This is a genomic window from Terribacillus sp. 7520-G, from assembly GCF_002271665.1.
Lineage (GTDB): Bacteria > Bacillota > Bacilli > Bacillales > Amphibacillaceae > Terribacillus.
Map to the genome: position 1 here is coordinate 1 of NZ_NQFP01000027.1, position 53,165 is coordinate 53,165.

Below are 53,165 nucleotides of genomic sequence, written 5' to 3' on the forward strand. Positions count from 1 at the left end.
TGCCAAAGCTGAAGAAGAGAAGAATAAACAGAACAAAATTAAAAATGCAACTTTGCAGAATGCTACTACTAGCGAAGAATTTACTGCTGCTGCAAAGAAGCAAGATGAGAACGTTAAAAATGTAGACATAGAAGATGGATATGCTTTTGTATTATTCAAAGACTATACTACTTGGTCAGAAACGACAATGTTTAAAGATTTTGCAATTAATTCATCAGCTATTTTAGAACCTTTATCCCAAAATGATAACTTAAAAGGTATAGGTTTTATAAGGCTTGCAAGTATGCAAGATACAAAAGGAAATGAGACTACGGAGCCAGTCATAATGACTTTTTACACAAAAGAAAATACGTCAGACATCAATTTTAAAAACTTTAGATCTCATCTGTATATTGATGAAAGCAATTTTTATAAAGTAGCTGATGATTATTGGATACATCCAGGAGTATACACAAAGATAAAAACTGATGCCGTCGGCACATTGGCATTTGCTTCATATGGAGACAGCGAAGGTTTTGAGAAAATGTCTACAATATATAAATAAAAGCCACTCGTGGTTTTTATTTTTAATCAATAGGCGAACATACATTCTTATTTGTTTAATGTTTTTAGGGGGCAATTATGGTTTATTATTTTTCACATCTTGAAGAAGAAGTTCAGAAGATTTACGAATCGCTAGGTTTCCAAGAGCCTGCAGATATAAATATGATCGAGATTGCTCGATATTTTGATATTTGGATAGACTACTGGCCGGAAGAAAGCAGAAATATAAATATTAGGGGTTTGCGCACTATCTTATTACAAGAAGGCCTATGCTATGAAGAAGCTTGGACTTCATTTGCTCATGAGCTACGGCATGCACTGAAACATGTTGGAGACCAGAATAGAATGCACTACTTATTCCGTGAATATCAAGAATTCGATGCTAACCGGTTCATGTACCACTTTTGCATGCCCAGTTTCATGCTATTGCAGATTGATCCTTTCCCTACATTTAAAGAAACCGTTTTTTATTTAGCTAATCTCTTTAAAGTTGATTATAAATTTGCAGAAAAAAGATACATAGATTTCTTAAATAAAAAGAAGGCACAATTATTCGCCTATTGCTAGAAAGGACACATTCATATGAGAGGACATATCAGAAAACGTGGAAATAAATATAGCATTGTAATAGACATTGGTCGTGATCATTTGGGAAAACGTAAACAAAAGTGGTTTTCTGGTTTTGATAAAAAGAAAGAGGCAGAGAAGGAACTGCCCAAGCTAATTCAACAGCTAGAATTAGGAGAAATTGTAGCTAGTGAAAATATAACCTTTGCGGATTATATGGAAAAGTGGCTAGAAAGGAAAAAGAAAAACGTTACATATGGCACCTATCGTCACTACGAAGCATATTCAAGAAATCATATAATTCCATCTTTAGGGAAATGGCAAACTAACAAGGTCAAGGATTATCACATTGCTTCTTTCATGGATTCTCTTGAAGATAAAGGTTTAAGCAAAAGAACACAGAGACACATCTATAGAATTTTAAGCAGTGCCATTGCAGCTGGAGCTCAATACGGACTTAACAAGAACCTGTTTAGTAAGACTGATGCTCCTAAAGTTCCAAAAAAGAAAATTGAGTTTTGGAATGAAGAAGAAGTTCAAAAGTTCCTGGAGTCTTTATTCGAAGAAAAACACTATATGCCGATATATCTGGCATTAATCACAGGCATGCGCCAAGGAGAAGTATTGGGTTTGCGATGGGATTCAATTGATTTGGAACAGCGTATTCTTTCGGTACAGCAACAGCTGAAAATAAAAGAGCAATTAGACGGTCGTGGACGGTACGAACTTACAAACGTTCTTAAAACTCCTACCAGCTATCGAACTATTACTTTGGATGAGGAAACAGTTTCACTTCTAAAAAGACATAAATCGGAGCAAGAGAAAAGGCAGAATAGGATCCTTTCTAAATATGCTGATTATAACCTAGTAAATGCAACCGACACTGGAAACTACATCACTCCACCGAATATTAATAAGGTGTTTTGGCGCACAATAAAAAATTCAGGTGTAAAAAGGATATCATTTCACTCGTTGCGGCATACTCATGCAACTCTTTTATTGAAGATGGGTATTCACCCGAAGGTTGTGCAGGAACGATTAGGGCATGCCAGCATACAAATAACATTAGATACCTACTCTCATTTAATTCCAGGTATGCAATCAGCAGCTGCTGAAATGTTGGGACAGCTTTTCAATAAAAAGAGGGATTAAATTTATTTCGGAACTCGAAGGTTTGCAAAATGTTTGCAAACTGCATTTGAACAAAAAAATAGCAAGGGCGGCAACTGCCAGAACCCTTGCTATCTCTGTATCTATTAGCGCGCTCGGAGGGATTCGAACCCCCGGCAGACGTGGTACCGGAAACCACCGCTCTATCCAACTGAGCTACGAGCGCATATATAATTAATAATGTGACAACGATTATTATACGGGAGTTTACTCTTTTATGCAAGTACTTTATTGATAGACCTTCATACCAGCAAAAAAGGAACTGCCGCGTGGCCGTTCCTTTTACTTGTTTACTATGGGATTGCTTATTTCGGATACATATAGTCCGGTGCCGGCTGCAGCTCTTGTTTCTCGCCGTGAGCTGTCGGTGTCTGTTCATAGTTGAACTGACCGCCGTCCGGAGCTGTCCCGTTTGCCCAGCTGCCTTCTTTGGAGTCTTCTCCTTCAGAGAAGTTGAACAGGCTATGGGAGAATCCATCTGCTTCAAGCTCTTTTGGGAATGATCCTGGTACGATGACACCGTTTTTCTCTTCCAATTCACGGGCAGCGGCGATCCATTGATTTTGATGCATGGAATCACGTGCCAAGAGGAAGGACAGCATATCGCGTACACCTCGGTCTTCCGTCATTTCATATAACCGGGCGACCTGCAGCCGGCCCTGGGACTCGGCATTGATGTTGGCACGGATGTCTGCCAGGAGGTTACCGCTTGCGATGATATAGCCAGCGTTCCAAGGGACGCCGTTGCTGTCTGTCGGGCGAGGCCCCAGACCGGAAACGATCGCGTGCTGCGGGTTCATGCCGCCCAGAATGGCCCCGATGACAGGATCCTTCGCTGCCTCTTCCTGCTCTTTGACAGGTGCACCATCAAGCAGGCGGGCAATCATCGTTGCGATCATTTCGACATGACCGATCTCTTCGGTAGCTGTATCCATGATCAAATCCTTGTATTTTTCTTCTCCGCGGGCACTCCATCCTTGGAATAAGTATTGGAGGGCTACCGTGATCTCACCGAACTGTCCACCCAGGATTTCCTGCATTTTCTTCGCAAACAATGCGTCTGGCTTATCCGGTTTTGCGGGATATTGTAGTACTTTCGAATGGTTGAACATGTTGTTGCCTCCTTCGGTTTATTTGCTTTCCGCTGATAACGTTCCACCATGGCAAATGATTTAAACCATCTGCTGGAGCTGTAATTAAATTGAAAAGTAAACTTATTTGCAGGAGAATATCGATTGAAAGTCAAAGTTAACGGGATACTGTATTTCTGGCGTTTATTTGCATTCCAACTAGGGAAGCATGGAATAGGCGATAGAAAGTAAGTATTTTGTTTGACCTTTATTGACCTTTTAGGTAAGATAAGGTTAGTCATTACTTAGCATAATGAGCTCATATCCAAAGGAGGATCTATCATGAATCTAATTCCTACAGTTATCGAACAGACAAACAGAGGAGAACGTGCTTACGATATCTACTCCCGTCTGCTGAAAGACCGGATCATCATGCTTGGCAGCGCAATCGATGATAATGTTGCCAACAGCATCGTTTCCCAGCTATTATTCTTGGCTGCGGAAGATCCAGAAAAAGATATTTCCCTATACATCAACTCACCAGGAGGATCCATCACCGCAGGTATGGCTATCTATGATACAATGCAGTTCATTCAGCCGAAAGTATCGACTATCTGCATCGGTATGGCGGCTTCCATGGGTGCATTCCTATTGACTGCCGGTGAAAAAGGCATGCGCTATGCACTTCCGAACAGTGAAGTGATGATTCACCAGCCTCTAGGCGGTACACAAGGTCAGGCAAGCGATATCGAAATCCACGCTCGCCGCATCATCGAAATGCGCAAAAAATTGAATGAAATCATGGCGGAGCGCAGCGGTCAGCCGCTTGAAGTAATCGAGCGCGATACAGACCGTGATAACTTCCTTACAGCAGAACAAGCGGTTAACTATGGCTTGATCGATAAAGTAATGGAGAAACGCCCTTCATAAGACATAGGAAAAGCCATCCAGCATGCATTGCTGGATGGCTTTTTTCATTCATGGATGACAAGTGTATCTGCAAAGAAATCATGCACGCCTTGTTTCCTTGGTGTAAATGCCACGACCACATAAAGGATGGTCAAAAACAACAAGCGGTGGATGAAACGGCCTACCACTTCCCGAATCAGCGTATCCGACCAGGACAGGCCTCCTCCGTCCTTCCGGATGACGCGTAAGCCGAAGATCATCTTTCCTAAAGTCTGACCGCGCCATTTGGTCATGAACAGGAAATAAGCAAAGAAAATCACTCCGCCAAGCAAAGCGCTGACACTCCATATCCAAAGCGTCGCTTCATAAAAAGCGTCTATCATCGTAAAAGGCTGGACGAGCAAACCCGTCAGGCTGAAAACAACGATGAGATCGACAAGATATGCCCAGAAACGCATCCAAAATCCAGCATAGCGTTTATCAGCCACAGCCGCCGGAGATGCCGCCCCAGGCTGCTCCATCGCTTCCTCATCAAGTTTTTCCTTCCCTTGATACATATCGGATAGGGCATCTGACTCTGTCTGTCTGTCAGATTCCGCAGCTTCCGGTATCCCTGTACTGGAGATATCCTGATCGGGTGACGTCAGTTCTTCTGGATGCTCACGTTTTTCTTTATCCATGCTAACGCCTCCTATTCCGTATAGAGATACATAGCTTCCGGTGAATTCGTTTTGCCCATCAATTCCTTGATGCCAAGCAGATCGGAATCAGATACAAACAAATCCTTCGCAGCTGTGGCCCAGAAGGAGCCCATACCGAAGCCGCTTCCCGTATATTCAAACACTTCCGCATCCTCGAGTCCTTGGTCTTTCTTCATCATGGCAATCGTATCTTCCAGATCCCCCAAGTCATCGACCAAACCATTTTCCAAGGCCTGTTTACCGGAATATACGCGTCCATCACCCAATTCACGTACTTTTTCTTCCGGCATGCCCCGTCCATCGACGATGACCTGTACGAAGTCCGCATACATATCATCGATGATGGACTGCAGGATATCCCTTTCTTCATCGGTCATTTCCCTTGCACCGGACATGATATCCTTGTGCTCGGCACTCTTGATGACTTCTTCTTTGATGCCGATTTTATCGGCAAGCTCAGAATAATTGAGTGTGGACATGATGACACCGATCGAACCAGTCAGTGTCGCTGGATGCGCCACGATTTTGTTGGCACTGGCTGACAGATAATAGCCGCCGGAAGCAGCCGTGTTACCCATCGACACATAAACAGGCTTTCCGTATTCCTCCTGGACCTCCACGACTTTATCGTGAATTTCCGCACTCTCGACAACCCCTCCTCCGGGGCTATTCACTTCTATGATGACACCGCCGACTGTATCGTCCTGGCCAGCCTGCTCCAATTGCTCCAGAAAGGCTGCATGATTGTATGTACCGCTTCCCAATAATGATGCTTCTTCTCCTGTATCCTGAATCGTGCCTTCCACTTTCAGCACTGCTATCCGATTCATCGCATCTCCATCCTCGATGATTTCCTCACTGAGGAAAGAGCTCCCCGTTGCCGAATCAATCGCTTCTGTAAAGTGACTATTGATGACTGAAATCAAGGTCTGGAAACCGACAGACACGAACAGCAGGAAAGCAGCGATCCCGATCGCGATCCAACGTTTTGCGTTCAAAATATGATCTCCTTTCTCTCTCCATAAAAATCTTACAATACATAGCCTACACTAGGTAAGCTTCCCTTACCACAATTTAGCAGAAAAAAAGTCCTGAATAATTTCAGGACTTTTCAGGTGGATCAGCTGGCTTGTGACGGGGCGGTAATGAAGGCAGCGAGCTCCTCCATGGCTTCCTCCTCATCTGGACCATCAATTTTCAAAGTGATCAATTCTTCCTGGGCAATGGCCAGACTCATCACCCCCATGATGCTTTTTGCATTGACCGATTTGTTCCCTTTTTCCACATAGACAGAGGCACTATAACGATTGGCTTGCTGGACAAAGCTTGCCGCTGGTCTGGCTTGCAAACCAGTATCCAGGGTGACACGCAACGTTTTTTGGATCACATGTGATTCCTCCCATTTTCCAAGTAAGCGCTATCAAATTCATGAAAAAGAAAACACCCATATGAGTGTCTTCTTAGTATACCACATGCTATATATGCTTCATACCTGCTTATGCCTTTTTAATGGATGTCCCATTTCGAAGTCTGTCAGCGAATTCATCTATTTTGCGGAGGCGGTGATTGATTCCCGATTTACTGATCTTCCCCGTGGAAACCAATTCCCCAAGCTCCTTCAAAGATACATCCTGATGCTGGACCCTAAGTTCAGCGATTTCCTGGAGTTTCTCAGGCAGCGCTTCGATTCCGACCGTGTTTTTGATGAAGTTGATATTCTCCACTTGACGGAAGGCTGCACCGATTGTCTTATTGAGGTTGGCTGTTTCACAATTGACTAGGCGGTTGACCGAATTGCGCATATCACGGACAATCCGGACATCCTCGAATTTCAGCAATGCACTGTGGGCGCCTGCGATATTAAGGAACTCGGTGATCTTCTCCGCTTCTTTTAAGTAGGTAATGAATCCCTTGCGCCGCTCTGTACTGCGAGCATGCAGGTCGAATGTATTCATCAGCTCACAAAGTGCATCACTATGTTCTTTATGTGTATTGAATATTTCCAGGTGGTAAGAAGAAGTCTCCGGATTATTTACCGATCCGCCTGCCAGAAAGGCACCGCGCAGGTAAGCTCTGCGCTTTTCGGATGTGTCGGTAAAAGAGTTGCCTATTGTACGGACAAAAGTGAATTGATCCTCGAGTATTTCCAAACGACGCAGCAAGTCATCCACTTGCTTGTTCAATCGTACAATGTAGACATTGTTCTTCTTCAATTTCATCTTCTTCCGGACGAGCAGCTCGATTGGATGATGATAGATAGCCTTCAGCAGCGTATATATACGTCTTGCGATGGCCGCATTCTCCGTCTGGACATCCAGGGTATATTCCTGTCTCGAATAAGAGACGGAGCCATTCATCCTGATCAAGGCCGCAAGCTCGCTTTTCACGTCCGTCATTTCGATTGGAATGGTCGTCAATTCCTTTTTTATTTCTGATGCAAAGCTCACGATGCTCTTCCCCCCTTTTTATCACGCCGCGCGCTTACAGCATCGCGTAAAGCAGCTTGGCGATTTTGTGTGTATCATGACGGAGCTTCCGCTGTTGATGGTCAATGATATCAGCTTCGATCACTTCAAGTCCCAAAGACTTCAGGCGGCTGATATCATACACGACCGGCTCTGCGTTCTCCTCTGCATAATTTTCCCGAATATCCTGCTCGATTGCGCTGTTATTCACGACAATCGCCGAGACAATATCGGCTCCAATGTGATCATGGATGGCTTGGATATGATCACCTGCTGTATAACCTGTCGTTTCCCCGTATTGTGTCATCACATTGCATACATAGACAACTTTGCCTGGCGCTTCCCTTAAAGCATGCTCAATCTCCGGAACGATCAGATTCGGCATGACACTTGTATATAGGCTTCCCGGACTGATAACAATCAAATCAGCCTGCTTGATGGCCTCGATTGCTTCCGGAAGCGGCTTGACGGGCAGCGGACTGACAAATACCCGTTTAATCCGTTTATTCGCCAGCGGGATATTGGATTCCCCGGTCACAATCTCGCCGTCGGTCATTTCCGCATGCAGCACGACGTTCTGATTGGCAATCGGGTATATATTCCCCTTCACTTTCAGGACCCGTGAAATCTCCTTGATACCGTTATAAAAATCCCCGGCGATCGAAGTCATTGCCGCCAGCAGCAGATTCCCCATGGAATGACCGGATAACCCATTGCCATTTTTAAACCGGTGCTGGAACAAATCGATCAGCATCGGTTCAGCATCGGCCAATGCGGCGATGACATTCCGGATATCCCCCGGGGCCGGCATCGCAAGCTCTGTGCGCAATTTCCCCGAACTGCCGCCATCATCAGCTACCGTGACGATTGCCGAAAGATCCACAGGAAGCTGCTTCAGTCCTCGCAGCAAAACAGGCATGCCTGTCCCGCCCCCGATTGCAACTATTTTTTTTCTTTTCATCAGTGGCTTTTCCTTTCTACATCACGGTGCGTCACATGCGTCGCATAGCTGTCGCTGTAACGTTTCGCCAAATGCTCGGCAATGGCCACCGAGCGATGCTGTCCGCCTGTACAGCCAATGGCGATGACGAGCTGGCTTTTTCCTTCTTTCCTGTACTGGGGCAGCATGAAGGTGAGCATATCCTCCAGCTTCTGCAGGAAGGTATGCGTATCGGACCATTTAAACACATAGGAAGACACCGGCTCATCCAATCCTGTCTGCGGTCTGAGGTTCTCCACATAAAACGGGTTCGGGAGAAAGCGAACATCAAAGACAAGGTCTGCATCGATCGGCAGACCATACTTAAAGCCGAAGCTCAGCATCTGGACAGTGAATTCTTCGTAATCGGAATCCTTGAAGCGCTTCATGATCTTCTCACGGAGCTGCTTCGGCTTCAGCGTCGATGTATCCACGATGAACTGGGCTCTTCCCCGCATCTGATCGAGCAATGCCCGCTCCTGCTGTATGCCTTCGAGCGGAAGTCCTTCCGGTGCAAGCGGATGTGTCCTGCGCGTTTCTTTATATCTGGTTACGAGAACTTCATTCTTAGCATCGAGGAAAAGTACTTGCGGCTCCAGCCAATCCTCCATCGTGAGCTTGTCCAGTGCTTCGAACAAGGAGTCAAAGAATTCCCTTCCCCGTAAATCCATGACCAGCGCGACTTTTTTGATATCATTGGCCGCATCGCGCATCAAGTCAAGGAAAGTCGGCAGGAGCGCCGGAGGCAGGTTATCCACGCAATAGTAGCCCAAATCCTCGAAACTTTGGACAGCAACCGTCTTGCCTGCTCCAGACATACCGGTTATGATGACGAGCTTCGTTTCATTCAACTGTTTCTCCATACGTATCCCCCGTTTTATTCTGGTGTCGTCGGATCCAGCTTCGACTGCAGCAGCTGCCGATCCTCCGTGTAAACGAATGTGCCGAACAATGGCTCATCAGTGCTGAACATATGGGCGAATATATCCCGATCTCCCTCTGCCATCGGCAAATCCTTGATATTCTTGATATCTATCCATTCCAGCTTGCCTTCCTGGCTTTCTTCAAGCAATTCACCTGTATATTCTTCGGCGAAAAAGGTGAACATCATCCATTCATGGATGACTTTTTCGTCTTTTTTTATAACAAAAGTAAATGTACCGCGAAGCTCCGGTTCATGTACAGTCAGGCCTGTTTCTTCCCAAAATTCCCGGACCGCGGTTTCCTTGACCGACTCCCCCAGCTCCATTTTACCGCCGGGAGCTGAGTACCAGCCTTTACTCGGTTTTTTCAATAAAAGAACTTTATCATCAACTGCCAAAATGCAGTTTGCAACTCGTTGCATGCTTCCACCTCTTTCTCTGTGTAAGTGGACATGTCGATTCGTTTTACACATCACTCTATATTATACTATTTCTGTTTCGCTTCAAACAGTAATATGTTTCCTTAATCTTTGCCAATAATCGCCGTCATTCCCCAAAAAATAAAAAAAATGCATAGGTGCCGAGGCACCTATGCCAATAACTAATTTATCTATTAAAAGGGGGTCAATTAGTTAAAACCAGTATAGCAAATGATTATGTCGCCCATGTTACAGCAGCATTAAGAATCATTTACAAGGAAGCCTGGCCCGCTTATTTGCCGATTGCGTCCAGCTCTTCTTTCAAGCTTTCCACGTAAGCTTGTGCCGCTTGGGCTGCAATACTGCCATCCCCAGTTGCTGTCACGATTTGTCGAAGCTCTTTGTCCCGAATATCCCCAGCCGCAAAAATACCAGGTACAGCTGTTTCCATACGTTCATTCGTGTGGATATAGCCAAGTTCATTTGTGATGCCGAGGGATTGGAAAGGCTCACTGAGCGGAACCATTCCGATGTAAATGAATACCCCGTCTGCTGATTTTTCGTATTTCTCTCCAGTACGCTGATTCAAAAGCGTGACGCTGGAAACTTTATTGCCTTCGCCATTGATTTCCTCGACAGTTGTGTCCCAGATGAAATCGACTTTTTCATTCGCGATGGCACGCTGCTGCAGGATAGGCTGCGCACGCAATTTATCCCGGCGGTGGACAATCGTCACTTTGTCAGCGAAACGGGTCAGGTAGACACCCTCCTCGACAGCTGAATCCCCGCCGCCGACTACGATCAATTCACGGTTCTTGAAGAAAGCTCCATCACAAACGGCACAATAAGATACACCGCGTCCGCTGAATTCGTCTTCTCCAGGCACACCGAGCTTTTTCCACTTCGCTCCTGTCGTAATGATAAGGGATCGTGTTTTATATTCTTTATTGCCGGCAATGATCGTTTTGTATTCCTTGCCGTCTTTCACTTCTTTGATATCGCCGTAAGCATATTCCGCACCGAATTTTTTCGCATGCTCGAACATTTTATTGGAAAGATCCGGTCCCAGGATGGAATCATAGCCTGGATAGTTCTCCACATCCTCTGTGTTTGCCATCTGACCGCCCGGAATACCTCTTTCTATCATAAGTGTATCTAGATTTGCACGGGAAGCATAAACCGCTGCCGTCATGCCAGCCGGTCCAGCTCCTGCAATGATTACGTCATAAATTCTGTCTTCAGTCATTTATAGGACCCCTTCCGTCTATATATCAGTCGTTCTCTCTACTCGTTAGCATATAAGATTCTTTCTGCAACGTCCATTTTTCTGCCTGCTGCTTCAGGAAAGCCAATGAAAATCCTCTTTGTTCAAATGGCTGAATCTGCGGCTGCCTTCCTGCCACAGCTTTTCGGCATATTCTTCATTACCGGCCTTCTTTGCCGCCAAGCTGAACCACTTATAATAGGAAGCATGTCCTTTCACGCGTCTTTTATCCAAATGGAGAAAGCGGTCAACCGCATCTTCATAATGGCCGGTCATGGAAAAAGCGCATGCGATGCGCAGATGCTGCTCTTCATGAATCGGGAAAATATTACGAAGCAGGCGAAGATGCTCATCCCGTTGGTCGAAGCAACGCATTTCGTGATAAAACACGGCAAGATTGACATGGGTGTAGACAGAGACTTGCTCGCTCTCCAGATGCTCTTCTTCCATCCGCACAGCTTCTTTCTGGTTGCCAGTATAGAAAAGCGCCTTGGCATACTCATGTTTTGCCAGCATATGCTCCGGGAACATGCTCATCATTTCTTCCAAAATAGGTAAAGCGAACTGCCATTCTTCCCGTTCCAAATAATAAAAAGCCGACTCCTGGAACATGATGAGCTCATCCTCTTCCTCTGTCGTCCAAAGCTCATCATCTTCTTCCTCGGCTTCCACATAGGTCAGCAGCTCCTCGGCCTGATGCCGGAAATCCCCTTCCGGATCCATCTCCAGATACAAGTTGGCGAACTTCTCCGCATCATGCATATAACCAAGCTTCGAATAATTATAGGCAAGCATGTAGAAGCATTCGGCATAGCTCTCCCCATGCTCTTTGATGATGTCATCCAGGATATAAATCGCTTTATGGAATGCTCCCATTTCCGTAAAAATAACCGACTTCTGGCAGTGATAGATCACTTCCGTCGGTTCCTTCTCGATCGCTTTTTCAAGCCATTTCATGGCTTTGTCCAGCTTACCGTTCCGATAGGCCTCGATGCCCTTTGTATAATAGAAATCTCCTTCCGGTATGAAGGGGATGATGTTAGTCGGTCGTGCCTGCTGCTCTGCTGGTTCCAGCGTTTGCATGTGTTTCCTCCTACTGCATTAGATATCCCATGAAGTATATCATATTTCCACACCCGGTCCTACACCTTAAGAAAAAAAGACTGTCCCCCCTAAGGGAAACAGTCTCCTGGATGAATGATCAAACAGTTTGCAAGTCGTCTTCTTTAACTGGTACAACTGCTTCTTTTGCCAAGACTTCCAGTTCACGTGTATATTCTGCTTTCTGCTCAGCAGTATAACCCAATGTTTCAGCCATGTAATCAATAACCGCATCTTTGTTAGCATGAACAAAGTCGATGTTGAATAGCAGCGCGCCTGTGCGTCGAACGAAGAAATCGACTGGTTTGTATGCCAGTTCTTCTTCAATCGCATAACGCAGCTGTGCGAATACAAGAGCATCGATATTGGCAGCTTTCGCTTCATCCTTCAATGTTTCGAAGCGGCTGAAGACTTTATCGACATTCGCTCCGTAGCGGCTTACCATTTTCAATGCGTCTTCAGCAGAAAGTCCGATTGCTTTCCCTTCATCCACTTTACGTTCTTTGAAGCGTTCGAATCCTTTGGATCCGCCGACTTCCCCACCAGAGATAGGCAGGTTCTTCGTATCGGATTCGGAATAAAGGATGCCTTCTTCTTCCTTGAACTGTTTAGCCACAAGATTGACTGCTTCGATTGCCATTTTGCGGTAACCAGTCAGCTTACCGCCGGCCATGGAAATCAAGCCGCTGTCGGAAACGAAGATTTCATCTTTACGGGAAATCTCGCCCGGTTTCTTGCCTTCCTCTTGGATAAGCGGACGAAGGCCAGCCCAGCTGGATTCCACATCATCTTTTGTGATTTCCACAGTCGGGAACATGTAGTTGATGGAATCGATGATATAATCACGATCTTCGACAGTCATGACTGGATGCTGGATGTCACCTTTGTATGTTGTATCTGTTGTACCGACATATGTCTTGCCTTCACGCGGAATCGCGAATACCATCCGGCCATCCGGAGTATCGAAGTATACGGCTTGGCGCAACGGGAAGCGCTGTCCGTCGAATACCAAGTGGACACCTTTTGTAAGATGCAGTGTTTTGCCTTTTTTGGATCCATCTTTTTCACGGATCGTATCCACCCAAGGACCGCCGGCATTGACGATTTTCTTAGCGAAGATACGGTGCTTGTCACCAGTTGTTACATCTTCTGCTACGACACCGGTAACTTTACCGCCAGCATCATAGATGAATTCGATTACTTTTGTATAGTTGATTGCGTTAACGCCTTTTTCAACCGCTTTTTTCAGAACTTCCAATGTCAAGCGGGCATCGTCCGTTTTGTATTCCACATAACGGCCGCCGCCAAGCAAGCCTTCAGATTTTACAAGCGGCTCTCTTTCCAATACTTCTTCACGTTTCAGCATTGTGCGGCGTTCCGCTTTTTTCACACCAGCAAGATAGTCATATACACGCAAACCGATGTTGGTAGTGAACGGACCGAATGTACCGCCTTTGTGGAACGGAAGCAGCATCCATTCAGGAGTTGTTACGTGAGGACCATTTTCGTATACGATTTCACGTTCTTTACCAACTTCTGCAACCATTTTGACTTCGAATTGTTTCAAATAGCGCAAACCACCGTGAACCAATTTAGTTGAGCGGGAGGAAGTACCTGCTGCGAAGTCCTGCATTTCTACAAGACCTACATTCATTCCGCGCATTCTTGCATCAAGTGAGATACCGGAACCAGTGATCCCACCACCAATGACAAGAAGATCCAAAGGTTTATCAGTTAAGTTCGCATAAATTTCGTTACGTTTCTTACTAGAGAAAACAGTCATGCTTGAACACTCCTTTTTAGATTCAGCGGCTCTTCTATTTCTATACCCCATTATAGTAGAAGTCATGTATAGAAAGCAGAAAGAGACCACAAATAATCCATACAATGTATAGATATTCGCGGTCTCTCCAATGTCTCGGGCCGAATCATTAACTTGTGACTTCAGTATAACATGCCCAGCCCGATTTGAAAAGGTATATTACTTGAAAGTACGTGTAGCTTCCACAGCTTTTTTCCAGCCTGCGTAGAGCTGATCTTTTTCTTCTTTGGAGCGGTTTGGCTTGAACGTACGGTCGATTTGCCATTTGTTGGCGATCTGTTCGCGGCTTTCCCAATAGCCGACCGCTAAACCAGCCAAGTAGGCAGCACCTAATGCTGTTGTCTCCTGGATGACTGGACGTTCTACGTCTACATCAAGCATATCGCTTTGGAACTGCATAAGGAAATCGTTTTTCACGACGCCGCCATCGACACGAAGCTGTTTCACATCGATACCGGAATCCTCGATCATCGCATCGACGACATCCTTGGATTGGAAGGCAAGTGATTCCAATGTTGCGCGTGTGATATGCGCACTTGTTGTACCACGCGTGATACCGAACATCGCACCGCGTGCATCACTATCCCAGTATGGTGTACCCAGTCCTACGAAGGCAGGGACTACATAAACACCGCCATTGTCTGAAACGCTTGTCGCAAGGCGCTCGCTTTCAGGAGAAGATTCGATGATCTTCAAACCATCACGAAGCCATTGGACAGCGGAACCTGCAACGAAGATGCTTCCCTCGAGTGCGTATTCCACTTTCCCATCAAGGCCCCAAGCGATCGTTGTCAGCAGGCCATGCTCGGATTTAACAGCTTCCTCACCTGTATGCATAAGGACGAAGCAGCCCGTTCCGTAAGTATTTTTCACCATACCCGGCTCAAAGCAGGCTTGACCGAATAGGGCAGCGTGCTGGTCACCAGCGATACCAGCGATCGGCACTTCTTCACCGAAGAAATGATAGTCGATTGTCTGGGCGTATACTTCAGAAGAGGCTTTTACTTCTGGAAGCATGCTCTTCGGCACATCAAGGATCTCAAGCAGTTCATCATCCCATTTAAGCTCATGGATGTTGTACATCAATGTACGGGCTGCGTTGGAATAATCAGTAACATGCGCTTTACCGCCAGATAGCTTATAAACAAGCCAAGTGTCGATTGTACCGAATAGCAAATCACCGTTCTCTGCTTTTTCACGTGCTCCTTCCACGTTATCCAAGATCCATTTGACTTTTGTACCGGAGAAGTAGGCATCCAATAGCAAGCCTGTTTTTTCGCGGAACAGATCATTATGACCTTTTTCGATCAAGTCATTGACGATATCAGCTGTTTGACGGGATTGCCAAACGATCGCTTTATGGATCGGACGGCCAGTGTTTTTATCCCATACGACTGTCGTTTCCCGCTGGTTCGTAATACCGATCGCCGCAACCTGTTTCGCATCGATGTCCGCTTTGCGGAGCACTTCCGCCATACAAGCAGAAATGGACGTCCAGATTTCGTTCGCATCATGCTCTACCCAGCCGGATTGCGGGAAGAACTGTTCGAACTCCATTTGTGCAGTTTCCACGATGTCGCCATTGTGGTTGAAAAGAATCGCGCGTGAACTTGTTGTTCCCTGGTCAAGTGCCATGATAAATTTTTCCATTACTTAATCCCCCTCGTTTTCACACCATTATTCGCAGCTGCCTCTGCGTTAGCTTTTACAAGTTCCCCTCGAACTGCAGCGATAATGATTATTAATAATACAGCAGATAAAATCCAGAAACCTACTTGCAAGTCTTCCATGAAAAATCCGATATAGAAATATGCACCGTATGCTCCCCCAAGCAATGGACCTACAACCGGAACCCACGCATACTTCCAGTTGGAAGAACCTTTACCAGGGATCGGCAGCAATGCATGAGCGATACGCGGACCTAAGTCACGGGCTGGGTTGATCGCATATCCTGTCGGACCGCCAAGCGCCATCCCGATGACTGCAACGAGCAAACCTACCAATAATGGATTGAATCCATCTGCTAAAGAGTTGCCTCCAATGAATAGAATACCAAGCATCAGGATGAAAGTGCCAATGATTTCTGCCAATAAGTTCGAAAATGGACTATCAATCGCCGGATCAGTAGAGAAAACGGATAGTTTTGCCATAGGATCGGATGTTTTTGCCCAGTGCGGCAAATAAACCAAGAACACCAGTACAGCACCCAGGAATGCACCGAGCATTTCACCGGCAAGATATTCCGGCACGACATTCCAGCCGATATCCCCTTTGATTGCCAGCCCTAATGTCACGGCAGGATTCAAATGCGCTCCTGAAAAACTGCCTACTGCATAAGCACCCATCGCCACTGCAAGACCCCATGCAATGGTAATCGTGATCCAGCCTGTGCCTTCCCCTTTGGACTTGCTTAAATTGCTGACTGCTACAACTCCTCCACCGAAGAGTATTAGTACCATTGTGCCGATCGTTTCGGCTGCGAAGATACTCATTGTGATTGTCCCCTTTATTGATAGAATTTTTCGGAGAGCGCTTTCATTCAGCGTCCAAAATAACCGCACTTTGCAGAATCATAAAAAAATAGCTACATTCAACCTAAAAATATTATTAAGGAAGCGCTGTCTTTTGGATTAGAAAAATCCATCACCTAATATAACATAGTAAACACCTGACGTGTACTAAAAAGGTAATGGATTCTCCGTATCTCCGATCATTATTATTAACTTATAGATAGACTTTACACCTAATTGAAAGCGGTGTCAAGGACTTACCATAAACTTTTTTTTGATGTGGAAACGGCTGTTGCCCCCGCTTCCAGAGCGGCATCCACATCTTCCTGGGTGCGTATGAGCCCTCCAGCTATGACCGGCACGCCGATTTTTTCGGATACTTCTTTTATCATATGAGGAATTAACCCCGGCAATACTTCGATGTAATCAGGCTGCGCCTTCTTGACCAGTGAAAGATTATGATCAAGCGCGTGTCCATCAATCAAAAACAAACGCTGCACAGCGGTTATCTTATATTTTTTGGCTGCACTGATAACATTCGTCCTTGTCGATATGACACCATCCGGCTTCAGACGCTGACAGACAAAGTCCATCCCGGCATCATCTGTCTTCAGTCCCTGTATCAAGTCAACATGAAGAAACACTTTCTTCCCTGCTTTTTTGGCATATTTGATCTGGGAAGGAAGCTGGGCTATCCTTGTCTCAAGCAGCACCATCATCTGCATATCTTCCCGCTGGAGCAATTCATCGAAATCCCGCTCATTACGGGCTGCAGGTAATATCCGTTGTCCTAAATCCATTCTTTTCCTCCTTCATGAAACAAGCAGACACTTAGGTTGTCTGCTTGTCCTGTCGTTGTTCTGCTGTATAAATCATTTGCATCGGATTTCCGCCCACCATGGCACCAGGAGGGACATCCCGGTGGACAAGCGTGGCAGCCGAAATGACCGCTCCGTCTCCGATGGTGACGCCGGGCAGGATCGTCGTATTGGCTCCCACCATCACATTATCCCCGATGATGACATCCCCAAGGCGGTATTCATCCGTCAAATATTCATGGGCCAGGATGGTCGTATTATAACCGATGATGCTGTTCTTTCCTATCGTGATCCGCTCCGGATACAGGAAATCCGGCACGACCATAACAGCCAATGCTGTTTCTTCACCGATTTTCATTTTGAGAAAGGATCGGTAAAGCCTGTTCTTCAAACCAAGGAATGGCGTATATCGTCCAATCTGGACCACGGCGAAATTCCTGGCTACTTTCCAAAAAGGGATTGTTTTATATAACTGCCACAGCGAATTCGGTCCTTTAACGGGATAGCTTTCCGTTTTCCGCATGCGCGTCTTCCTTTACGATGTCGAATAAATCACGGATATCCTCCAGCATATAATCCGGCCCATATGTCAGCAAGGTTTCTTTGCCCTTGATCGACCAAGCCACACCGGCAGTTTTTGCACCCGCATTCTTCCCGGACTCAATATCATGATGATTATCACCGATCATGATGGCTTCCCCCGGGACACTGCCAAGCGCCTCCAGCCCTTTCAGCACAGGTTCCGGATGCGGCTTTGCATGTTCGATATCATCATACCCGATCACGACATCGAACAATCCTCCAAGACCGCATACCCGAAGACCGCGCTCTGCAGTTTCCCGGACCTTTGTTGTGACAATCCCCAGTTTAAAACCTGCCTGCTTCAGTTCCTGCAAAGTTTCAGCGACATATGGATAAGCCTCTACATATGCATCATGATGCTCCAGATTATGCTTCCGATATGCTGCGATCATTTCTTCCGCCCTCTCGGCGTCGATGTTCTCGAAAACATCCTTCAGCGGCGGACCGATGAACGGGAGCAATTCCTCGCGCTCATATGTCCGGCCCATATACTGCTCCAATGTTGCCGTGTAGGATGCCAGAATCAGGCTATTCGAATCGATCAGTGTTCCATCCAAATCAAATAACAATGTCGTGATTGCCATAATCGCATTCGCCTCTCTCTATTCCTAGTCTTTATAACGAGGTGTCTTCGCTCCTGGACGGCGCCGGATGATCACGATGACCACCGCAAGGACGATCGCTGCGATGGAAACAACTTGCGCCGCCCGCAGGCCATCGGCAACAAGGCTATCCGTCCGCATACCCTCGATGAAGTAGCGTCCAAGGCTATACCAAGCAAGATAGAACAAGAACATTTCCCCGCGCTTCAAATTCACCCTGCGTAAAACAAGCAAGATGACGAAACCAAGGATATTCCATAGTGATTCATAAAGGAAAGTCGGATGATAGAGAACACCATCGATACACATTTGGTTATTGATGAAATCCGGTAAGTACTGGATGAAGTTCTGATATGCCTCTTCCGAAACTGGACCTCCATGGGCTTCCTGGTTCATGAAATTACCCCAGCGGCCGATAGCCTGCCCAAGAATCAAACTCGGCGCAGTAATATCCGCCAGCTTCCAAAACGGTATCTTTTTCACACGGCAGAAAATGATTGCCGTGATGATGGATCCGATCAATGCTCCATGGATGGCAATGCCGCCTTCCCAAATGGCAAACACCTTCCAAAACGGACCGTCTGCATAGTTTTCCCATTCGAAAACAACGTAATAAATACGGGCACAGATGATAGCTGCCGGAATGGCAAATACCAGAAAGTCCACAAACGTATCTTTATGTAATCCGCGCCTTTTCGATTCGCGGATGGCCAGCCATAGACCGAGGGCTGCACCGACTGCAATGATGACGCCATACCAGTAAATCGTCAGTGAACCGAGCTCCAAAAACACCCGGTTCAATGGTTGTGCTTCACACATTTCCATCCGTCATGTCTCCCCCATTATCTTTTCCTGTTTCTATCATTTTCGTCAGACGCTGCGAGAATTCCTCCGCTGCATTCACACCCATCCGTTTCAGGCGGAAGTTCATCGCAGCCACCTCGATGATGACAGCCAAGTTACGCCCCGGACGTACAGGGACCGTCATCTTCGGTACATTGACATCCATGATTTTCATCGTATCTTCATCCAATCCGACCCGATCATATTGTTTTGATTGATCCCAGGTTTCCAAATTGATGACGATCGATATTTTCTTATGGCTGCGCACTGCCCCTGCGCCAAACAATGTCATGACATTGATGATGCCCAAACCCCTGATCTCCAATAAATGCTCGATCAAGGAAGGCGAATTTCCGATAAGGGTATCGTAATCCTCCTGCCGGATTTCGACGCTGTCGTCAGCAACAAGACGATGCCCGCGCTTGACGAGCTCCAACGCTGTTTCACTTTTTCCGACACCGCTCTGGCCGGTGATCAGGATGCCGATTCCATAGATATCCACCAACACTCCATGGACTGCTGTGAATGGTGCAAACCTGGCCTCCAGGAAATTCGTTATCCGGCTGATGACACGTGTCGTCTTATGCGGCGACCGTAAAATCGGGACACCGGCAGCCTCTGCCGCTTCCATCATCTCCGGCGGCACTTCCTGGCCTCTCGTAATGATCAAACCAGGTGTGATATCAGAGCAAATCTTCTCAAACCGATCCTTCTTCTGTTCGCTTGTCAGCTCCTCCAAAAAGGAAAGCTCCGTCTTACCGAACAATTGCAGCCGATCTTTCGGATAATATTTAAAATAACCTGTCAACTCTATACCAGGACGGGAAATATCACTCATGAAAATTTCACGTTGTACGCCTGTATTCCCAGTCAGCAATTCCAGATTGAAACGATCCAATAAATCCTGAATGACTACTTTTGCCATAAAAACCCTCCATCCTAACAATTCTTGTTTATTCTAGCATACTTCCCGAAAAGATAGATACCTGGGCATAAAAAAGGCCCTGCAGCATGCCGCTGCAAGGCTTGGTTTCAGCTCGTGATCCGATCCCGGATGAGCCAGTTCAGCAAGAGATTCAGCAAGGCAAGTATGATTGCCGCAATGATTGCTGTCCCGAATCCATCGATTATGAAATTATCCCCGATCAAGCCTTGTGTGATCATCAAGGTGATTGCGTTGATCACAAACAAAAACAATCCTAGCGTCAAAGCGGTCAGCGGCAGTGTCAGGACAATCAGCACAGGCCGGACAAGGATATTCAGAATCGACAGGATGAAGCTGGCCAGGATGGCAGTCCCGAAGCCCTCTACATAAAAGGAGTCGAAGATACGGCTCACAATGATCAATGACACGCTATTCAGCAATAGTGTCAAAATCCATCTCAGCATATCATGGAAGGACCCAGACAGAACCCGTTTTCGTGTTCGCTTCCAAATGAAGCTTTTCCTGCGCTGCTGGGTAAGTCTCGAATTTCAGTGCTTTCTTGACGACTTCCTTCGATTCATCTATGACGATATATTCGTCCAAGTCGCAATGCAGAGATCCGATATTCGTCGTAATCCGTCCGTTCAAAGGAATCGCGGCCAGGGACTTCAACCGGATACTGCCATTGGTTGCCTTGAAAAATGCACTGTCCGGATCGGAATTATGCCACTCGCAATGGATACTGCCATTGAACGTTTGGGCATCAAGCTTACGGAAACTTCCCTCCAGCCTAAGTGAGCCATTGACGGATTCACAAAGCAGATCCTTTGCTGTCACCTGCTTCAGCTTGATGCTGCCGTTCGATGTCTCGGCGCTGACTATCGAGCCGCCTCCCCCATGGAGATCGATGCTTCCATTTGTCGTCTTGCAATAGATATTCACACTGCTCACCGAATCGGTCCGGATCGTTCCATTGAAGGTTTTCACGACACATTCATCATATACTGCTTCCGGGACATACAAGGTGATTTCCGGTTTGATCCGTTTATCCTGCAGCGAGAACTGCAATTTTCCATCCGCGACGGCAAAATAGGCTTTATCCGTGAACCGCCTTCTGGCAGCCTGCTCATCCTCTTCCTGATAGACTTTCGCCTTTGTTTCCAGACGGGCAAGAGGTTCGGTCCAGCTTTTGATCGTAACAGAGCCATTATAGATTTTCAGGTCCATTTTCGAGAATGTCTCATCTGCCTGAAATATATGCTCGACTACATGATGATCGCCGAAGTTCAAATCCAGGTCAGCATTCTTGATCTTGGTGAAAGCCTGCTGGACATATTGCAGTACTTTCGGACCGACAGACTTTTTCTTGGCTGCTTTACCGACACGCTGGGATTTTGGCTCTTCGCCTGCCGTGACAAGCTCCTGCACCACCGGCTCCTTCTCTTCATCCGTATGCTGTACAGCACCGAAAGCACGCTCATCAAGAGCCGCAAGCTCCAGCTCTGCTTCTTCGGCAGTGAGCTTTCCTTCCTCGAGCTGTTTCAGGATCCTCTTTCTTTCTGTTCTCATACAAAGCCTCCTTTACACATATACGAATCATATGTTATCGAAGTTCCAAGTATAGAATGTCTCCTCTTTGAAATGTTCCAGCGCTATGGACTCCATGTTCTCTTCCGTAAGCTCCGCTCCAGTGACATTGACAAGTACGCCTTGTGCCTGGGATTTATGGCAAAGGATGGTTTTCACCTTTGTTTTGACGAATGGACGAATATCCTGGACAACGTCAGGCTTGCCTAGAATCTCCTGATATCCGCGCATGAACGCTTGCGCCCAGACCGTCGGACGTGTGCTTTCATCCATCCGCGACACCGCATCGATTGCCGCCGCCCCCAATGCATTGTGGTCCGGATGGACTGCATATTCAGGATAATGGGTGATCACGAGTGTTGGCTTGATCTGTTCCAGCAGTCCCTTCAAGTGATCACTGACTTTGGATAAATCCTCGAATTCCAGGACCTTATCCCGGTAACCAAGCATTTTCAGCTCGACATCCATAACTTCGCAAGCATCCTGCAATTCTTTTTTACGGATTTCCGGTAAGGATTCCCGCGTCGCAAAAGTCGGATTCCCCATATTTCGGCCCATTTCACCTAACGTACCGCATAGATAAGTGACAGGCACTCCTTCTTCCCTGAACTTGGCGATTGTACCAGCTGCTCCGAAAGCCTCGTCGTCCGGATGCGGGAAGATGACTACTACGTGTTTTTCCATGATTATTGCTCCTCCTTAAAACGCTGTCTCGCTTATTTCCAATGAAACCATCAACCGGCCTTCCCGATCATGACCAGCCATGAGCAGGCGATTTTGTCCATCCACTTCCCAGGCATTCAGCCCTTCTGCGTATACCCATCCGTTTTCCGTTTTCAAACCAACTCGATAGGCCGTCCCGGAACCTTTGATCTTTCCATGCTCATAAATAACCTGTGCATTTCGGATAAAGGCACCAACATTATACGCTTTTTCATCTACATGATTAGCATATGCTCCATTTGTCGTTTCAAGATGTATAAACACTTTTTTTCCTGCAAATGCATCTATGTGGTCTTGCACTTCTTTCAAATCAATCGGCTTCACCGTAAGTCGCTCCTTCCAAAGCTATATCTAGACAAACATTTTACTACAAATTCCGCTGTAATGCTCGATTTGATGATTTGCATGCTGATGGACAGCAAAAATACAGCGAGCTTCAGCCCGCTGTATCCCATTCATCGCTCCGCAACATGCGTTGCATATTCCAATTGACTCGCTGTCCGTTCCCGATCGCGCTCAAGGATCGGCTTCAAGTATTTCCCGGTGTACGAACCAGGTACTTCTGCCACTTCCTCCGGTGTACCGGTCGCTACTATCTGTCCGCCTCTATCCCCGCCTTCCGGACCAAGATCGATGAGATAGTCGGCTGTTTTGATGACATCTAGATTATGCTCGATGACAAGGACAGTGTCGCCGTTTTCGACGATACGGTTCAATACTTTCAGCAATCTTGCAATATCATCCACATGCAAACCCGTCGTCGGCTCATCCAGGATATAGAATGTTTTACCGTTGCTGCGTTTATGCAATTCACTCGCCAGTTTCACTCGCTGCGCTTCCCCTCCGGATAGCGTGGTAGCCGGCTGACCCAGCTTCACATAACCTAGCCCTACATCTGAAATCGTCTGCAGCTTTCGCTTGATTTTTGGAATATTGGAGAAGAACTCCAATCCTTCCTCGATTGTCATATCCAATACATCAGCGATGCTTTTTCCTTTATATTTAACCTCAAGTGTTTCCCGATTGTACCGTTTCCCGTGACAAACCTCGCACGGCACATACACATCCGGCAGGAAATGCATCTCGATCTTGATGATGCCATCCCCGCGGCAAGCTTCGCAGCGGCCGCCTTTCACATTAAAGCTGAAGCGGCCTTTCTTATATCCGCGGACCTTTGCAGCATTCGTACTTGCGTATACATCCCGAATGTCATCGAAGGCGCCGGTATACGTAGCAGGGTTGGAACGAGGAGTGCGCCCGATAGGCGATTGGTCAATATCGATGACTTTGTCCAAGTGCTCCAATCCTTTGATCTGCTTATGCTTACCTGGCTTCACTTTGCTCCGGTTCAGTTTCTGCGCCAATGCCTTATGCAGGATCTCATTGACGAATGTACTTTTACCGGAGCCGGACACACCGGTCACCGCAGTGAAAAGACCCAGCGGTATCTCAGCAGAAGCTTTCTTCAGATTATTCTCTTCCGCTCCGATGACTTCGATGGTGCGGTCCTTATCCGGTTTGCGGCGTTCGAATGGCAGCGGAATGAATTTCTTACCGGATAAGTACTGACCCGTAAGTGATTTTTTATCTTTCATCACCTTTTCAGGTGTTCCCTGACTCGTGATCTGCCCGCCATGCTCACCGGCACCGGGGCCGACATCGATGAGCCAGTCCGCTTCCATCATCGTATCTTCATCATGCTCGACCACGATAAGCGTATTGCCAAGATCGCGCATCCGTTTCATCGTTTCGATCAGCCTGTCATTATCCCGCTGATGCAGGCCGATGGATGGTTCATCCAATACATACAAGACACCAGTCAAAGCAGAGCCGATCTGTGTGGCAAGACGGATACGCTGGGCTTCCCCGCCCGACAGCGTACCGGCTGAACGTGAAAGGGTCAGGTAATCCAGACCGACGTTATTCAGGAAGGTTATCCTGTCGATGATCTCCTTGGTGATCATGAACGCAATCTGCCTTTCCTTTTCGTTCAGTTCCAGCTCTTCCATGAAGTGTTTCACTTCCAGGACGGATTTCTCGGTTACATTGCTGATATGATGGCCATTGATCAGGACTGCGAGCGATTCCTCACGAAGACGATGCCCTTTACACTTCGGACATGGCCGGTTATTCATATACTTTTCCATTTGTTCACGGATGAAATCCGATGTCGTTTCCCGATAACGGCGAGCAATATTCGTCACCACGCCTTCGAACTCGATATTGCTTTCACGGACACGGCCGAAGTCATTTTCATAACGAAAATGGATTTTCTCCTTTTTCTTCCCATTCATCAGGATATCCAGCTGTCCCTCCGGCAGTTCGCTGACGGGTACATCCATATCGATGCCAAAATGACTGCAGGCAGCTTCCAGCAGCTTCGGGTAATATTGCGAGCTGGTCGGTTCCCAAGCTGCGATTGCACCATCGCGCAAGGTAAGCTCTTTGTCAGGGATAACCAGGTCGGGATCGACTTCCAGTTTCGTCCCCAGCCCATCACAAGTCGGGCAGGCTCCGAATGGATTATTGAAGGAGAACATGCGCGGTTCCAATTCACCGATCGAGAATCCGCAAATCGGGCAGGCGTGATGCTCACTGAAAAGCAGCTCCTCGACGCCCATCACATCAACGATGACACGGCCGTCTCCAAGCGACAGTGCCGTTTCCAGGGAATCCGTCAATCGTCCAGTGATACCTTCCTTGATGACGATCCGGTCGACTACCACTTCGATTGAATGTTTCTTTGTTTTCTCCAGCTTGATATCATCGGTGATTTCCACCATCTCACCGTCCACACGCAGACGAATATAGCCTTCCGATTTCAGCTTTTCGAGCACTTTGACATGCTCCCCTTTTTTCCCTGAAATGACCGGGGCAAGGACCTGCAGGCGGGAGCGTTCCGGAAATTCCAAGATCCGATCGGCCATTTGTTCCACAGTCTGGGAGCTTATTTCGATTCCATGACGCGGACAAGTCGGTCTGCCCACCCTGGCATATAACAGCCGTAAATAATCGTAGATTTCCGTTACCGTCCCGACTGTGGAACGTGGGTTCTTGCTTGTCGTCTTCTGGTCGATACTGATAGCCGGCGACAAGCCTTCAATCGAATCGACGTCGGGCTTGTCCATCTGGCCGAGGAACTGGCGGGCATAGGCAGATAGGGATTCTACATAGCGCCGCTGTCCTTCTGCATAGATGGTATCAAAAGCGAGTGAGGATTTCCCCGAACCGGATAGGCCGGTCAGCACGACCAGGCTATCCTTCGGAATATCGACATCTATATTTTTTAAGTTATTGGCACGGGCGCCTCTGACTGAAATGCTCTTCTTCGCCACTTTCTTCACCCTTCCACTTTTAGTTCCAAGACAAGATCACGAAGCTCGGCAGCACGTTCGAAATTGAGATCGCGTGCAGCCTGTTTCATTTCTTTCTCCATCTCGGCAATCACTTTTTCTTTTTCCTTCTTCGTCATCTTCGTCAAATCCGGTGTATCTTTCTTATTGGTACCGGATTCTTCAGAACTAATCGTCGCCTTGATGACATCCCGCACTTCCTTCTGGATCGTCCGCGGTGTGATGCCATGCTCTTCATTGTAAGCGATTTGGATTTCACGGCGCCGCAGTGTTTCATCCATCGCTTTTTGCATGCTGTCGGTAATTTTATCTGCATACATGATGACATGCCCGTTTTCGTTACGCGCCGCCCGGCCCATCGTCTGGATCAAGGAACGCTCGGAACGCAAGAACCCTTCCTTGTCCGCATCAAGTATGGCCACGAGGGAAACCTCCGGAATATCCAAGCCTTCCCGAAGCAGGTTGATTCCGACAAGTACATCATATTTGCCGATCCGCAAATCGCGGATGACCTCGATCCGTTCGAGCGTCTTGATTTCCGAATGCAGATAAGCGACCTTGATGCCGATCTCCTTGAGGTAGTCGGTCAAGTCTTCGGACATTTTCTTGGTCAATGTCGTGATCAGGACACGTTCATTCTTCTCTGTCCGTTTGTAAATCTCACTGATCAAGTCATCTATTTGTCCATCTATCGGACGAATATCGATTTCCGGATCAAGCAGCCCTGTCGGCCTGATGATCTGCTCGATCATTTCCGGCGTATGCTCGATTTCATAAGGACCCGGTGTCGCAGAGACATACACGAGCTGGCTGGTCTTCTTCTCGAATTCCTCAAATGTCAGCGGCCTGTTGTCCATCGCGGACGGCAGGCGGAAGCCATGGTCGACCAGCACTTTCTTACGTGCCTGGTCCCCATTGAACATCCCCCTGATCTGAGGCAGCGTAACATGGGACTCATCGACGACGACAACGAAATCGTCCGGGAAGAAGTCCAGTAGCGTATAAGGGGTTGCTCCCCGTTCACGGAAGGTAAGCTGGGCCGAATAGTTTTCGATACCAGAGCAAAAGCCCATTTCCCGCATCATTTCCAAGTCATAATTCGTCCGCTGCTCCAGTCGCTGGGCTTCCAGCAGCTTGCCTTGGTCCCTGAACACTTTGAGCTGTTCCTGGAGCTCTTTTTCAATATTGACGATGGCCTTCTTGAGATTCTCTTCACGCGTAACGAAGTGGGAAGCAGGGAAGATGGCCACGTGCTCGCGATCCCCGATGATCTCGCCTGTCAGTGCGTCCACTTCACGGATTCGATCGATCTCATCACCAAAGAATTCAAAACGGATGCAGTGCTCTTCTTTTGAAGCAGGGATGACTTCGACCGAGTCACCGCGGACACGGAATGTACCGCGCTGGAAGTCGATATCATTCCGTGCGTATTGGATGTCCACCAAGTTGCGGAGCAATTCATCCCTATCCTTCTCCATCCCGACACGGACGGACAGCACCTGGCTCTTATATTCTTCCGGGGAACCCAAACCATAGATACAGGACACACTTGCCACGATCAGTACATCATTGCGCTCGAAAAGGGCGGATGTCGCCGAGTGGCGCAGTTTATCGATCTCATCATTGATGCTTGCATCCTTCTCGATGAATGTATCCGTCTGCGGTACATATGCTTCCGGCTGATAATAATCATAATAGCTGACGAAGTATTCCACTGCATTGTTCGGGAAGAATTCCTTGAACTCGCTGTACAGCTGGCCGGCCAGTGTTTTGTTATGGGCAATGACAAGCGTCGGTTTGTTGATTTCCTTCACCATATTGGAGATGGTGAACGTCTTACCGGTACCTGTCGCTCCGAGCAGTGTCTGATGCCGCTTATTCTGGCGGACGCCATCGACAAGCCGTTCAATCGCTTTCGGCTGATCACCCTGCGGCTTATATTTGGATACTAACTCAAACGTTTCCTTTTCCTTCAACGCCAAATTCCTCCGTTCTGTTTGCTATTTTCATCATAGCATAAAATATATAAAAACACGAACAAACATTCGTCCAAAATTCCATATACATCCTAGTATGGATGATTGCCCAATATATAAAACATAAACTAGCAGATAGCAAAAAGCCGTCAAAAATGACGGCTTTATCTTAGTTGGCTGCTTGGTCGTATTGGTTGACTTCAAATAGGTCGATCAAATCGATTTTCGGATTTTTGTCCGTGAACCAGCGGAGGGCGAAATCATTCTTGAACAATGCCAAGTATTCCCCTTCCCGATCCTGGGCGAGCAGACTGCGCTCATCGAATAGCCGCTCATCCACTTGCTCAGCCTTCAGCCAGCGAGGGATGCGCTCTCCCATCGATTCCAATACCACTTCTACATTATACTCATTTTTCATCCGATATTCGAATACTTCGTACTGGAGCTCCCCGACCGCGCCGAGGATATAGCTGTCATCGCGTTTGCCGCGGAACAGCTGGATCGCTCCTTCCTGGACGAGCTGCTCGATGCCCTTCTTGAACTGCTTCGCTTTCATGACGTTCTTTGCCGTGACCTTCTTGAATACTTCCGGCGGGAACTGCGGCAGCTCATCGAACTCGAAGTTCGCTTTCCCTTCGACCAGTGTATCCCCGATCCGATAAATGTTCGGATCATATATTCCGATGATATCCCCCGCATACGCCTCTTCGACTGTATCACGGGACGATGCCACGAATTGCTGCGATTGGGATAACTTGATCGGCTTCGCCGAGCGGGCCAGCTGCACGCTCATACCACGCTCGAATTTCCCTGAGCAGACACGCAGGAAAGCAATCCGGTCGCGGTGGGCCGGGTTCATATTCGCCTGGATCTTGAAAATGAATCCGGAGAATTCTTCTTTCTCAGGGGATACGACACCTTCCGTCGTACGGCGGCTTCCTGGTGCAGGCGCCATGCTCACGAACGTATCGAAGAATGTTTGGACTCCGAAAGGCGCAAGGGCGCTGCCGAAGAAGACCGGTGTCTGTTTGCCGGCCAGGACACGATCCAGCGAGAATTGATCACCGGCTTCCTCCAATAATTCCAGCTCTCCTTTTGTATCTTCGAAAGTGGAGTCACCAGTCAAGTCGGCATAAGCCGGATCATCGAGCTGGTCATAAGGAATATACGTTTCTTCTTCATTTCCATTGAAACGCACGAACTGCTTGTTATATCTATCGAAAATACCCAGGAAACGCTTGCCCATTCCTGCCGGCCAGTTCATCGGATACGTTTCGATATCCAATACAGTTTCGATTTCCTCCAATAGCTCCAGCGGCTCACGGCCTTCCCGGTCAAGCTTGTTGATGAAGGTGAAAATCGGAATGCCTCTCATACGGCAGACTTTGAATAATTTCAAGGTCTGGGCTTCGATCCCTTTTGTCGCATCGATGATCATGACGACACTATCCACTGCCGTCAGTGTCCGATACGTATCTTCACTGAAGTCTTCGTGACCTGGTGTATCCAGGATATTCACCTGATAATCTTTATAAGGGAAATTCATCACGGATGATGTGACGGAAATCCCGCGCTGCTTCTCGATCTCCATCCAGTCGGAAGTAGCGAATTTACCTGATTTCTTTCCTTTTACCGTACCCGCGGTACGAATCAGATTCCCGAAGACGAGCAGTTTTTCCGTAAGTGTCGTCTTCCCGGCATCCGGGTGGGAGATGATAGCGAAAGTCTTGCGTTTTTGCACTTCTTCTTTTATTTGCATCGGTTCTTTACCTACCGTTCCATTAGCATTCGTATAGCCTGATTGTCATTGTGATCGATTTATTATCTCACACTGCGTCAAACCTCTTTTCCGCTCTAAAATCAGTCTTTCTCTACTATACATAATGTTAGCGCTTTTAGGCAATATCCTTCCGAAGATGGTTTTTCATTGACCCGCACTGAGAAAACGCTTTACTATGATAATAATAAGATTTTCATCAAAATCCGATTCATTCCGAGGAGAGACAAGATATGCTAAAGAAACTATTCGGTAAAAGTATTACAGAAGAGCGTTTTGTAAGCCCTGTCAACGGGAAAGCAGTGCCGCTCGAGGAGGTGCCTGATCCAGTATTTGCAGAAAAAATGATGGGTGAGGGTCTCGCCATCGAACCGTCGGATCAGACCATCGTCAGTCCGATCGATGCCCAGGTCGTCCAGGTGTTCGAAACCAAGCATGCCATCGGCTTAAAAACAGAAATGGGTCTGGAAGTGCTGCTCCATATCGGTCTGGATACCGTGAACCTCAAAGGCGAAGGCTTCGAAACCTTTGTCAAAACCGGAGATAAAGTCTCCGCCGGCGATAAGCTCGTCACCTTCGACAAAGCGTTCATCGAAGCGAATGCAAAAAGCAGTGTCACACCAGTGATCATCACCAACTATGAAGCAAGTGCATATACCTTGGAAACACTATTCCCCGAACAAGCCATTGCAGGGGAAACCCAGATCTTCCAAGTGAAAAAGAAATAATCGAAATGGCAGCTGCACGCTGCCGTTTTTTATTTTGACCTATTTGGGAAGCCTATTGTCATATCTGTTATAATGATAGGATAATGAATTTTTTAGACTGGAGACTGGGCTTTCATGCAATCTTATTTTCTCGATAAACAAGATATCATCAAAGTGACAGGCGATCGATTCTATCGGAGGGGGCTGGACTACGTCAATAAAGGGCGCGTCCAGGGACTGAGCTTCACGCCATCCATCAACCAATGGAAAGCTGTCGTCCGCGGAACCGAAAACTATCCTGTCCGGATTTTTTTCTTTGAGGACGATGATCTGGATGGGGTCTGCAGCTGTCCAGCCTATCACACCCATTATACATGCAAGCACATTGCGGCAGTCTTGATCGCGATCAGCCGGAACCGTTTCGATAGTAACGGATACACCGTCACCGAAGATACAGCCGTCCCGGCTGCTGCCCGTCAGACTGACTTTACCGATCGGCTCGTGCAAGCCTTCGTATCCCCTGCCGAGCGCCTGCCATCGAAGCCCCCGGAAACGTTGAAACTGGAATATAAGGTCGAACAGCGCTTCATGCAGACGAACGGCAATACTGTGTTTGAGGTCGAATTGAAGGCAGGGACCAGCCGCACCTATATCGTGCGGCTTGCCGAGGACTTTCTCAAAAGTGTGCTGCATCAGACCCGCTATCAGCTGACGCCGAGCTTCGCCTTCGACCCGCGTGTACATATTGTCACACCAGAAGACAAAGCTATCCTGGAACGATTGCTGGAAGCCTGTGAGAACAGTATGATCCATGATTTCGCAGCTTCCACCCTCCAATCAGAAAAGCGTGCGATCAAACTGACGCCTGCGATAGCCAAAGTTTTGCTGCCGCAGCTTGCAGAAGCTGGTGCCTCACTCCAATTGCTGCATACGGAACCGCTGGACACATTCCATGTGAGTGACAAGCCTGCACGATTGGACTTTTATCTGTCAACGGATGAAGACGAAATGCTCCAGCTTGGGGTACAGGAAATCGCGGCATATGAATATATCAAAACCTATCATTATTTATTCAAGGATGACACGTTGTATCCAGTTCCTGCCGAACAGCGGGAATTGATCAAGGAGCTGTTCTCCATCCTTCCTTATCGGCATGATGCACCGCAAACCGTTTCGACTAAAAACGTCGACAAATTCGTGTCGCAAGTCGTCGGCAAACTGGAACAAATCGGACACGTGCATATCGCCGAAACAGTCCGCAGCAAAATCGAAATGTCTCCTCTTGCTGCCAAAGTATATCTGGATGAAACGGATGATGTACTGCATGCCAGTGTTTCTTTCCATTATGGGAATCACGTCATCCAGCCAGGTCAGCCGCAGACAGACATGCCGGTGATCAAGCGTCAACCAGCCAAGGAAGATGCTGTCCTTCAGCAACTGCATGCTGCTGGATTCCGCTTTTCGAAAGGCCGGTTCCATTTGCTTAATACAGAGTATATGTATCTCTTCCTCCATGAGCATCTGCCCGCTTTACAGGAAATCGCCGAGGTATATATTTCCGATAGAGTGCAGGCGATGCAGGCGGATGATCAGCATGAAGTTTCTTCCTCGATCCGGCTGCAGCAGGAAAAAGGAATGCTGGAAATCAGCTTCGATGTTTCGGGCTTATCCGAAGCACATATCAATGATGTATTGCAGGCGATGATCGAAAAGAAACGCTATTATCGTATCCCTGACGGCGCATTGCTTGATCTCGGGCAGGAATCCATGGAGAATTTCCAAGACTTCCTGGAACAGCTCCAAATCAAGAAAAGCCAGCTGGAAAATCAGCATATCTTCGTACCGATCGCCCAAAGCATGCAAGTGGAAGAGTCTCTCCGCGGCGCAGAAACGGAAGCTGCTTTCCGCACTTTGATCGAGCGGCTGCGCCACCCGGAACAAATCGAGTTCGCGCTGCCATCCGGACTCCAGGCAGAATTGCGGGATTATCAGCTGACCGGATTCAAATGGATGAAGACACTGGCCCACTATGGTCTCGGCGGCATACTTGCCGATGATATGGGGCTCGGGAAAACATTGCAGACGATTTCCTATCTCACTTCTGAAAGGGAGGCTAATCCATCAGCTAATCCATCGCTGATTGTAGTACCTTCCTCGCTGCTCTATAACTGGCAGAAGGAATTCGAAAAATTTGCACCCGATATGCGGACACTGGTCATTTCCGGCTCGGTGACCGAACGGCAGGAGCAGCTTTCCCGGCTGGAGGAGCATGATATCATCATCACCTCCTACCCGTTATTAAGAATCGATCATCATGTGTATGCAGGACATCTATTCGACAGTCTGATCCTGGATGAAGCACAAGCGATCAAAAACCATACGACCCAGACCGCCAAATCCGTCGGACTGATTCAAGCTGGTAAGCGATTCGCACTCAGCGGCACCCCGATTGAAAACAGGCTGGAGGAACTATGGTCCATCTTCCACACGATATCACCCGGACTGTTCCGGAGCAGGAAATCATTCACCGAAATGGAACCGGAGAAGATTGCCCGGCTGACTCGTCCATTCATCCTGAGACGAGTCAAGACGGATGTGCTGCATGAACTTCCCGAAAAAATCGAGACCACGAACTATTCGGATCTTACCCAAGAACAAAAAGAAGTTTATGTCGGCTATCTGGAGCGGATCCGGAGAAAGATCGACAAAACGATTGCCGAAAAAGGCTTCGATCGCGGAAAGCTCGAGATTCTGGCCGGGCTGACACGACTGCGCCAGATTTGCTGCCATCCTTCTCTATTCATCGAGAATTACACCGGGCAATCCGGTAAATTGGAGCAGCTGCTCGAGGTTGTCCGGGAGCTGAAACAAAATAACAAACGTTTCTTGATTTTCTCCCAGTTTGCCAGCATGCTGGAAATCATCCGGCATGCCTTGGATGATACCGACGTATTCTATCTCGATGGCAGTACGCCTGCCAAGGAAAGAATGCAAATGGCAGAAGCATTCAATGAAGGAGAAAGGGACGGCTTCCTGATCAGCTTGAAAGCAGGGGGTACAGGACTGAATCTTACAGGTGCAGATACCGTCATCCTATTCGACCTATGGTGGAATCCTGCTGTTGAAGAGCAAGCCGCCGGTCGTGCCCACAGAATCGGACAGAAAAATGTCGTCCAAGTGATCCGTCTGCTTACACGCGGGACGATCGAGGAACGAATCTTTGAATTGCAGCAGCGCAAGCGCGCCCTCGTCGATCAGATCATCCAACCCGGGGAAACGATGCTCCATACACTTACCGAAGAAGAAATACGCAGCCTGTTATCGATGCAGGACGACTAGAATGAGCAAGCCGCGAAGGCTTGCTCATTTGCTATATATATGGAATGATTCCTGTCACAGCTGTTCTTTGTATGACGAATGAATTGGATGCTCCTGTCTATTCCTTGTGTAAAAAAACAAAAAGCACCGAATAAAAAGTAAAATATGGTAAAATTTCAAATAAGGAGGAATGAAGATGAAGATAAAAACAACGCTCATCATGACGCTATCTCTCTTAGCTTTATTTACACTGGCTGCTTGTAATGCAGCAAACGAACAAAACGCTTCTGACAATAAGGAGACAGAACCAAACGATATATCTGTAAAAGATAAATCAAGAGAGCAAACAGGAGCAGATGGTGATACATACGAAGAAGACAAGCGCGAAGAAAAAAATCCTGTTACAGGGAACAGCAAGGAGGAGAAGAACACAGGAGCGGCTGCCGAAGAAAAAGATCCTGATACCAATATCAACAATGATGAGAAAAAATCAGAAACACCAGTCCAAGAAAACATAAAAATCTCAAATGGTGAGGAAGCCGTACAATTTCTGAAACAACATCTGGAAGAAGGAAAAAATGAGGACATTTCTTTTGGGACTGATGGAAAGCTATTGACTGATAATACTGGATCTTTTTATATGGTGCAAGTAGTGGATGTTCCTTTGCGCGGATCAGTAAAAACTGGCAACTTAGGCTACTATCAAGTATATCAGAACGGCACTTATGAAGAGTTCCATCCTTCTGTCGATACAAACAATATAAACACTGCGGGAAAAGAAGAATATCTTAAGAGATTGAACGGAATGGAAGAAGCAGATAGAAATGCAGAGGTTAAATCGACCACACAAGATATGATAGATCAAGAAGATGAAAGATATAAAAAATGGGATGCAGTATTAAATGAAATTTATAATGCCCTGCAAGAACAACTTCCTGCTGATGAAATGGACAAATTAAGGGAAGGACAGCGAAATTGGATCAGAAACAGAGATACACAAGCAGAAGAAGCTTCGCTAAAATACGAAGGCGGTACTTTGCAGCCCTTGGAAGCTATAGCTACAAAAGCAACTATTACAAAGGAAAGATGTTATGAGTTAGTAGCGTCCTATATGAAATGACTGGAATCCCCTAAAACAAAAGCCCACACATCTTAGCTTCAGACGAGTGGGCTTATTTCCAATGAGATAACTGCTGCTTTTGATCATTTATATTCAGCTGCTTTCCCGTGAAGCATATCTCCACTGTTCCTGCACAAAGATGATGCCAAGCTCATGCGGTTCCCCTTCATACATCGCACGCTGCTTGATCCGGATTTCCCCTTGGTCATCACGGATTTCCATCTTGCAATACTGGCTGTTCGTCTGGATGGCTTCATAGAATGCCCGTTCCGTTGTCACACGGATACCGTTTACTTTCTCGATCCGCTCACCAGCCAATATTCCCAGTCTGTCAGCCGGGCTTTGGGGAATGACAGCAAGAACGAACAATCCCTTGCTGCTTTCCGTGTAGTACATCTTACGCTTGCGATCTTTACTGCGGAAGTATAGCGTGATCGCCTCCCTGCCGATAAGTGCGATCACAAAAGCCGCAATGGCGAAATAATAGGAGTACATACTTGCCAAGCTCACCGCAAGGGTCAAGAATGCCAAGATCAAGACAGCCTTCCCTTGCTTACGCGCTTCGATGAATGCGGGACGGCCCTTGGCAAAACCATCGATACCAGTAAGCAATGGCACCAGCAGCAGGCCGTAATTCGTTCCATTCAAATGGAAGAATGGCCACCATGGGGCGAAAGGCTCGATGGCACCCGCCGGCACTAACAGGACGAATGGAATGAATAACAGCTTGCGAAACCGATGCTGGCCAATCCAGCGTCCGCGAGGACCCTTTACCAGCTCCGGCAAGGTATCTTCCCTTTTGGTCTTAAGCAGAAGGACAGCTTCTGCAAGCATAAGGATGCTCATGATGAGTGCAAAGCTGATCCAGTTAAGACCTTCCAAATCATCAGCCCAGCCAGCTGGCAGATAGTCAGCAGCATATGGAGCTGCACCTACGGCAAGCAAAAAGCTGAATCCAAAAATATAAGCTGATGACAGCCAAGTGAAACGGAACAAGAGCGTAAGGACAATCGTCACGGCACTTATCAATAAAACGACGACCGGTGCCATGACGATCCCGGCGCCGATGCTTACTGCAGTAAGCAAAAGTGCGAAAATAAGCGATAGCATCCAAGTGCCTGTCCACTCTTTCCCAAAATCGAATACCTTCGTACCGAAGTTATTCCGCTCTTTCCTGATCCTGCGGCTGGAAACGAATAGAGTCAGCAGCAATCCCCAATACAGCAGGGGATTCAAAAAGAAGTTTCCGATCCCATATAGCAGTTCGGTCAACCAATCATTCAGCATTGTGTGTCTCTCCCTATAAACCAACTCTTATGTATACTGTCTATTCTAACATGATAGGCCTCGTTTTCCTATGCCAATAGAAAAAGCCTCCCTTTTTAGGGAGGCTTCGGATCATTGGCGGAAAAGCTGCTGCAGCGCTTTGTCCATTTGATTATCATGCTTGCCATCGCGTACTTGCTCGATGATCTTGGTTTGCAGCAAATCTGCTGTTTCCTGATCCACTTCTCCTGTTGCTTGCAAATCATTATCCAGCTGGAACTGTTTTACTGCTGTTTCAGTCTTTTCATTGAAAAACCCATCTTTACGGCTTGGTTCATATCCCAGGCCTTCCAGCATGATTTGCAGGTTTTTGATTTTGTCATTATTATCGTTAAACTTCAGTGTTTCCTTCTCGTCCAATTGAATCGGAGAACTGTAGAAGTACTCCGGCTGGTCCACTTCGACGGTCGGCTTGATGCCTTTTTCATGGATCCAGTCCCCATTGGGCGTCAGCCACTTGTACAGCGTCAGCTTGAGCATGGAATCATTCTGCAATGGAACGGTTTGCTGTACCGTCCCTTTTCCGAATGTCGTCTTTCCGATCAGTTCATAACCGCCAGCCTGATTCATGGCGCCAGCAAGAATTTCGGATGCAGAAGCACTGCCCTCATCAATCAGGACATTGATCGGGTATTCCTTCTTCTCATCCAGCTCCGTATAAAATTCTTGTTTTTCGCCATTTTTATCTTCGATCTGCAAATACGGTTTATCACTAGGGACAAAATTCTTCAGGATATCCTCCACTGTCGTCAGGATACCGCCTGGATTTCCGCGGACGTCGATGATCAAACCATCGATACCGTCTTTCTCCAGCTTATCCAAAGCTGTTTTGAATTCCTTGGCCGTGCTCTCGGAAAATGATGTGATTTCCAGGACACCAGCTGTCTTTCCATCCACTTCTTTCGTATCGGCATAGACAGTTTCAACAGGAATCTCATCCCGGGTGACGTCTATTTTCAATTCCTCTGACACGCCTGGACGCTTCACTGACAAAGTCACCGTCGTCCCTTTTTCTCCTCGGATCTTATTGACTGCTTGCTGCAGGTCCAAGCCTTGCAAGGAATCGCCATCAACCTCCAGCACTTGATCATTCGGTCGCAAACCTGCTTCCTCAGCCGGGGAATCCTTGATCGGCGCCACAATCGTCACCTGTTTGTCCACCATGCTCACCTCAGCTCCGATACCCTCGAATGAAGATTCCAGCTGCTGATTCAATTGCGAGGAAGACTCCTCGTCCAGAAAGGAACTGTATGGATCATCCAGGGTTTGCAGCATCCCCTGTATTGCACCTTCCTGCAGCTGCTGCGCATCCGGCTTGGCCAATGCATTATCCCTGATGAGCTCATACGCGTCCTCTACCTCAGAGAGATTGCCTGCATCATCTGAAGCAGATCGGAAACCAGATTCATCCTTTCCGGCATATGATGTAAACGCATAGCTGCCGCCAGCCCCGACAACCAATGCCAAAATGATAGCTATCACGAATGTCACTTTTTTGATCTGCACGTCCCACTCTCATCCTTTCTCACTTGTCCGCTCCGTTAATCCTACTATTATGCCAGCCTCCCCCTATCTTATCACTAAAATAGGCAGATGATGTGAAAAAGGCACCTCCATCATCGGAGAATGCCTTTTTCGATTCTGATCTTAGAAATATTTCATTGGGTCGACTGCGTTACTCTTCGCACTATTCCATTTGCCTTCATGAATTTCAAAGTGAAGGTGGGAACCGGTGGATGCACCAGTGTTACCCATTTTCGCAATTTCTTGTCCTCTGGAGACTTTTTCCCCAACGGAAACCCCACGGCTGCTTAGGTGACCATAAAGTGTTTCGTACGTACGTCCATTGATGGAATGCGTAATGATGATAACATTGCCATATCCATTCATCGTGCCACTGTAGGAAACAACACCGCTTGCCGCTGCATGAATCGGCGTTCCAGTAGCATTGGCGATATCCTGTCCATAGTGATTGCTGGACGAGCCGCTTCCGAATGGATCATTCCGGACACCAAATCCAGAGCTCAGGCGACCTTGTGCCGGCCAAGAGAAGATACCAGCTTGTGCCGATTTGACACTGGAGGAGCTGGAGGAACTGCTTGAACTGGACGAATTGCTGGAACTGCTCGAATTGCTGCTCTTGGAAGAGCTGCTTGATTCAGATGCAGAGCTGGAGGAAGAGGACTTGCTTGCTGCTGCTTTCTTCGCCGCCTCTGCTGCTGCCTTCGCTTCTGCTGCCGCTTTTTCCTGTGCTGCTAAATCAGCTTTCTCGGATTCAGCATTTTCCTGTGCCAATCGAAGCGCTTCAGCTTGGTTGGCTGCAAGCTCCTTCTCTTCTTCGGCAGAAAGGATTTTGTTCCCTAGTTTTTCATATTCCTCTTCCAGCTGCTGTTTCAATTCTTCCTGCTCGCTTGCCTGGGACTTCAGGTCTGCTTTGATATCTTCAAGCTTCGCTTTTTGATCTTCCAGGTTTTTCTTTTCATCTTCACGCTGCTGCTTTTGATCCTCAAGCTTCTGCTTCGCTTGGATATAACCGTTCAAAAGCTCCTTATCGGAATCCATGATCGTTGTAACGGCATTCAGGCGGTTCACCATATCGCTGAAGTTTTTGGAGCCCATCAATACTTGCAAGTACTGGACATCCCCGCCGTTTTGCTGAATGCTGACAAGACGGTCGGATAGTTTATCTTCACGTTTTTCGATATCTTTTTCGGTTTCGACGATATCATTGGAAATCTTCTCGATTTTCTTGTTCGTTTCCGAGATTTCATTTTCTTTATCACTTAAAGCATTTTCATTCTTGTCGATCTCGTTGTTCAAATCATCCAGCTTCGCCATCAGATTTTCCTGCTCAGCCAGGTTATCCGACTGCTCAGACTTGGCGTCATTGATTTCACCTTCGAGTTCGCTTTGCTTATTGTTGTTTTCCTGCTGCTTCTTCTGCAGTTCGTCAATTTCGCTCTGAACGTCAGAGGAAGATTTCGCGGATGTTTGAATCGGAGTATGTAGGATTGTTCCTGCAGCTAATGCAGCTACAAGAACGGGCTTGATCATCTTCTTCATTTCTTCTCTCATTCCCTTTCTTCCTTTACAAGCTTATATATTGTTAGGTTAGTTAGACTTTAAGAAATTTACGGACACTCATGACACTGCCCCAGACACCGATGATTGCACCGATTGCAAGTAATATCCCTGCAAGCTGGAATGCGAATGGTGAGTAAGGGAGGATCTCGACGAAACCGATGCTGATATCATCTGTCATGTTCCCTGACAGGTAATAGTATCCGACGAGTACCAGTGCAATTGGGATGATGGCCCCCAATACTCCAAGCAGCAGTCCTTCGATGAAGAACGGCCAGCGGATGAAGGAGTTGGTCGCACCCACCAATTTCATGATGCCGATTTCCCTGCTTCTGGCAATGATCGTTATTTTGATTGTGTTTGAAATCAGGAAGATGGCCGTGAATACCAGCCCAAGGATAAGAACTGCACCGATTATGCGGGCGTACTTACTCACAGTAAAGAGATTCTCTACTGTCGCTTTCCCATAATCCACCTTGTCCACTCCGTCCAGTTTCGCAACTTCGTCAGCCACGCCAGCCGTATCATGCGGATCGGACGTCTTGACGATGTAGGTATCACTCAATGGATTGTCTTGTTCGAATAACTCCCAATCGGTCTGCCCCATATCCTCCATCAGCTGGTTCAACTGCTCGTCCTTCGAGGAATACTTTACGGAACCAACCTTATCAATCGATTCAATCTCACTTTGGATGGACTTCACTTGGTCCTGACCAAGTGTGGGATCGAGATAGACGCTCATTTCGACATCCGACTCGATATTGGTTGCAAACTTGTTCAAGTTGAACACGACAGCCAGGAAGACACCGACTAAGATCAAGGTCACAGTTACCGCCCCGATCGAGGCGATGGTCATCCAGCCGTTACGGAAAATATTCTTGGACCCTTCGCGCAGATGGCGTTTTGCGGTATTAAACTTCATACCCGTAATCACCTCCTGCTTCGTCACGGACAATTCTGCCATTTTCAATGGCGATGACGCGTTTCTTGATTGTATTCACGATTTCTTTGCTGTGCGTTGCCATGATGATCGTCGTACCTTTTTGGTTGATATCCTCCAGCACCTTCATGATGCCCCAGGATGTCTCCGGATCAAGGTTCCCGGTTGGCTCATCGGCGATGACGACCTTCGGATTATTCGCTATTGCCCGGGCAATGGCGACACGCTGCTGTTCCCCTCCTGACAATTCATCAGGTAATGATCTGGCTTTATCCTTTATCCCGACGAGATCCAGCACTTCCATGACACGATCCCGGATGATTTTAGGAGATTCTTCGATTACTTCCAAGGCAAAAGCGACATTTTCATAGACTGTCAGCTTCGGAAGCAATTTGAAATCCTGGTACACAACACCTATTTTCCTTCTGACCCTCGGAATATGGCGTTCCTTATATGTGCTTAAATCTTTGTTATCGACTTTTACGATTCCAGTGCTCGGTTTTTCTCCACGGAAGATCATTTTTACGAATGTGGATTTACCAGCTCCGCTCGGTCCTACCAAATACACGAATTCCCCGCTGTCGATATGCACATTGACGCCATTCAGCGCCGTAACGCCATTGGCATATGTCTTATGCACACCCTTCATTTCTATCATGTTTTAACTCACCTTTGTTTTTATTCTAATCTGCTAATTTACGAACTAAATTATGTCGAACTAATCTGCTAATCTATTAACTAAGTATGTCGAACATTGGCGAAAGCAATCGAAAAAGCTCTCGAACCTGAAATCATTATAACATCTTATTTGTATTTTTTTAGATGAATTAATATTACATTTATATTTCAAAATATGACAAAAGACATGTTTTTTGAAATATTTTATGCTGTATGCTGTCGATTTTTCGTGCTGACAGGGTCCAAAAACACAACAAAATACCCATACAGCTCGTGTATGGGTATTTGTCACAATCACGCTATTCCTGCTGATTCCGAAGCCATTCTGCGATTTTCTCCGCCTCTTCTCCCTCCGCTTGGCCGGCTGGCATACCGCCCTTGCCGTTTTCCATGATTTCCACAAGTTCTTCTTGTGTATACTTGGAGCCCAGGGTATCCAGGGGAGGGCCCCCATTGCCGCCGCTCAAATCCTGTCCGTGACACATGGCACAGTTGTTTTCATAGGCTTCTTGCGGTGTTTCGGCTGTTTCATCCTTGCTGCCGCAAGCTGCCAGGATAAACAGGAATGCAAGAATGGTGCTTGCTATCGCCATTTTTTTCAAGAGAATCGCATCCTTTTCTTGTGAGTGGAATAACGGTTCAGCTTGTTATGTTACAGAAGCTTTACAGAAAGCCCTTATAATGTGGAACGCAAATACGCGTTGATGAACGGATCAAGCTGTCCGTCCATCACAGCCTGTGTATTTCCCGATTCTTCATTCGTCCGATGATCTTTTACCATGGAATATGGATGGAACACATAGGATCGGATTTGGCTTCCCCAGCCGATTTCTTTTTGTTCCCCGCGGATTTCGTTCAGCTCTTGCTGCTGCTTCTCGATTTCAAGCTGATACAGCTTCGCTTTCAGCATCTTCATTGCATGTTCGCGGTTTTTGATCTGCGAACGTTCGGATTGACATGTCACGACCGTATTGGTGGGGATATGCGTGATCCTTACCGCCGAATCGGTCGTATTGACGTGCTGACCGCCGGCACCGCTCGAACGGTACGTATCGATTTTCAGATCCTCTGTCCGTATGTCCACATCGATGTCATCATCGAATTCCGGCATCACATCACAGGATACAAATGATGTATGGCGGCGTCCGGAACTATCGAATGGCGAGATACGCACAAGACGGTGCACGCCTTTTTCTGCTTTCAAATAGCCATACGCATTCAAGCCTTTGATCAAAAGGGTCACACTTTTCACACCAGCTTCCTCTCCAGGAAGATAATCAAGTGTTTCCACTTTGAAGTTATGCTGTTCTGCCCAGCGCGTGTACATACGCAGCAGCATGCTCGCCCAGTCCTGCGATTCCGTCCCGCCGGCACCTGGGTGCAGTTCAAGGATGGCATTGTTCTTATCATACGGTTCACTCAGCAGCATGAGCAGCTCGAATTCATCGAGTGCTTCGCGCATCGATACTATCTCTTCTTCCAGCTCGCTGCGAAGATCCTCGTCTTCTTCTTCCTTCACCAATTCGAAGGAAACCTCCAAATCTTCATGGCGGGAAACCAGTTTTTCATAGCCTTCCACTGATTCCTTCAAGCCATTGGATTCATTGATGACTTTCTGGGCTCCCTGCTGATCATCCCAGAACGTCGGTTCCAGCATCTGATCCTCCAGCTCAGCGATACGGGCTTTCTTTTGATCTAAGTCAAAGAGACCCCCTAAAGTCAGCTAATTGTTTATCCATACGATCCAGTTCATTTCTGATTTCTGCAAATTCCATTTTCTCTCACCTCATATAAGTCTATGACCGGGACTTCCGGCATCATTGTCCGTGGCAGTTCTTGTATTTTTTGCCGCTTCCGCATGGGCATGGGTCATTTCGTCCTACCGTTTCGCCTTTGACGATCGGGGATTTTTTCTTTTTCTTATCTGCTTGGGTATCATCGCCGCTGACAGCTTGGACACCTTTAGCAACCTGTTCGCGCTGCAGGTTATCACGGATTTCCGCTTTCAGTACATAGCGTGTCACTTCTTCCTTGATGGAAGTGATCATCGCTTCAAACATATTGAAGCCTTCCAGCTGATATTCCCGGAGCGGATCGTTTTGTCCATAAGCACGCAAGTGGATACCTTGGCGAAGCTGATCCATCTGATCGATATGATCCATCCATTTCGTATCAACCGTACGAAGCAGGATGACCTTTTCGAATTCGCGCATTTGATCAGGTGTCATTTCTTCTTCCTTCTGTTTCAGATGCCCGCGAATCTTTTCAAGCAGCAATTCTTCGATTTCTTCTTCATCTTTATTCTTCAGCTCATCGACTGTCAGCTTGTCCTGCGGCAGTAAGTTGGCATGAGCGTATTCAACCAATGCATCGAGCTCCCATGCTTCATCTGAATCATTTGCTGTATGTGCTTGAACGACCATATGGACGGTATCCTTTATCATTTCTTCGATGATCGGGTTCAAATCGTCGCTGTCGATTACCTCGAAGCGCTGTTTATAGATGATTTCCCGCTGTTCACGAAGCACATCATCATAGGAAAGCACCGTTTTACGAGAATCGAAGTTGTTGCCTTCCACTCGTTTTTGAGCGGATTCGACAGCACGTGATACCATTTTGCTCTCGATCGGTGTGCTGTCATCCATGCCTAGACGATCCATCATATTGCGCATATTGTCGGAACCGAACCGGCGCATCAATTCATCTTCCATGGACAGATAGAACTGGGTCACACCCGGGTCTCCCTGACGGCCGGCACGACCGCGCAGCTGGTTGTCGATACGACGGGATTCATGACGCTCTGTACCGATGACAGCAAGACCGCCCAGTTCCCGCACACCTTCACCAAGCTTGATATCCGTACCGCGTCCAGCCATATTCGTGGCAATCGTCACAGCGCCTTTTTGACCCGCGTCCTCGATGATCTCTGCTTCACGATGGTGATTCTTCGCATTCAATACATTATGCGGCACACCGGCGCGCTTCAGCATCTTGCTGATCAGTTCGGAAGTCTCGACGGCTACTGTACCGACAAGCACTGGCTGGCCAGTTGCATGGCGGGCCTTGATTTCTTCGACAACAGCACGGAACTTGCCTTCCATGGATTTGAAAATGAAGTCGGATTTATCCTCACGCGTGATTTCCCTGTTGGTAGGGATGACAAGCACATCCATGTTATAGATATTGCGGAACTCTTCTTCCTCTGTCTTCGCTGTACCGGTCATACCGGCAAGCTTTTTGTACATCCGGAAATAGTTCTGGAAAGTGATGCTGGCAAGCGTCATACTTTCATTCTGGATCTGCAGGCCTTCCTTCGCTTCGATAGCCTGGTGAAGACCGTCGCTGTAGCGGCGTCCCTTCATGAGACGTCCGGTGAAGCTGTCGACGATGATGACCTCGCCTTCTTCGACTACATAATCCGTATCGCGCTGCATCGTCACATGTGCTTTCAGCGCTTGATTGATATGATGCGTAATGGACACATTCTTCAAATCGAACAAGTTTTCCAGACCGAAGAACTTCTCTGCCTTGTTGATGCCTTCCTCCGTCAGCAAAACAGATTTCGTCTTGATATCATTTGTATAATCTTCTTCCTTCTTCAGCATACGAACAAACGAGTTGGCCTGCGTATACAGACTTGCCGATTTCGCAGCTGAACCGGAGATGATCAGCGGTGTCCGTGCTTCATCGATCAAGATGGAATCGACCTCATCGATGATGGCAAAATGAAGCGGACGCTGTACCATCTGCTCCTTATACAGCACCATATTATCCCGTAAATAATCGAATCCAAGCTCATTGTTCGTACTGTAAGTGATGTCTGCAGCATATGCTTCCTGCTTCTGCTCCCGTGTCATGCCCACACTATTGAGCCCGACGGTCAAGCCGAGGAATTCGAATAGCGGACGGTTATTTTCCATATCACGGCCGGCGAGATAATCATTGACTGTGACGATATGCACGCCCTTGCCGGCTAAAGCATTCAAGTAAGCAGGCATTGTACTTGCCAGTGTTTTACCTTCCCCTGTTTTCATTTCGGCAATATTGCCGCCATGGATGGCGATACCGCCAAGCAGCTGTACATGGAAAGGTCGCATGCCGAGCACTCGGTCAGCCGCTTCCCGCACGGTTGCAAAGGCTTCCGGCAGCAAATCATCCAAGGACTCGCCATCCTGATAACGTTTTTTAAATTGCGTCGTCTTTTCTTTTAATTGTTCATCTGTATATCCACGATATTCGTCTGCTAAACTTTCTATTTGTTCGGCTGTTTTCTGGGCACGGCTTACTTGCTTCTGCGTACCGTCTCCAAACACCCGTTTTAGTAGTCCACGCATCATAACGCTCCTCTTTTAAATCAAAAAAGTATAGTCCAAAAATAATAATAACACTAGGCTTGACGGTTTACAAGAAAGGGTAATCAGCCCATCCAAAAAAGCAAAAAACAGCGACGCCAACAGACGCCGCTTAACATGGAAGGAGTGTGCCATGTCGGATATTCGCAGTATCGTAATCGCTACTCCAGCCGCTTGAATACCACCGTCAATGGAATGCGCAGCCTCCAGAGGGGAGACTGCGGCATCCTGGTGGGAGTCTTGCGGGGAAAAGGAAGTCTGCCCCTCAGAAGACACGTGATCCGGAGGACAGATCACGCTGCATTTGTTCGATGCACCAGCGCTCGAGCTGCTCCTGCTTCCATTGAAGTTCTGCCAGCCTTCGATTGGTCGCCGCAATGATCTCGAGAAGCTGTGTGATCGTATGCTCATGCTGTGTGAGTTGGGAATGGGAGACTCTTTGGACAGCATTATCTGAATGTCTGATGGTCAGTACCCCCTTTTGTTGTAGCTGACTTATTTATAACACAGGACTTTCGAAAGGGAAAATGACCGTTTTCGTAAAACGGCCAGGGACTTTCCTCATAAAGCACAAGATTTCCTCACCATCCGACAGTTTTCATCTCTTTTTTTAAGTGATTACGAGATAATCTCCCCATCGTTTTTGCAAAACGGCTTAAATTTAAAAAGGCAGACACGAAAGTGCCTGCCTTGTATTTCTTTTATCAGTTAGGCTCAATGAGCCCATATCTTCCATCTTTACGTTTGTAGACTACATTCGTATCTCCTGTAACGGAGTTCGTATAAACGAAGAAGCTATGCCCCAGCATATCCATCTGCAGGATTGCTTCGTCGGAATCCATCGGTTTCAGGTCAAAACGCTTGTTCCGTACAATTTCGAACGAACTAAGGTCTTCTTCATCTTCAGCCGCTGCGACGACTGCTCCGGCTGCACTTTCATTCTCCAGAGCAGCGAATGCATGCTTCGGTGCATCCCCGCTCTGGCGGGAGCGCCGATTCACTTTCGTCTTATGCTTCTTGATCTGCCGTTCCAGTTTCGTTACGACCAGATCGATCGCGGCATATAGATCGGTATGACTTTCCTCTGCCCGCAGCAGCAGGTTCTTCATCGGGATTGTCACTTCGATCTTCGACTCATTGTTATGGACACTCAAGTTTACGTGAACCTCGGAATTCACCGGAGAATCGAAATATCTCTCCAATTTGCCTACCTTCTTCTCAACGTAGTTCTTGATCGCTTCTGTAGCCTCGACATTCTCGCCACGAATATTGTACTTCATAACAAGTGTCCTCCTTTCATCCTTACGAGGATACTTTCTACATTCCCTTTACAAACCCTTTATAAACAAAAAATAAATCAGAAAAATAAAAAAATGGTCGGAACCTGTCACGAAATGGACACGAATAAAATAACAAACGATAAAACGCCCGGACCATTATAGGTTCGGGCGTTCTTCATTTCCGTTTATCCAAAAACCTGCCATCAAACGTATGCATGCTGGCATATGGGTTGATATATTTTTTACCGGACTGCTTTTGCTTATTGATCATCCGTATATCCATTTTCAATTGCTCGAAAATCTGCTGCACATGCTTGCTGATCCGTTCATTCATCGGCAATAGCGCCTTGCCCAGCTGCTTTTCTTCATTTGTGAAAGGAGGCTTCAGCTCGTCCATCTGTTCAGAACGGATACCCAGCAGCTCTGTAAGGGAATGGACGACTTCTTCCCGATTCTCGGCTGTCACAGGCTGACTGACGAGTACATCCAATTCAGAAGTCGTGTCATACAATGCCTGCACCCGATTCATCAGACAGACGCTCCTGTACCGAATTGCTGCTTGCGCGCCTGTTTGACGACTTCCTTCCAAGTGTCACGGAAATCCGTGATCAGTTCCAATGCAGCACTGAGCGCTTGCGGATCATTATGTGTATTTGCCTGAATCAGCTGCTGATTGATAAAGTCATATAAAGGCATGATTTCTTTGGAGATTGGAATGTCAGGATCCAAAGTAATCATTAACTCACGCACGATATTCTGCGCTTTTTGGATATTGGTATTCTTCGCCTCGATATCCTTTGTTTCCAATGCCTGCTGAGCAAATTTGATGAATTTGATACAGCCGTTATACAGCATGAGTGTCAGTTCACCTGGTGAAGCGGTCTGGACGGAATTTTGCTGATACGCCTGGTAATTTTTTACCGACATGATTGTCATACTCCTTTTACGCCGTTCCGAAGTTAGACATCAGATAAGCGGATTGTTGATTCAATTGGCTTATGGCTTGTTCCATGGCTGAGAATTGGCGCCAGTATCGATCTTCTACATCTTTTAGATAATCCTGATAAGACTCGATTCTCTCATTGACTTCATTTAAGCTCTTGCCAATCGTGAATTGATCATTTGTATAAGTCGATTTACCAGCCTTGTTATAGATATTGTCCATTGTCTTTTTAAGGGAATCTTCCAAACGATTGAGCAATCCCCTTGATTCATCTTCTGTATTATTATAAAAGAGCTTGTGGACCGCATCGGGATCCTCCGTCAAGGCTTCCCTTAGTTTTGTTTCATCTATGACCAGTTTCCCATTATCGCGCCACTCTTTGGAAGTTGTGATGCCGATTTGGGTCAAGTGCGTAAATGTCCCGCCGTTCTCTACCGAGCTGTACCAGGTCGAACGAAGTCCCGAAAGACCAGAGGTCAATGTAGAGTCACTTCTCAACAGACCGCTCTTCGCCTTCTCTTCCCACAACTTGATTTCATCCTCGGACATTTCTTCCTTTTGAGCTTCTGTGAGAGGAGGATAATCGCGGTATTTCTGCTCCGTCAGCTTTCCGTTCACTTCTTCGATCAGCTTGTTATATTCATCGACGAATGCCGTGATTTTTTCGACGGCCGCATCCACATCATTGCTGACTGTCACTGTTGCTGCACCATTTGTCGGAGCCGTGAAGTTCAGCGTCATGCCATTTAAATTATAGCTGTTTTCGGTGGTCGTAATCTCCAGCTTGTCGTTATAAACAAGCACCGCATTCTGGCCCTTTGATTCTTCATTCTCATCCAGATTCAAGAAACTCGTGAAGAAGTTATTGGTGCTGGCATCGAAACTGATCTCCGATCCGCCATCTTTATTGAATTGCCCGGTATCTTTCTTCTCGATGACAACTTTTCTTGTCTGTTCGTCGTAGAAAGCGCGGACACCCGCGTCAGAATTTGTAATATCTGAAAGGATATCATTCAAGCTGTCGGTTGTTTCATAAGAAAAATCATGCACCTGTTCGTTGCCATCTTGATCATATGTCGTGATGGAGAAAGATAAATCGGCTTCTGTGACTTTTTTTCCTCCCGCAAACGTTTGCTCTCCTATTGCAGCGTCAGGATCGAAACCAGCTTCTGCAATGCTTGAACCACTTGTATTGATAGAGGCCTTTGCGATTTGCTTCACATTGATTGTAAAGTTGCCATCCGGAGCGGCTGACCCAGCCGTAACTGTCAAGGCACTGCTTGTTGAACTAGTCGACTTTGTATTGAAGTTTGTCGATAATCTCATGTCTTTGACTTTTTCATAAAAACTATTTAATGAAGTATTCACTTCCCGATATGCATCCTGCTGCCAGGTCAGCGTCGTTTGCTGCTGCTGAAGTTTGTATAATTTCTGGCGCTCTGCATTCATCAATTGTTCCACGAGGGAATCCGTATCGATTCCGGAAGCAAGTCCCCCTACACGCATGGAATTGCTGCTGCTGCTGGAAGAAACACTATCTACCATATGATCACCTGCTCCTTATATTTTTTCATCTACGAGCAAACCCATGAATTCCGCCATCTTGGCATAGGCATCCAATAATTTCTTCGGCGGGATTTCCCTGACGACTTGCTTCGTATCGGAATCGACCACAGTCACATAATAACGTTCCAGTTCTTCATGCAACTCGAATTTCAAATTTGTATGGGTCGGTTCCAAAAATTGATTCATTGTTTCAATCACTTGTTCAAAATCTGATTTGTCAAAATCGATATATGGGTTGGAGCCATCCGAAGCGGTCTCCTGTTTACGTATTGTTTCGCTCGCTGCGGGACGACTTTCTCCCGACTGGTGTGTAACATGCTGTGAAGCGGTAGACAATTTATCAATCATCAAAGCCATCTCCTTGCACATGCGTTTCTTTTTATATCGGCAGAATGACAGGGATGTGAAGAAGCAAAACAAAAAAAACGCAGAAAAAAACGGGCACTTCTTTCTGTACCCGCCTGCTTGTCATCAATTATGGACTAACTTGTGATCCGAAGCCTCACTGGCAAGATAGGCTGCTGCAGTTCATGTGCTGCCTTGTCAAGATCGATCAGCTACCTTTCTGCTGATGGAAAAAGGTGAAACACATCATGTAAGCATTTTCAAATCAGTTAATGGAGATACGGCTGCTAGTACGGATTGCCTGTGTCAATGTTGCGGTTGTTTTGACATTGAAGCTGACTCCCAGCTGGACTGCTGTCTGGGCAATTTCAGGGCGCATTCCGGAAATCACCGTTTCCACCCCGACTAATTTCAGCGCGTCGACAAGATAAAAGATTTGCTGGGCAACCATCGTGTCGATGATGATGACGCCGGAGAGATCGATGAACAGCAAATCGACATCCTGTTCGGTACATGCGCGAAGTGTATTCTCCAATATCAGTTTCGCTCTGTTCGTGTCAATGTCACCTACCAATGGCAGCAGGGCTGTCGTATCATTCAACAGGATGACTGGAGAGCTGAGTTCATTGATCATCTCCTGCTGTGCCTGCAGCTTCCGATTCGAATAATGATGCATTTCCTCCGTCACTTTCAGGATCACCTGATCAACGGCTGTGATTATTTCGCGGTTCCAAAGTTCAAGCATTTCCCGTTCGATCGTGTCTTTATGTAAATGATAAAATTCATTGATCAAATCAAGGTACTGCTTCCGAGTGACAACAAATTCACGGATGATTTGATGCGTGGGCGTATTCAGATGTTTTTCATCCCGCGCAATGGAAATAATCCACTCTTCGAAATTTTTGCTGAAAGTTTCTTTGTCTTCAATGAAGATACGAAAGAAGTGAAGATGAAAATCGTAGTTTTGCTTTTTGAGGTTTTCTATCGTTTCTGGATCACGGGTTGCGTAAACGCCAGAGCTGTTATGCTTATCAAGCTGCCGATACCAATCTTCCGTAAGGTCCTTCGCTTTTTGTTCCAAAAACAAATACAAGTCTTTATTCCTATGCATACTCCTGTTCCTCCTGAGGTTCATTTAACTTCTCTGTTTAAATATATGTAATTTTGCCATTCTTGTAAATTCACAAGTAATAATTTGGAAAATATTCATTCCTCCCGAATCAGGAGGATTGTCCTCTTCTATCTACCCATAACCTATTCATTCAAAACCTATTCCGGAAAAAATAATCGAAAGTAATAAAAAACCGCCCTATAAAGGCGGTTCACACGGGCTGGGTGTAAGCAGCGATTTTCTCCTGGATAAAATCCCACACCCTTGCTGATGACTGGTCATCCTGGAAATGATGGACTTGGTCCCGTATTTGTTTGCGTTCAGCACTGAACCAATTAGGATTTTCTATAAAAGTTGCCAAAGCATCCTGCAGTCCCTCCTGGGTCGTCACTTTCGGACCAGGTGTCCAGTTCGTGTACGAATCAAGGATGAACCCACGATTCTGCTGATACGAATGAAGATCGACAGGCGTATAGATGATAGGCTTATCCAGAAGCAAATAATCAAAATATATCGAGGAATAGTCCGTTATGAGCATGTCGGCCAGAGGCATGATTTCATACAGATCCATACCATAGCGTGTCAGCATTTCATCAGTAAGGAGATGGACACGTGTCTGCCTTTCGAAATGATTCAGGAACAGCTTCTCCTCCGCTGGATGCAGCTTCACTATCAGCTCCAGGTTTTCTCTCTCCAGGAAATCATGAAACTGATCATTATCGAAGCTCTCCATGCCAAACAAATTATCCCTATTCAAATTCGTATCCGCACGGTCATTATGTGCTACTTGCCGATACGTCGGCATAAAGAAAATCATCCTGCTTTCACTTGGATCGATATCGAATTCTTCTTTCAGGAAATGTGTATCCGGCCGCTGAAGCAGCAAATCATTCCGCGGTGCTCCCGTCAATTGGATATGTTCGGGGTTCAATTTAAAGCAGCGGATCATCAAATCACTGAAGAAATCCGAATAAGAACATACATAATTGATGCTGCCCCAACGGTCTGCCAGCACATGCTTATTCTGTTCATTCTTATCCGCAAACCCCATCGCTTTCAGCGGAAAGCCATGCCAAGTATCGATGATCAGCTGGTTTGGATTGTACAGCTTTTTGTTGTGCTTGATATTCGCTTCGGTAATGATCAGCACATCGGCTGCTTTTACTTTTTCCTGGAACTCTTGCGTTTCCTGCTGCTGAAGCAGTTCTGCATCGAAGGATTCACGTATGGCTTCTGGTATACTTTTTGCCAATGCATATGTGTTCGAACCGCTGCTATTGCGCGCTACCATGACTAGCTTTTTGCGGCCTGCCGCGGATACGGACTGCTCTTCTGGACGGTAAGGCGCCTCCCGCTGCAGCTGATCGATTTTCCATGTGCCAGCTTTATTGACCAACTCCAGCCGGCAATATACTTTCTCGGATCGATCTTGCTCCTTCCAAGTCTGAATCAACAGCAGACGCACCGATGCCCTTGTATAATGGTAGTCTACCGATTCCACTTTGGGATATGCGGCTTGCCTGGTCACATCAGCCTCCACAGGATGAAATTCTTCATTAATATACCGCTGTGTAAAGAAGCTTGCTAAATAATCGACTTCCTCTTCTGTTTGAGCGATCGATTCAGATCCATCGATGGCGCAAGTCAAAATATCATCCAGCACTTTATAATAAAGATATTGCGGATCATGTATGGCTTGCTGCGGGATTTCGGAATAGCTTTCCTCCAGCAATGCTGTTTCCAAGCGATCAACTACCGATTCCATATGATATGGCTCGGCCAGTTCCTGACATGCCTCTGCTGGAGGGAGTTCATACACGCCTTCCGCAATCCCCCGCAAATCAGCCAATGTCGGCAGCGGCTCGCCGTACCCTTCCTTAACCGGCACGATTCCTCTGGCCAGTGCCTCGATCGTCAAACGATGCGATGCTTCATCGTTTCCTTTGATGATCAATGCTGTCGCTGATTTTACATGCGGCCAAAAGTCCGCCGCCTCATCCTGCCATAGGATCGATTGTCCGATTCCCATGTCTTGCGCCATGGCCTTGATGGCTGCCTTATCAGGTCCATCTCCGATCATCATGAGATCAGCCTTATCCTGGATAGCCTGAAAAGCCGCAAATAATTTCTCATAATGATGATCAAATAAGGATAGCTCCCCGACAGAGACGAAGCGCGCCTTCTTTTCTGGCCGGGGAATGACATCCTGCTTTCCCAGCAAAATCGGTTCCCCGATCATATGGAGCCACTGCTCCTGAAATGCATAACGGCGCACTGCTTCCTCCAACTGTTCGTTCATCACCAAATGACGATCACTGAATTTCAGCGCCTCTTCGTAACCATATTCTTCAGGAGCTTCTTGCAGCCAGGAATAAATCCGGGGCATCGGTCCATGCAGCTGCGCCACCGCCGTACGGCATACATAATTCATCAGCGGCGCCCGGACCGCCACAATCACATCCGGCTTGCCATGGTGCCGCAGGCTATTCGTATAGCCTTCGATCAAGGAATCTGGGTTCTCATACTCCAGTCCGCTCTTCTCTCCGTAATAGTGAACCTCAGGCAAAGCCGTCTCCCACTTTGCATCCTCGGATCTGTATGATTGAAACACCCTTACCTGATGACCCCGATCAACCAGCAGTTCGATAGTCTTTTTCAATCTTGTTTCCAAGGTCCCGTTCCCATCGGCATAGATGAGGGTGAAATCGATGATCATGCGAGCATCCCCTTTTCAGACAAATAAAAAAAGTAAACGTAGAATACGTTTAC

The 53,165-nt window shown here is 47.0% G+C and carries 47 protein-coding genes and 1 tRNA gene; 7 read left to right on the forward strand and 41 right to left on the reverse strand.

Annotated features, from left to right (window positions below):
• The 3 genes from CHH53_RS17360 to CHH53_RS10525 form a co-directional block, all read left to right on the forward strand.
• A partial coding sequence (locus CHH53_RS17360; RefSeq protein WP_158221541.1) for a hypothetical protein occupies positions 1 to 544 on the forward strand: 544 nt, incomplete at its 5' end.
• Positions 545 to 621: 77 nt separating this feature from the next.
• Entirely contained in the window at positions 622 to 1,110 is a 489-nt protein-coding gene (locus CHH53_RS10520; protein ID WP_095216092.1) for an ImmA/IrrE family metallo-endopeptidase, read from the forward strand.
• Between the two features lie 15 nt (positions 1,111 to 1,125).
• The gene (locus CHH53_RS10525) at positions 1,126 to 2,262 is read left to right on the forward strand and encodes a site-specific integrase (protein WP_095216093.1); all 1,137 of its coding nucleotides are present in this window, start codon (positions 1,126 to 1,128) and stop codon (positions 2,260 to 2,262) included.
• A 108-nt stretch (positions 2,263 to 2,370) separates the two neighbouring features.
• Here the strand turns inward: CHH53_RS10525 and CHH53_RS10530 are convergent.
• Together CHH53_RS10530 and CHH53_RS10535 are read right to left on the reverse strand one after the other, a co-directional pair.
• Positions 2,371 to 2,446, reverse strand: a tRNA-Arg gene (locus tag CHH53_RS10530).
• 139 nt (positions 2,447 to 2,585) lie between these two features.
• A complete protein-coding gene (locus CHH53_RS10535) occupies positions 2,586 to 3,392 on the reverse strand; it encodes a manganese catalase (RefSeq protein WP_095216094.1) in 807 nt (268 codons plus the stop codon).
• 300 nt (positions 3,393 to 3,692) lie between these two features.
• Between CHH53_RS10535 and clpP the strand changes: the two genes are divergently transcribed.
• On the forward strand, positions 3,693 to 4,280 hold the full coding sequence (gene clpP, locus CHH53_RS10540; protein ID WP_095216095.1) for an ATP-dependent Clp endopeptidase proteolytic subunit ClpP: 588 nt from the start codon (positions 3,693 to 3,695) through the stop codon (positions 4,278 to 4,280).
• Positions 4,281 to 4,324: 44 nt separating this feature from the next.
• Here the strand turns inward: clpP and CHH53_RS10545 are convergent, their stop codons facing one another.
• The 24 genes from CHH53_RS10545 to CHH53_RS10660 form a co-directional block, all read right to left on the reverse strand.
• The gene (locus CHH53_RS10545) at positions 4,325 to 4,939 is read right to left on the reverse strand and encodes an RDD family protein (RefSeq protein WP_233135036.1); all 615 of its coding nucleotides are present in this window, start codon (positions 4,937 to 4,939) and stop codon (positions 4,325 to 4,327) included.
• 11 nt (positions 4,940 to 4,950) lie between these two features.
• Complete coding sequence (sppA, locus tag CHH53_RS10550) at positions 4,951 to 5,958, reverse strand: signal peptide peptidase SppA (protein ID WP_095216096.1); 1,008 nt, start codon at positions 5,956 to 5,958, stop codon at positions 4,951 to 4,953.
• 122 nt (positions 5,959 to 6,080) lie between these two features.
• Positions 6,081 to 6,347 carry an HPr family phosphocarrier protein gene (locus CHH53_RS10555; protein ID WP_095216097.1) on the reverse strand — a complete coding sequence of 89 codons (267 nt, stop codon included), beginning with the start codon at positions 6,345 to 6,347 and terminating at the stop codon, positions 6,081 to 6,083.
• 109 nt (positions 6,348 to 6,456) lie between these two features.
• Complete coding sequence (gene whiA / locus CHH53_RS10560; protein WP_095216098.1) at positions 6,457 to 7,407, reverse strand: DNA-binding protein WhiA; 951 nt, start codon at positions 7,405 to 7,407, stop codon at positions 6,457 to 6,459.
• A gap of 34 nt (positions 7,408 to 7,441) precedes the next feature.
• Positions 7,442 to 8,386, reverse strand: coding sequence for a gluconeogenesis factor YvcK family protein (locus tag CHH53_RS10565; protein ID WP_095216099.1), 945 nt, complete (start codon positions 8,384 to 8,386; stop codon positions 7,442 to 7,444).
• The gene (gene rapZ / locus CHH53_RS10570) at positions 8,386 to 9,267 is read right to left on the reverse strand and encodes an RNase adapter RapZ (protein ID WP_095216100.1); all 882 of its coding nucleotides are present in this window, start codon (positions 9,265 to 9,267) and stop codon (positions 8,386 to 8,388) included. Before rapZ ends, CHH53_RS10565 begins: the two co-directional genes overlap by 1 nt.
• Positions 9,268 to 9,281: 14 nt before the next feature.
• The gene (locus tag CHH53_RS10575; protein ID WP_095216101.1) at positions 9,282 to 9,749 is read right to left on the reverse strand and encodes an 8-oxo-dGTP diphosphatase; all 468 of its coding nucleotides are present in this window, start codon (positions 9,747 to 9,749) and stop codon (positions 9,282 to 9,284) included.
• Positions 9,750 to 10,038: 289 nt separating this feature from the next.
• The gene (gene trxB / locus CHH53_RS10580; protein WP_095216102.1) at positions 10,039 to 10,992 is read right to left on the reverse strand and encodes a thioredoxin-disulfide reductase; all 954 of its coding nucleotides are present in this window, start codon (positions 10,990 to 10,992) and stop codon (positions 10,039 to 10,041) included.
• A 93-nt stretch (positions 10,993 to 11,085) separates the two neighbouring features.
• The gene (locus CHH53_RS10585; RefSeq protein WP_095216103.1) at positions 11,086 to 12,093 is read right to left on the reverse strand and encodes a tetratricopeptide repeat protein; all 1,008 of its coding nucleotides are present in this window, start codon (positions 12,091 to 12,093) and stop codon (positions 11,086 to 11,088) included.
• Positions 12,094 to 12,211: 118 nt separating this feature from the next.
• Complete coding sequence (locus CHH53_RS10590; RefSeq protein ID WP_095216104.1) at positions 12,212 to 13,894, reverse strand: glycerol-3-phosphate dehydrogenase/oxidase; 1,683 nt, start codon at positions 13,892 to 13,894, stop codon at positions 12,212 to 12,214.
• Positions 13,895 to 14,092: 198 nt separating this feature from the next.
• Positions 14,093 to 15,583, reverse strand: a complete 1,491-nt coding sequence (gene glpK / locus CHH53_RS10595) for a glycerol kinase GlpK (protein WP_095216105.1) — start codon at positions 15,581 to 15,583, stop codon at positions 14,093 to 14,095.
• Positions 15,583 to 16,425: an MIP/aquaporin family protein gene (locus CHH53_RS10600; protein WP_095216106.1), complete on the reverse strand. Its 843-nt coding sequence runs from the start codon at positions 16,423 to 16,425 to the stop codon at positions 15,583 to 15,585. Before CHH53_RS10600 ends, glpK begins: the two co-directional genes overlap by 1 nt.
• A gap of 275 nt (positions 16,426 to 16,700) precedes the next feature.
• Positions 16,701 to 17,243, reverse strand: a complete 543-nt coding sequence (locus CHH53_RS10605) for a glycerol-3-phosphate responsive antiterminator (protein ID WP_095216107.1) — start codon at positions 17,241 to 17,243, stop codon at positions 16,701 to 16,703.
• Positions 17,244 to 17,274: 31 nt separating this feature from the next.
• On the reverse strand, positions 17,275 to 17,784 hold the full coding sequence (locus CHH53_RS10610; RefSeq protein ID WP_095216108.1) for an acyltransferase: 510 nt from the start codon (positions 17,782 to 17,784) through the stop codon (positions 17,275 to 17,277).
• Complete coding sequence (gene ppaX / locus CHH53_RS10615) at positions 17,756 to 18,427, reverse strand: pyrophosphatase PpaX (RefSeq protein WP_095216109.1); 672 nt, start codon at positions 18,425 to 18,427, stop codon at positions 17,756 to 17,758. The genes CHH53_RS10610 and ppaX overlap by 29 nt, the downstream gene beginning before the upstream one ends.
• Positions 18,428 to 18,451: 24 nt before the next feature.
• Entirely contained in the window at positions 18,452 to 19,270 is an 819-nt protein-coding gene (lgt, locus tag CHH53_RS10620; RefSeq protein ID WP_095216110.1) for a prolipoprotein diacylglyceryl transferase, read from the reverse strand.
• Entirely contained in the window at positions 19,257 to 20,213 is a 957-nt protein-coding gene (gene hprK / locus CHH53_RS10625; protein WP_095216111.1) for an HPr(Ser) kinase/phosphatase, read from the reverse strand. The genes lgt and hprK overlap by 14 nt, the downstream gene beginning before the upstream one ends.
• A 107-nt stretch (positions 20,214 to 20,320) precedes the next feature.
• A complete protein-coding gene (locus CHH53_RS10630; protein ID WP_095216112.1) occupies positions 20,321 to 20,677 on the reverse strand; it encodes a phage holin family protein in 357 nt (118 codons plus the stop codon).
• 1 nt (position 20,678) lies between these two features.
• Positions 20,679 to 21,782: a DUF4097 family beta strand repeat-containing protein gene (locus CHH53_RS10635; RefSeq protein ID WP_095216113.1), complete on the reverse strand. Its 1,104-nt coding sequence runs from the start codon at positions 21,780 to 21,782 to the stop codon at positions 20,679 to 20,681.
• Between the two features lie 27 nt (positions 21,783 to 21,809).
• Entirely contained in the window at positions 21,810 to 22,484 is a 675-nt protein-coding gene (gene bshB2 / locus CHH53_RS10640) for a bacillithiol biosynthesis deacetylase BshB2 (protein WP_095216114.1), read from the reverse strand.
• Positions 22,485 to 22,499: 15 nt separating this feature from the next.
• A complete protein-coding gene (locus CHH53_RS10645; protein ID WP_095216115.1) occupies positions 22,500 to 22,847 on the reverse strand; it encodes a YojF family protein in 348 nt (115 codons plus the stop codon).
• 131 nt (positions 22,848 to 22,978) lie between these two features.
• Complete coding sequence (gene uvrA / locus CHH53_RS10650; protein ID WP_095216116.1) at positions 22,979 to 25,858, reverse strand: excinuclease ABC subunit UvrA; 2,880 nt, start codon at positions 25,856 to 25,858, stop codon at positions 22,979 to 22,981.
• Between the two features lie 5 nt (positions 25,859 to 25,863).
• Entirely contained in the window at positions 25,864 to 27,852 is a 1,989-nt protein-coding gene (uvrB, locus tag CHH53_RS10655; RefSeq protein WP_095216117.1) for an excinuclease ABC subunit UvrB, read from the reverse strand.
• Positions 27,853 to 28,021: 169 nt separating this feature from the next.
• Positions 28,022 to 29,611 (reverse strand): peptide chain release factor 3, encoded by a 1,590-nt coding sequence (locus tag CHH53_RS10660; protein ID WP_095216118.1) that lies wholly within the window; start codon positions 29,609 to 29,611, stop codon positions 28,022 to 28,024.
• A gap of 251 nt (positions 29,612 to 29,862) precedes the next feature.
• Between CHH53_RS10660 and CHH53_RS10665 the strand changes: the two genes are divergently transcribed.
• From CHH53_RS10665 to CHH53_RS17685, 3 genes are all read left to right on the forward strand, one after another.
• Positions 29,863 to 30,357 carry a PTS sugar transporter subunit IIA gene (locus tag CHH53_RS10665; protein ID WP_095216119.1) on the forward strand — a complete coding sequence of 165 codons (495 nt, stop codon included), beginning with the start codon at positions 29,863 to 29,865 and terminating at the stop codon, positions 30,355 to 30,357.
• A 114-nt stretch (positions 30,358 to 30,471) separates the two neighbouring features.
• Positions 30,472 to 33,675 carry a DEAD/DEAH box helicase gene (locus CHH53_RS10670; RefSeq protein ID WP_095216120.1) on the forward strand — a complete coding sequence of 1,068 codons (3,204 nt, stop codon included), beginning with the start codon at positions 30,472 to 30,474 and terminating at the stop codon, positions 33,673 to 33,675.
• A 175-nt stretch (positions 33,676 to 33,850) separates the two neighbouring features.
• Positions 33,851 to 34,774 (forward strand): lysozyme inhibitor LprI family protein, encoded by a 924-nt coding sequence (locus CHH53_RS17685; RefSeq protein ID WP_233135038.1) that lies wholly within the window; start codon positions 33,851 to 33,853, stop codon positions 34,772 to 34,774.
• Between the two features lie 93 nt (positions 34,775 to 34,867).
• On the opposite strand, the gene CHH53_RS10680 is transcribed toward CHH53_RS17685, so the two are convergent.
• The 15 genes from CHH53_RS10680 to CHH53_RS10750 form a co-directional block, all read right to left on the reverse strand.
• Entirely contained in the window at positions 34,868 to 36,061 is a 1,194-nt protein-coding gene (locus CHH53_RS10680) for a PDZ domain-containing protein (RefSeq protein WP_095216121.1), read from the reverse strand.
• 111 nt (positions 36,062 to 36,172) lie between these two features.
• A complete protein-coding gene (locus CHH53_RS10685) occupies positions 36,173 to 37,600 on the reverse strand; it encodes a S41 family peptidase (RefSeq protein ID WP_095216135.1) in 1,428 nt (475 codons plus the stop codon).
• A gap of 147 nt (positions 37,601 to 37,747) precedes the next feature.
• Entirely contained in the window at positions 37,748 to 39,175 is a 1,428-nt protein-coding gene (locus CHH53_RS10690; RefSeq protein ID WP_095216122.1) for a murein hydrolase activator EnvC family protein, read from the reverse strand.
• A 40-nt stretch (positions 39,176 to 39,215) separates the two neighbouring features.
• Positions 39,216 to 40,103 (reverse strand): permease-like cell division protein FtsX, encoded by an 888-nt coding sequence (ftsX, locus tag CHH53_RS10695; RefSeq protein WP_095216123.1) that lies wholly within the window; start codon positions 40,101 to 40,103, stop codon positions 39,216 to 39,218.
• Complete coding sequence (ftsE, locus tag CHH53_RS10700; RefSeq protein WP_095216124.1) at positions 40,093 to 40,779, reverse strand: cell division ATP-binding protein FtsE; 687 nt, start codon at positions 40,777 to 40,779, stop codon at positions 40,093 to 40,095. The genes ftsX and ftsE overlap by 11 nt, the downstream gene beginning before the upstream one ends.
• 319 nt (positions 40,780 to 41,098) lie before the next feature.
• Entirely contained in the window at positions 41,099 to 41,392 is a 294-nt protein-coding gene (locus CHH53_RS10705; RefSeq protein ID WP_095216136.1) for a c-type cytochrome, read from the reverse strand.
• Positions 41,393 to 41,475: 83 nt separating this feature from the next.
• Positions 41,476 to 42,574, reverse strand: a protein-coding gene (gene prfB, locus CHH53_RS10710; protein ID WP_369819879.1) for a peptide chain release factor 2 whose coding sequence is annotated in 2 segments (ribosomal slippage) — positions 41,476 to 42,501 and positions 42,503 to 42,574 — 1,098 coding nt in all. Because the reading frame shifts where the segments join, the coding sequence is not laid out codon by codon here.
• 42 nt (positions 42,575 to 42,616) lie between these two features.
• On the reverse strand, positions 42,617 to 45,133 hold the full coding sequence (gene secA / locus CHH53_RS10715; protein WP_095216125.1) for a preprotein translocase subunit SecA: 2,517 nt from the start codon (positions 45,131 to 45,133) through the stop codon (positions 42,617 to 42,619).
• A gap of 722 nt (positions 45,134 to 45,855) precedes the next feature.
• Positions 45,856 to 46,431 carry a ribosome hibernation-promoting factor, HPF/YfiA family gene (hpf, locus tag CHH53_RS10720; RefSeq protein ID WP_095216126.1) on the reverse strand — a complete coding sequence of 192 codons (576 nt, stop codon included), beginning with the start codon at positions 46,429 to 46,431 and terminating at the stop codon, positions 45,856 to 45,858.
• A 175-nt stretch (positions 46,432 to 46,606) separates the two neighbouring features.
• Positions 46,607 to 46,960: a flagellar protein FliT gene (gene fliT, locus CHH53_RS10725; RefSeq protein ID WP_095216127.1), complete on the reverse strand. Its 354-nt coding sequence runs from the start codon at positions 46,958 to 46,960 to the stop codon at positions 46,607 to 46,609.
• The gene (gene fliS, locus CHH53_RS10730; protein WP_095216128.1) at positions 46,960 to 47,358 is read right to left on the reverse strand and encodes a flagellar export chaperone FliS; all 399 of its coding nucleotides are present in this window, start codon (positions 47,356 to 47,358) and stop codon (positions 46,960 to 46,962) included. Before fliS ends, fliT begins: the two co-directional genes overlap by 1 nt.
• Positions 47,359 to 47,374: 16 nt before the next feature.
• A complete protein-coding gene (locus tag CHH53_RS10735) occupies positions 47,375 to 48,919 on the reverse strand; it encodes a flagellar hook-associated protein 2 (RefSeq protein ID WP_095216129.1) in 1,545 nt (514 codons plus the stop codon).
• Between the two features lie 15 nt (positions 48,920 to 48,934).
• Positions 48,935 to 49,288 (reverse strand): flagellar protein FlaG, encoded by a 354-nt coding sequence (gene flaG / locus CHH53_RS10740; RefSeq protein WP_095216130.1) that lies wholly within the window; start codon positions 49,286 to 49,288, stop codon positions 48,935 to 48,937.
• A 262-nt stretch (positions 49,289 to 49,550) separates the two neighbouring features.
• Positions 49,551 to 50,396, reverse strand: a complete 846-nt coding sequence (locus tag CHH53_RS10745) for an STAS domain-containing protein (protein WP_095216131.1) — start codon at positions 50,394 to 50,396, stop codon at positions 49,551 to 49,553.
• A 211-nt stretch (positions 50,397 to 50,607) separates the two neighbouring features.
• Positions 50,608 to 53,112: a CDP-glycerol glycerophosphotransferase family protein gene (locus tag CHH53_RS10750; protein ID WP_095216132.1), complete on the reverse strand. Its 2,505-nt coding sequence runs from the start codon at positions 53,110 to 53,112 to the stop codon at positions 50,608 to 50,610.
• Positions 53,113 to 53,165 lie beyond the last annotated feature (53 nt).

What these genes read in the sequence shown, in the direction of transcription:
- CHH53_RS10520 (WP_095216092.1), top strand. Translation starts at nt 622, where the DNA reads ATGGTTTATTATTTTTCACATCTTGAAGAAGAAGTTCAGAAGATTTAC.
- CHH53_RS10525 (WP_095216093.1), top strand. Translation starts at nt 1,126, where the DNA reads ATGAGAGGACATATCAGAAAACGTGGAAATAAATATAGCATTGTAATA.
- CHH53_RS10535 (WP_095216094.1), bottom strand. Translation starts at nt 3,392, where the DNA reads ATGTTCAACCATTCGAAAGTACTACAATATCCCGCAAAACCGGATAAG.
- clpP (WP_095216095.1), top strand. Translation starts at nt 3,693, where the DNA reads ATGAATCTAATTCCTACAGTTATCGAACAGACAAACAGAGGAGAACGT.
- CHH53_RS10545 (WP_233135036.1), bottom strand. Translation starts at nt 4,939, where the DNA reads ATGGATAAAGAAAAACGTGAGCATCCAGAAGAACTGACGTCACCCGAT.
- CHH53_RS10565 (WP_095216099.1), bottom strand. Translation starts at nt 8,386, where the DNA reads ATGAAAAGAAAAAAAATAGTTGCAATCGGGGGCGGGACAGGCATGCCT.
- rapZ (WP_095216100.1), bottom strand. Translation starts at nt 9,267, where the DNA reads ATGGAGAAACAGTTGAATGAAACGAAGCTCGTCATCATAACCGGTATG.
- CHH53_RS10575 (WP_095216101.1), bottom strand. Translation starts at nt 9,749, where the DNA reads ATGCAACGAGTTGCAAACTGCATTTTGGCAGTTGATGATAAAGTTCTT.
- trxB (WP_095216102.1), bottom strand. Translation starts at nt 10,992, where the DNA reads ATGACTGAAGACAGAATTTATGACGTAATCATTGCAGGAGCTGGACCG.
- CHH53_RS10585 (WP_095216103.1), bottom strand. Translation starts at nt 12,093, where the DNA reads ATGCAAACGCTGGAACCAGCAGAGCAGCAGGCACGACCGACTAACATC.
- CHH53_RS10590 (WP_095216104.1), bottom strand. Translation starts at nt 13,894, where the DNA reads ATGACTGTTTTCTCTAGTAAGAAACGTAACGAAATTTATGCGAACTTA.
- glpK (WP_095216105.1), bottom strand. Translation starts at nt 15,583, where the DNA reads ATGGAAAAATTTATCATGGCACTTGACCAGGGAACAACAAGTTCACGC.
- CHH53_RS10600 (WP_095216106.1), bottom strand. Translation starts at nt 16,425, where the DNA reads ATGAGTATCTTCGCAGCCGAAACGATCGGCACAATGGTACTAATACTC.
- CHH53_RS10605 (WP_095216107.1), bottom strand. Translation starts at nt 17,243, where the DNA reads ATGGATTTAGGACAACGGATATTACCTGCAGCCCGTAATGAGCGGGAT.
- CHH53_RS10610 (WP_095216108.1), bottom strand. Translation starts at nt 17,784, where the DNA reads ATGCGGAAAACGGAAAGCTATCCCGTTAAAGGACCGAATTCGCTGTGG.
- ppaX (WP_095216109.1), bottom strand. Translation starts at nt 18,427, where the DNA reads ATGGCAATCACGACATTGTTATTTGATTTGGATGGAACACTGATCGAT.
- lgt (WP_095216110.1), bottom strand. Translation starts at nt 19,270, where the DNA reads ATGGAAATGTGTGAAGCACAACCATTGAACCGGGTGTTTTTGGAGCTC.
- hprK (WP_095216111.1), bottom strand. Translation starts at nt 20,213, where the DNA reads ATGGCAAAAGTAGTCATTCAGGATTTATTGGATCGTTTCAATCTGGAA.
- CHH53_RS10630 (WP_095216112.1), bottom strand. Translation starts at nt 20,677, where the DNA reads ATGCTGAGATGGATTTTGACACTATTGCTGAATAGCGTGTCATTGATC.
- CHH53_RS10635 (WP_095216113.1), bottom strand. Translation starts at nt 21,782, where the DNA reads ATGAGAACAGAAAGAAAGAGGATCCTGAAACAGCTCGAGGAAGGAAAG.
- bshB2 (WP_095216114.1), bottom strand. Translation starts at nt 22,484, where the DNA reads ATGGAAAAACACGTAGTAGTCATCTTCCCGCATCCGGACGACGAGGCT.
- CHH53_RS10660 (WP_095216118.1), bottom strand. Translation starts at nt 29,611, where the DNA reads ATGCAAATAAAAGAAGAAGTGCAAAAACGCAAGACTTTCGCTATCATC.
- CHH53_RS10665 (WP_095216119.1), top strand. Translation starts at nt 29,863, where the DNA reads ATGCTAAAGAAACTATTCGGTAAAAGTATTACAGAAGAGCGTTTTGTA.
- CHH53_RS10670 (WP_095216120.1), top strand. Translation starts at nt 30,472, where the DNA reads ATGCAATCTTATTTTCTCGATAAACAAGATATCATCAAAGTGACAGGC.
- CHH53_RS17685 (WP_233135038.1), top strand. Translation starts at nt 33,851, where the DNA reads ATGAAGATAAAAACAACGCTCATCATGACGCTATCTCTCTTAGCTTTA.
- CHH53_RS10680 (WP_095216121.1), bottom strand. Translation starts at nt 36,061, where the DNA reads ATGCTGAATGATTGGTTGACCGAACTGCTATATGGGATCGGAAACTTC.
- CHH53_RS10690 (WP_095216122.1), bottom strand. Translation starts at nt 39,175, where the DNA reads ATGAGAGAAGAAATGAAGAAGATGATCAAGCCCGTTCTTGTAGCTGCA.
- ftsX (WP_095216123.1), bottom strand. Translation starts at nt 40,103, where the DNA reads ATGAAGTTTAATACCGCAAAACGCCATCTGCGCGAAGGGTCCAAGAAT.
- ftsE (WP_095216124.1), bottom strand. Translation starts at nt 40,779, where the DNA reads ATGATAGAAATGAAGGGTGTGCATAAGACATATGCCAATGGCGTTACG.
- CHH53_RS10705 (WP_095216136.1), bottom strand. Translation starts at nt 41,392, where the DNA reads ATGGCGATAGCAAGCACCATTCTTGCATTCCTGTTTATCCTGGCAGCT.
- secA (WP_095216125.1), bottom strand. Translation starts at nt 45,133, where the DNA reads ATGCGTGGACTACTAAAACGGGTGTTTGGAGACGGTACGCAGAAGCAA.
- hpf (WP_095216126.1), bottom strand. Translation starts at nt 46,431, where the DNA reads ATGAAGTACAATATTCGTGGCGAGAATGTCGAGGCTACAGAAGCGATC.
- fliT (WP_095216127.1), bottom strand. Translation starts at nt 46,960, where the DNA reads ATGAATCGGGTGCAGGCATTGTATGACACGACTTCTGAATTGGATGTA.
- fliS (WP_095216128.1), bottom strand. Translation starts at nt 47,358, where the DNA reads ATGTCGGTAAAAAATTACCAGGCGTATCAGCAAAATTCCGTCCAGACC.
- CHH53_RS10735 (WP_095216129.1), bottom strand. Translation starts at nt 48,919, where the DNA reads ATGGTAGATAGTGTTTCTTCCAGCAGCAGCAGCAATTCCATGCGTGTA.
- flaG (WP_095216130.1), bottom strand. Translation starts at nt 49,288, where the DNA reads ATGATTGATAAATTGTCTACCGCTTCACAGCATGTTACACACCAGTCG.
- CHH53_RS10745 (WP_095216131.1), bottom strand. Translation starts at nt 50,396, where the DNA reads ATGCATAGGAATAAAGACTTGTATTTGTTTTTGGAACAAAAAGCGAAG.
- CHH53_RS10750 (WP_095216132.1), bottom strand. Translation starts at nt 53,112, where the DNA reads ATGATCATCGATTTCACCCTCATCTATGCCGATGGGAACGGGACCTTG.